The sequence below is a fragment of the Alkalihalobacillus sp. MEB130 genome, assembly GCF_032335535.1.
GTDB lineage: Bacteria > Bacillota > Bacilli > Bacillales > Bacillaceae_D > Halalkalibacter.
In genome coordinates this window covers 1-56,789 of the sequence record NZ_JAOANA010000022.1, presented here as the reverse complement: position 1 = coordinate 56,789, position 56,789 = coordinate 1, and the positions used below count along the sequence as shown (strand labels likewise).

The following is a 56,789-nucleotide window of genomic DNA, read 5'->3' as shown; positions in this document are numbered from 1 at the left end:
AGGATCATAGAATTGATGTGCTGTATACAAGGAAGAATGAAACGGCAGATGAACGAATTGAAAAGCTCGTTCATGAATTAAAGCGAATTGATACGACGATTCATGTGGCAACATCAGACATGGCCGAGCAATCGATGATCTTTGGTAGTGGAGCATTACGAAAATCGGCAAGGGAGTTATTGCTTGAAATGGAGACGACCGAAAAAGGAATCGACATAGAAGTTCAAAAAACGCAAAAGAAGAAGAATTCGACAAAAATCCCGCTTAGTGATGAAATTGCTGAAATTTTTGAAAAATGGCGTCGACAGCGTTGATACGTGGTTGACCCGCTGGAAATCTGTGCTATATAATGGGTCTATAATTTGGACAACAGCCAAGGTCGGAGGGATTGTCGTGAGCATGGACCTTCAAGAAACTAAACAACTTAAACCTATTTATGACACAGTGGCAGATGATGAGTTAGTCGTGTTTGTAAGGAATGGAGATAGTGGTGCGCTTGAATTTTTAATTAATAAATATAAGAATTTTGTTCGTGCGAAGGCAAGATCTTATTTTTTAATTGGGGCAGACCATGAAGATATTGTCCAAGAAGGAATGATTGGACTTTATAAAGCAGTCCGCGATTTTAATGGGGACAAGCTGTCTTCATTCAAGGCTTTTGCAGAACTGTGCATTACAAGGCAAATCATTACAGCGATTAAGACGGCAACAAGACAAAAGCATATTCCGTTAAATTCTTATGTATCTTTGGATAAGCCTCTATACGATGAAGAATCAGATCGTACATTGTTGGATGTTATTTGTGGTACGAAAGTGACGGACCCAGAAGAACTTCTTATCAACCAAGAGGAGTTTGAGGACATTGAGTTGAAGATGGGTGAACTTCTTAGTGATTTAGAGCGTCAAGTGCTAATGCTTTACCTAGACGGCAGATCGTATCAAGAAATATCTGAAGATCTAAACCGGCATGTTAAATCGATTGATAATGCCCTCCAGAGGGTCAAGCGAAAGTTGGAACGTTATGTGGAACTGAGGGGAGTTTCCATTTCATAGTGAGTGGGGGACGAAAGTAGCTAGTCTATCAATCGTCGCCCTCTTTCTATTGGACTAACTGCCAGATTGTTCGAATAATTGACACGAAAAGTCCAATATGATAGATTAAATTAGTATGTACTTTAAGCGTTGGAGGTGCGTGGTGCGAACAAAAGTTGTACTAGCATGTGAGGTTTGTCAATCGAGGAATTATGTGACTGAGAAGAACAAACAATCGCACAGTGGCCGCATTGAGATGAAAAAGTTTTGTAAAACTTGCCAAGAGCACACTCTTCATCGTGAGACGAAATAAGTAGACAGTTTTCACTGAACAAATAAACACATTGTAAATATTTCGAATAGATAAACGCATATTTGTCTATATTGATTGATGCTGGGGGTGTCTTTGGTGGCTGGTGGAGAAAGAAGTGTTGGGAAGTTTTTCCGAGATGTTGTCCAAGAAATGAAACGTGTCTCTTGGCCGACTCGTAAGGAATTAACACGTTATACATGGGTTGTTTTAGGAACGGTAGCTTTCATTTCTGTTTTCTTCTTTGTGGTTGATTATGGAATTTCAGAGCTTGTTCGTCTCCTACTCGGTTAATGTTTTTGTGTAATCGTTGGAATAGCTTCTAAAGGGTAGTCATTTGACAACCTCGCTAATGAAGAGGAGGGAAGGACAAAACCGTCCTATTTAACATGGAAAAAAATTGGTATGTGCTTCATACGTATTCAGGGTACGAAAACAAGGTAAAGACAAATCTGGAAATGCGCGTTGAATCAATGAACATGACAGATAAAATCTTCCGAGTGCTTGTGCCTGTTGAAGAAGAAACAGAAGTGAAGAATGGAAAAACTAAAACGGTAACAAAGAAAGTTTTTCCGGGTTATGTCATTGTTGAAATGATTATGACAGATGATTCTTGGTACGTTGTGAGAAATACTCCAGGCGTAACAGGATTTGTTGGTTCTGCTGGTGCAGGATCGAAACCGACGCCACTTTTACAAGAAGAAGTGGAGTCTCTATTGAAACAAGCGGGAGTAGAAGAGCCTAAAGCTGATATCGACTTTGAAATTAAAGAGTCTGTTAAAGTGAAGGAAGGTCCTTTTGCTAACTTTGTTGGATCTATTGAAGAGATTCAAGTAGATAAGCAAAAAGTGAAGGTTCATGTTAATATGTTCGGCCGTGAAACGCCGGTAGAACTGGATTTCAACCAAGTGGAAAAGATTTAATTCGAAAAAAACTTGCTATCTTTTCTTGGAAGTGATAGAATCTTCATGGTTGACAATGGTTTCAGTAAATGAGCCATCGGGTGCAGATGCATTGCATCCGTTTTTTGAGTGGGAGGGTGGAAATTCTTCACCCGGATAACCACATCACGGACTTTAAGGAGGTGTGTCACGTGGCTAAAAAGGTAATTAAAATGGTTAAGTTACAAATTCCTGCTGGGAAAGCTAATCCAGCGCCACCAGTTGGTCCTGCATTAGGTCAAGCAGGTGTAAATATCATGGGATTCTGTAAAGAATTCAACGCTCGTACTTCTGATCAAGCGGGTCTTATTATTCCGGTTGAGATTACAGTATTTGAAGATCGTTCGTTTACATTCATCACGAAAACTCCGCCTGCTGCTGTTCTTTTAAAGAAAGCTGCTGGGATTGAGTCAGGTTCTGGAGAGCCTCATATTAAGAAGGTTGCTACAGTAAAACGTGATAAAGTACGCGAGATTGCTGAGACGAAAATGCCAGATCTTAACGCAGCTGATGTTGAAGCGGCTATGCGTATGGTAGAAGGTACAGCTCGCAGCATGGGTATTACGATCGAAGATTAATTGTACGTTTTTTCGGAGGTTGCGATGAGGTATGACCCTCTTTGCCTAGTTACTAGGTTCGCAACCTTTAATAGTGGGAGGTATTACCGCTAAAACCACATTCGAGGAGGAAATATAGCATGGCTAAGAAAAGTAAAAAATATACAGATGCTCTTAAACTTGTTGATCGTGAAACGGCGTATCAAGTAGAAGAAGCAATTGAATTAGTAAAGAAAACTGCGACAGCTAAGTTCGATGAAACAGTTGAAGTAGCTGTACGTCTTGGTGTTGATCCTAAGAAAGCAGACCAACAAATCCGTGGTGCTGTTGTTCTTCCTAACGGAACAGGTAAAACACAACGCGTTCTAGTTTTCGCTAAAGGCGAAAAAGCAAAAGAAGCAGAAGCAGCTGGAGCAGACTTCGTAGGTGATGAAGATTTCATCAACAAGATCAACCAAGGTTGGTTTGAGTTTGATGTGATCGTTGCTACACCAGACATGATGGCTCAAGTTGGTAAATTAGGTCGTGTACTTGGACCGAAAGGCTTAATGCCGAACCCTAAGACTGGTACAGTTACATTTGATGTAACAAAAGCTGTAGCTGAAATCAAAGCTGGTAAAGTTGAATACCGCGTTGATAAAGCTGGTAACATCCATGTACCAATTGGAAAAGTTTCTTTTGAAACTGAAAAGCTTATTGAAAACTTCAAGACAATCATTGAAACTCTTGTAAAAGTAAAACCTGCAGCTGCAAAAGGTACGTACATGAAAAACGTAGCTATTGCATCTACAATGGGACCTGGCGTTCGTGTGAATGCATCTGTTTTTGCAAGATAATGATTGACTTATATGCTTTGTGTGTGTATACTCGTAAGAGTGTCTTACACAAGGCACATAAAATTGAATGTCATACCGTAGACCGTAGGAGTGCATAGCACTTAATTTCCTACCGAGGTAAGCAATAGATACAGGAACGATTACTGTGTTTGTATGCCCTCATGTCTACATGAGGGCTTTTTATATGCTTCTTAAACGGTATGGTGAAAAACCATAGGAGGTGTAAGGATGAGCGTATTAGAACAAAAAAAGCAAGTTGTTGCAGATATCGCAGCGAAACTACGTGAGAGTAAATCAACAGTAGTTGTTGACTACCGTGGATTGACTGTTGCTCAAGTAACAGAACTTCGTAAGCAACTTCGTGAAGCTGGTGTTGAGTTCAAGGTGTATAAAAACACTTTAGCTCGTCGTGCAACTGCTGAGGCTGAATTAACTGCTCTTGATGAGCAACTTGTTGGTCCTACAGCGATTGCATTTAGTACAGATGATGTTATTGCTCCTGCAAAGGTCATTAACGAATTTGCTAAAAAGAACGATGCTCTTGAAATCAAAGCTGGTGTCATTGAAGGACAAGTAGCTTCTGTGGCTGAAGTAAAAGCTCTTGCAGAACTTCCATCACGCGAAGGACTACTTTCTATGCTTGCAAATGTACTTCAAGCTCCAGTTCGTCAATTTGCTTTGGCTACAAAAGCTGTTGCAGAGCAAAAAGAAGAGCAAGGTGCTTAATAGTTCAATACCGAAAGTTGCCATTGTGTAGCTGACGGCCCCATACTTACTAATTTGTATGCAATTATACAAAGAGTATGTACGAAACAAAATGAGTTAACCAAATAAATTATCAAAACGATAACAGGGAGGATTTACAAAATGAGTAAAGATCAAATCATTGAAGCGATTAAAGAAATGACAGTTTTAGAACTTAACGACCTAGTTAAAGCAATTGAAGAAGAGTTTGGCGTAACTGCTGCTGCTCCTGTAGCTGTAGCTGCTGCTGGTGGAGATGCTGGTGCTGCTGAGCAAACTGAGTTTGATGTAGTTCTTGCATCTGCTGGTGGTTCTAAAATCAACGTTATCAAAGTTGTTCGTGAAATCACAGGTCTTGGTCTTAAAGAAGCAAAAGCTCTTGTTGATGGCGCTCCTGCTCCAATCAAAGAAGGCGTTTCTAAAGATGAAGCTGAAGAATTCAAAGCTAAGCTTGAAGAAGCTGGCGCATCTGTTGAAGTTAAGTAATTACCTTATAAAGGGGCTCGCTTTTAGCGGGTCCTTTTTGTTTAGAGTTTTATTTGGGTATACTGTTTTTGATGTTGAAAAAAAGGAGCGAGTGTATGTCTGACCATTATTATTCAGAAAAACCTACTGTAGATAGTGAAGAAAGGGACTTTGCATTTACTTTACGTGGTAAATCGTTTCGTTTTTTCTCGGATCGTGGGGTTTTCTCTAAAAGTGAAATTGATTATGGTAGCCAATTATTAATCGATTCTTTTGTTTTTCCTACTATAGAAGGAGACTTTCTCGATGTTGGATGTGGATATGGTCCGATCGGCTTGTCGCTAGCCTCGGTTGAGAAAGATAGAGTCGTGCATATGGTCGATATAAATGAAAGAGCATTAAATCTATCGAGTAAAAATGCAGATCGCAACTCTATTAACAATGTAAAGATCTATAAAAGTGATCGGTTAGTAAATGTAGAGAAGAACGACTTTGCAGCTATTATTACTAATCCGCCAATACGTGCGGGTAAACAAATTGTCCATTCGATCTTTGAGCAATCATTTGAACACTTAAAGGAACAGGGGGAGCTATGGATTGTTATTCAGAAAAAACAAGGTGCTCCATCTGCAATTGAGAAACTAGAGAGTTTATTTAATGAAGTGGATATCGTACTAAAGAAAAAAGGATATTACATTATCGTCGCAAAAAAAGTTTGACCCAACTTGTCTTTTGTGGTATTGTTATTTAATGCGTATAACTACCTATTTTTAGAACCTTATTTCGCAAGAAAGTCAAGTGGGAATATTTGAATAAGATTTTAAAATAGTGGGTATACTGGTATAATCATGGAATTTTGTGGAATGGATATATATCTATTTCCTGTTTATAAGAAAGAAATCGAACTTTCTTATAATGTCCGTACATAATTAGTGTGCGAGTTCTGCTTAATCTATAAAAATGTTTTCATCGACCTCTAGTTCAGTGTTTTTTACAGAAATAGAATAGGTGACATTTTTAGATACTATAACGCGAGATTTGAGGGGTGAATCAGTTGACAGGTCAACTAGTTCAGTATGGACGCCACCGCCAGCGAAGAAGCTATGCAAGGATTAACGAAGTATTGGAGCTGCCGAATTTAATTGAAATTCAAACAGCATCCTATCAGTGGTTTCTTGATGAGGGCCTAAGAGAAATGTTCCAAGATATTTCTCCTATTCAAGACTTCACAGGAAACTTGGTTCTAGAATTTATTGACTATAGTCTTGGAGAGCCGAAGTATCCAGTGGACGAATCAAAGGAACGTGATGTGACGTTTGCCGCACCTTTACGTGTGAAAGTTCGTCTTATTAATAAGGAAACTGGAGAAGTAAAAGAGCAAGAAGTATTTATGGGAGATTTCCCACTAATGACTGAGACTGGTACGTTTGTCATCAATGGGGCAGAGCGTGTTATTGTTTCTCAGCTTGTTCGTTCACCAAGTGTATACTACAGTCAGAAAACGGATAAAAACGGTAAAAAAGGTTTTACTGCAACAGTGATTCCAAACCGCGGTGCGTGGTTGGAGCTTGAAACAGATGCCAAAGATATCGTTTACGTTCGTATCGACCGCACAAGAAAAATACCAGTGACGGTTCTTTTGCGTGCTTTAGGTTTTGGATCTGATCAAGAGATCATTGATTTATTAGGTGAAGATGAATATCTTCGCAACTCGTTAGAAAAAGACAACACCGATGGAACGGATAAAGCGTTGCTAGAAATTTATGAACGCCTTCGTCCTGGTGAGCCTCCAACAGTTGAGAATGCAAAAAGTCTTCTAGATTCTCGTTTCTTTGATCCGAAACGTTATGACTTAGCAAATGTTGGTCGTTATAAGATTAATAAAAAGCTTCATATTAAAAACCGCCTTTTCAACCAACGTTTAGCAGAAACTTTGGTAGATCCTGAAACAGGTGAAGTCATCGCTGAAGAAGGAACATTACTTGATCGTCGTACGTTAGATCGTATTTTACCTTACCTTGAGAATAATGTAGGGTTCCGTCATGTAAGTGCTTCTGGTGGTGTTGTAGAGGATGAAGAAATAGCGCTACAATCGATCAAAATTTATGCTCCTGATGATCAAGATGGAGAAAAAACGATTCGCGTGATTGGAAATGCAATGGTAGAACGTGATGTAAAGCATATTACGCCTTCTGATATTATTGCATCCATTAACTATTTCTTTAATCTATTACACGGCGTTGGTGACACAGACGATATTGACCACTTAGGAAACCGTCGTCTTCGCTCTGTAGGTGAACTGTTACAGAATCAGTTCCGTATTGGTTTGTCTCGTATGGAACGTGTAGTGCGTGAGCGTATGTCTATCCAAGATCCGAATATGATTACACCTCAGGCGTTAATTAATATTCGTCCGGTAATTGCCTCTATTAAAGAGTTCTTTGGTAGCTCGCAGTTATCTCAGTTCATGGACCAAACAAACCCGTTAGCGGAACTTACACATAAGCGTCGTCTTTCAGCGTTAGGACCAGGTGGTTTAACACGTGAACGCGCAGGATTTGAAGTTCGTGACGTTCACTACTCTCACTATGGCCGTATGTGTCCGATTGAGACACCAGAGGGTCCAAACATTGGTTTAATTAACTCCCTTTCTTCTTTTGCGAAAGTAAATGAGTTTGGGTTTATGGAAACACCATACCGTAGAGTAGATCCGGAAACAGGAAAAGTAACAACGCAAATTGATTACTTAACTGCGGATGAAGAGGACAACTATGTTGTCGCACAGGCGAACGCTCGTCTTGCTGAAGATGGATCATTTATAGATGATAATATTATTGCTCGTTTCCGTGGAGAGAACACCGTTGTTCCACGTGAACGTTTAGATTATATGGATGTATCGCCGAAACAAGTTGTTTCTGCTGCGACATCTTGTATTCCATTCTTAGAGAACGATGACTCCAACCGTGCGTTAATGGGAGCGAACATGCAACGTCAAGCTGTTCCATTACTAGTTCCTGAGTCGCCTATCGTTGGTACAGGTATGGAACACGTTTCTGCAAGAGACTCTGGTGCAGCGATTGTTGCTAAAAGCAGAGGGGTTGTAGAACGTGTAACAGCAAAAGAGATCTGGGTTCGCCGACTTGAAGAAGTTGATGGTCAAGAAGTGAAAGGTGACTTAGATAAGTATAAACTTCAAAAGTTTATTCGCTCTAACCAAGGAACAAGTTATAACCAACGTCCAATTGTAGCAGAAGGAAATATTGTTGAGAAACGTGAAATCTTAGCAGATGGCCCTTCTATGGAGCTAGGAGAGATGGCTCTTGGACGTAACGTTATGGTTGGTTTCATGACTTGGGATGGATATAACTATGAGGATGCGATCATTTTAAGTGAGCGCCTCGTAAAAGATGACGTTTATACATCTGTTCATATTGAAGAATATGAATCAGAAGCTCGTGATACGAAGCTAGGACCAGAAGAAATTACACGTGATATCCCGAATGTTGGGGAAGACGCTCTTAAGAACTTGGATGAGCGCGGTATTATCCGTGTTGGTGCAGAAGTAAAAGATGGAGATATTTTAGTTGGAAAGGTTACACCAAAAGGAGTAACAGAATTAACAGCTGAAGAACGTCTATTACATGCTATTTTTGGGGAAAAGGCTCGTGAAGTTCGCGATACGTCTCTTCGTGCTCCGCATGGTGGAGATGGAATTGTTTTAGATGTAAAAATCTTTAACCGTGAAGATGGCGATGAATTGCCACCAGGTGTGAATCAGTTAGTTCGTGTTTATATCGTTCAAAAACGTAAAATTCACGAAGGTGATAAGATGGCCGGCCGTCACGGAAACAAAGGGGTAATTTCTCGTATTCTTCCGGAAGAGGATATGCCTTACTTACCAGACGGAACACCAATTGACATCATGTTAAACCCATTAGGGGTACCATCTCGTATGAATATCGGTCAGGTGCTTGAGCTTCACTTAGGTATGGCGGCACGTAAACTAGGTATCCATGTTGCATCTCCAGTATTTGATGGTGCAAACGAGGAAGATGTTTGGGGTACGATTGAAGAAGCAGGTATGGCTCGTGACGGGAAAACGATTTTATATGATGGTCGTACGGGTGAACCGTTTGACAACCGTGTATCAGTTGGAATCATGTATATGATTAAACTTGCTCACATGGTTGATGATAAGCTACATGCACGTTCAACTGGACCATACTCTCTAGTAACGCAGCAACCACTTGGTGGTAAGGCACAGTTTGGTGGACAGCGCTTTGGAGAGATGGAAGTATGGGCACTTGAAGCTTATGGAGCAGCTTATACATTACAAGAAATCTTAACCGTTAAGTCCGATGATGTTGTTGGTCGTGTTAAGACGTACGAAGCGATTGTAAAAGGTGAGAATGTTCCTGAACCAGGAGTTCCGGAATCATTCAAAGTTCTTATTAAAGAGCTTCAATCGTTAGGTATGGATGTTAAGATGCTTTCAAGCAATGAGGAAGAAATTGAAATGAGAGAGCTTGATGATGAGGATGATCAAACGAGCGAGAAGTTGAATCTGAATTTCGAATCAAGCGAATCAAATGTGTAATAGAAGCTCGGGAGCTAGTAGCAAGCTAGTTCCCTAAAGCTTTCTCTATAATGAGATTGTTGCGATTTTTTGTCAGGCAAAAGTAATGTGCTCGAATAGACATGGAAACGAAAAGGGAGGTTAGCCCCTTGATAGATGTAAACAACTTCGAATATATGAAAATTGGTCTTGCTTCACCAAATAAAGTCCGCTCTTGGTCAAGAGGGGAAGTTAAGAAGCCTGAGACAATTAACTACCGTACGTTAAAGCCAGAGAAGGATGGTCTTTTCTGTGAGCGTATTTTTGGACCAACAAAAGACTGGGAATGTCACTGTGGGAAATACAAGCGAGTTCGTTACAAAGGTGTTGTTTGTGACCGCTGTGGCGTTGAAGTAACACGTGCTAAAGTGCGTCGTGAGCGTATGGGACACATTGAACTTGCTGCTCCTGTATCTCATATTTGGTATTTCAAAGGAATCCCAAGTCGTATGGGTCTTGTTTTAGATATGTCACCTCGTTCACTTGAAGAAGTTATTTATTTTGCTTCTTATGTAGTGACAGATCCAGGTGATACACCTCTTGAGAAAAAGCAACTGCTTTCTGAAAAAGAATATCGTACATACCGTGACAAATACGGTCGTTCGTTTAATGCACAAATGGGAGCAGAAGCGATTCGTAAGTTACTTTCCGATATTGACTTAGAAAAAGAAGTTGGATTATTAAAAGAAGAGCTTGTTACAGCACAAGGTCAACGCCGTACTCGTGCGGTAAAACGCCTTGAAGTATTAGAAGCTTTCCGTCACTCTGGTAACGAACCATCTTGGATGATCCTTGATGTTCTTCCGGTTATTCCTCCTGAGTTACGTCCGATGGTTCAACTAGATGGTGGTCGTTTTGCGACTTCTGACTTGAATGATCTATATCGTCGAGTTATTAACCGTAACAACCGCTTAAAGCGTCTTCTAGATTTAGGAGCACCGAATATCATCGTTCAAAATGAGAAGCGTATGTTACAAGAAGCGGTTGATGCCCTAATTGATAATGGTCGTCGTGGACGTCCTGTTACAGGACCAGGTAATCGCCCGCTTAAATCTCTTTCTCATATGTTGAAAGGGAAACAAGGGCGTTTCCGTCAGAATCTACTTGGTAAACGTGTTGACTATTCTGGTCGTTCGGTTATCGTTGTAGGACCTAACTTGAAGATGTATCAATGTGGATTACCAAAAGAAATGGCGCTAGAGCTATTCAAGCCGTTTGTTATGAAGGAGCTAGTATCGAAAGGTCTTGCTCATAACATTAAGAGTGCAAAGCGTAAAGTAGAGAAAGTGCAACCTGAAGTATGGGATGTGCTTGAAGAAGTGATTCGTGAGCACCCTGTTCTTTTAAACCGTGCACCGACTCTTCACAGACTTGGTATTCAAGCATTTGAACCAACGTTAGTAGAAGGCCGTGCTATTAAGCTTCATCCGCTTGTATGTACAGCTTATAACGCTGACTTTGATGGTGACCAAATGGCGGTTCACGTACCGTTATCTGCTGAAGCACAAGCTGAAGCTCGTATTTTAATGTTAGCTGCTCAAAACATTTTGAATCCAAAAGACGGAAAACCAGTTGTTACTCCATCTCAAGATATGGTTCTTGGTAACTACTATTTAACGTTAGAGCGTGATAACGCCAAAGGCCAAGGGAATATTTTTAAGGATACGAACGAAGCGTTAATTGCCTACCAAAATGGATATGTGCATTTACACAGTCGTGTAGCTATCCCTGTATCTTCTCTTAATAAGCCAACGTTCCGTGAGGATCAACTAGATAAATTGTTACTAACGACTGTAGGAAAATTAGTCTTTAATGAGATTTTACCGGAGTCGTTCCCATATATTAATGAGCCGACAATGTATAACTTAGAGCAAGAAACGCCTGAGAAGTATATTGTTCCGAGCACGACAGATGTGAGGAAGCATTTTGAAGAAAGTGAACTTGTATTACCTTTCAAGAAAGGTTTCTTAGGAAACGTTATTGCAGAGGTATTTAAGAAGTTTGCTATTGCAGAGACATCAAAAATGTTAGATCGAATGAAAGAGTTAGGATTTAAATATTCTACGAGAGCAGGAATTACGGTTGGTGTTGCTGACATCGTCGTATTAGCTGAGAAGAAAGAAATCCTTGCTGAAGCTGAACAAAAAGTAGAGAAGATCTTAAAGCAGTTCCGTCGGGGTTTAATTACAGAGGAAGAGCGTTACGATCGTGTTATCTCTGTTTGGAGTGAAGCGAAAGATGTTATTCAAAATAAATTAATGGGTACACTTGATCGTTCTAACCCGATCTTCATGATGAGTGACTCTGGTGCCCGTGGTAACGCATCAAACTTTACGCAACTTGCTGGTATGCGTGGTCTAATGGCGAATCCATCTGGTCGTATTATTGAGTTACCGATCAAATCGAGTTTCCGTGAAGGTCTAACCGTTCTCGAGTATTTCATCTCGACTCACGGTGCGCGTAAAGGTCTTGCCGATACGGCTCTTAAGACAGCTGACTCAGGTTACCTAACTCGTCGACTGGTTGACGTTGCTCAAGACGTTATTGTTCGTTCAGATGATTGTGGAACCGATCGTGGTTTAGCTGTTAAAGCAATTAAAGAAGGCAATGAAGTGATTGAGAATCTATATGACCGTCTAGTAGGTCGTGTAGCGTTTAAAACACTGAAGCACCCAGAAACAGGTGAAGTGTTAATTAAAAAGAACGAACTAATCCATGAAGACATTGCAAAAACGATTGTTGATGCAGGTGTGGAAGAAGTAACGATTCGTTCTGTATTTACTTGTGATACAAGACACGGTGTGTGTAAGAAGTGTTACGGACGTAACTTGGCAACTGGTAGCGACGTAGAAGTTGGGGAAGCGGTTGGAATTATCGCTGCTCAATCAATCGGGGAGCCAGGAACTCAGCTTACGATGCGTACATTCCACACAGGTGGGGTAGCCGGTGATGATATCACACAAGGTTTACCGCGTATCCAAGAGTTATTTGAAGCACGTAATCCAAAGGGGCAAGCGGTTATCTCTGAAATTGACGGTGAGGTTGTCGATTTCAAAGAAGGAGATAAGCGTGAAGTTACAATTAAGAGTGAAATGGAAACAAAGAACTATGCAATTCCGTATGGTGCCCGTCTTAAAGTTTCTGTTGGGGACTTTATTAAATTCGGTGAACCAATTACAGAAGGTTCGATTGATCCAAAAGAGCTTTTAAAAGTAAAAGGTATGAGTGGTGTTCAAGAGTACTTGCTTCGTGAAGTACAAAAGGTTTACCGTATGCAAGGGGTTGAAATTGGAGATAAGCACGTTGAGGTTATGGTACGTCAAATGCTTCGCAAAGTACGTGTTGTCGATGCTGGTGAGACGAACGTATTACCAGGGGCTCTTATCGAGATTCAACAGTTCAACGACGAAAACAAGAAGGTTCTTCTTGAACAACAACGTCCTGCAACAGGAAAACCTGTATTGCTTGGTATTACAAAGGCATCTCTTGAAACAGATTCATTCTTATCAGCGGCTTCGTTCCAAGAAACAACTCGTGTCTTAACAGATGCGGCAATCAAAGGGAAGCGTGATGAGTTACTCGGCTTGAAGGAGAATGTTATCATTGGTAAGCTTGTGCCTGCAGGAACAGGTATGCCTAGATACCGCCATTTGAATATTACTTCTGAGTATGATCAAGCAGAAGTAGAAACTTCAGAAGAACCTATCGCAGAAGGTGCGTTAACTCACGAATAATTTTCGAAAAAAGTTGACAGTGGCATATGAGGATGGTAATATATCAAAGTGTGCCTGAGAGAAACCTGTTACTTTGGAGGATGAAAGATGTCTTATGATAAAGTTTTACAGGCAAAAGAACTGATTATAGGTACCAAACAAACGCTTAAGGCGCTTGATGATGGTATAGTTTCCGAGGTTTTAATTGCAAATGATGCGGAATACCGTGTGATATACAAAGTAGAAGCATTAGCTAAGACCAAAGAAATACCACTTTTATATGTCGACTCAATGAAGAAGCTTGGAAAAGCATGCGGAATTGATGTTGGCGCAGCCACTGTAGCTTTAAGGAAATAATATGTTTTTGCCATTCGGTGTCACCCGCGTGGCAAAAACTTTCCTTTTGCCTAAAGATGAACCACCAGGACCAGTGGTCTTAAATATTTTGAAGAGAGGAGGAAACAAAATGCCTACAATTAATCAATTAATTCGTAAAGGTCGTGTTGCGAAAGTTAAGAAGTCTGATTCACCAGCTCTTAACAAAGGGTTCAACAGTTTCAAAAAGTCACAAACTAACCTTTCATCTCCACAAAAGCGTGGTGTATGTACTCGTGTTGGTACAATGACTCCTAAGAAACCGAACTCGGCACTTCGTAAATATGCACGTGTACGTTTAACTAACCAAATCGAGGTAACAGCTTACATCCCAGGGATTGGTCACAACCTACAAGAGCACAGTGTTGTTCTTATCCGTGGTGGACGTGTAAAGGATTTACCAGGGGTTCGTTACCACATCGTACGTGGTGCGCTTGATACGGCTGGAGTTCAAAACCGTATGCAAGGTCGTTCTAAATATGGAACTAAGCGTCCAAAAGATAAAAAGTAATTAATATTTATATGAAGGGAGGGTAAATTATGCCTCGTAAAGGACCAGTCGCTCGTCGCGATGTATTACCAGATCCAATTTACAAGTCTAAGCTTGTTACACGTTTAATCAACCGTATTATGGAGGATGGAAAACGTGGGAAAGCACAAACAATTCTTTATAATGCATTTGAAATCGTTAAGGAACGTAGCGGAAATGACCCTATGGAAGTTTTCGATCAAGCATTAAAGAACATCATGCCTGTACTTGAGGTTAAAGCACGCCGTGTCGGTGGAGCTAACTATCAAGTACCAATCGAAGTTAAGCCTGAGCGTCGTACTACATTAGGTCTTCGTTGGTTAGTAAACTATTCACGTCTTCGTGGTGAGAAGACAATGGAAGAGCGTCTAGCTAATGAAATTCTTGATGCAGCTAACAATGCAGGTGCTTCAGTTAAAAAGCGTGAAGACACGCACAAGATGGCAGAAGCGAACAAAGCATTCGCTCACTATCGCTGGTAGGATTTATATCATACTAAATAAAATGTTTCTTATAGGAAGGAGAAATACCCTATGGCAAGAGAGTTCTCCTTAAAAGATACACGTAATATCGGCATCATGGCTCACATTGATGCCGGTAAAACAACTACAACTGAACGTGTTCTTTTCTACACAGGACGTATCCATAAAATTGGTGAAACTCATGAAGGTGCATCTCAAATGGACTGGATGGCACAGGAGCAAGAGCGTGGAATCACAATCACTTCTGCTGCAACAACAGCTGCATGGAAAGATCACCGCATTAACATCATCGATACACCTGGACACGTAGACTTCACAGTAGAAGTAGAACGTTCATTACGTGTATTGGACGGAGCTGTAGCAGTACTTGATGCTCAATCTGGTGTTGAGCCTCAAACAGAAACAGTTTGGCGCCAAGCTACTACTTATGGTGTACCGCGTGTCGTATTTGTTAACAAAATGGACAAAACAGGTGCAGATTTCCTTTACTCTTTAGGAACTCTTCGTGATCGTCTACAAGCGAATGCACATGCAATCCAATTACCAATTGGAGCTGAAGACGACTTCGAAGGAATCATTGACTTAATTGACATGGTTGCTTACTTCTACGAAGATGATCTTGGTACTCGTACGGAAGCGAAAGAAATTCCTGCTGAGTACAAAGACAAAGCTCAAGAACTACACGAACAATTAGTTGAAGCTGTAGCTGAGCTTGATGAAGAGTTAATGATGAAATATCTAGAAGGTGAAGAATTAACGAAGGAAGAGCTTAAAGCAGGAATCCGTAAAGGTACTTGTAACGTTGAGTTCTATCCAGTAATTTGTGGTTCTGCATTTAAGAACAAAGGTGTTCAGCTTATGCTTGATGCTGTTCTTGATTACTTACCATCACCTTTAGATGTACCAGCTATTAAAGGTATTGTTCCAGATTCTGAAGAAGAAGTAACTCGTGAATCAAGCGATGAAGGTCCTTTCTCTGCTTTAGCATTTAAAGTTATGACTGACCCTTACGTTGGTAAACTTACATTCTTCCGTGTGTATTCTGGTACATTAAATTCTGGTTCTTATGTTAAGAACTCTACAAAAGACAAGCGTGAGCGTGTTGGACGTATCCTACAAATGCATGCAAACTCTCGTGAAGAGATTTCTACAGTTTACGCTGGAGATATCGCTGCCGCTGTAGGTTTGAAAGATACGACAACTGGTGATACTCTATGTGATGAAAAGAATCTTGTAATTCTTGAGTCTATGGATTTCCCAGAGCCAGTAATCTCATTATCTGTTGAGCCTAAATCTAAGGCTGATCAAGATAAAATGGGTATGGCTTTAGCGAAGCTTGCAGAAGAGGATCCTACGTTCCGCACTGAGACAAACGAAGAAACTGGTCAAACAATCATTTCTGGTATGGGTGAGCTTCACCTTGATATCATTGTTGACCGTATGAAGCGTGAGTTTAAAGTAGAGGCTAACGTTGGTGCTCCTCAAGTATCATACCGTGAAACAATTCGTCAATCTGCACAGGTTGAAGGTAAATTCGTCCGTCAATCTGGTGGTCGTGGACAATTTGGACACGTATGGGTTGAGTTCTCTCCAAATGAAGAGGGAGCTGGATTTGAGTTTGAAAATGCTGTCGTTGGTGGATCTGTACCACGTGAATACATTGGTTCTGTAGAACAAGGTATTGAAGAAGCACTTGTTAATGGTATGATTGCTGGTTACCCAGTTATCGATATTAAAGCGAAGCTTTATGACGGTTCATACCATGACGTCGATTCAAGTGAAATGGCGTTTAAGATTGCTGCTTCAATGGCTCTTAAAAATGCAAAATCAAAATGTGCTCCAGTGTTACTTGAGCCGCTAATGAAAGTTGAAATTGTTGTACCTGAAGAGTACATGGGTGATGTAATGGGTGACGTTACAGCACGTCGTGGACGCGTTGAAGGTATGGAAGCTCGTGGTAACGCACAAATCGTTAAAGCGTTTGTTCCACTTGCTGAAATGTTTGGGTATGCAACTTCTCTACGTTCTCGTACACAAGGTCGCGGAACATACTCTATGTTCTTTGATCATTATGAAGAAGTACCTAAGAGCGTTGCGGAAGAAATCATTAAGAAACAAACTGGACAATAATATTTGTTTCTATTGATATTTTGTTGTAAGCTAGGAAAGGTGTGAAAATCGATTAGATCTTTCACCTTTCTTATCCATAAAAATTCTTACATTATACTTATGTTCAATTAAGGGAGGAAATGAATCATGGCTAAAGAAAAATTCGACCGTTCCAAGACACATGCCAACATTGGTACAATTGGACACGTTGACCACGGTAAAACAACTTTAACTGCTGCAATTACAACAGTATTAGCTAAGAAATCTGGTAAAGGTACTGCAATGGCGTATGACGCTATCGATGGTGCTCCAGAAGAGCGTGAGCGTGGAATCACAATCTCAACTGCACACGTTGAGTACGAAACTGACAACCGTCACTATGCACACGTTGACTGCCCAGGACACGCTGACTATGTTAAAAACATGATCACTGGTGCTGCACAAATGGATGGAGGAATCTTAGTAGTATCTGCTGCTGATGGTCCAATGCCACAAACTCGTGAGCACATCCTTTTATCTCGTCAAGTAGGTGTACCTTACCTTGTTGTATTCTTAAACAAGTGTGACATGGTAGACGACGAAGAGTTACTAGAATTAGTAGAAATGGAAGTTCGTGACCTTCTTTCTGAGTATGACTTCCCTGGTGATGACGTTCCTGTTATCCAAGGTTCTGCTCTTAAAGCTTTAGAAGGAGACGAAGCTTGGGAAGCTAAAATCATCGAGCTTATGGAAGCTGTTGATAGCTACATCCCAACTCCTGAGCGTGACAAAGAAAAGCCATTCATGATGCCAGTTGAGGATGTATTCTCAATCACTGGTCGTGGTACAGTAGCTACTGGTCGTGTTGAGCGTGGACAACTAAACGTTGGTGACACTATCGACATCATTGGTATCACTGAAGAGCCTAAATCAACTACTTGTACTGGAGTAGAAATGTTCCGTAAGCTTCTTGACTATGCTGAAGCTGGAGACAACATTGGTGCACTTCTTCGTGGGGTTGCTCGTGATGAAGTACAACGTGGTCAAGTACTTGCTAAGCCAGGTACAATCACTCCACACACAAACTTCAAAGCTGAAGTTTATGTTCTTTCTAAAGAAGAGGGTGGACGTCACACTCCATTCTTCACTAACTACCGTCCTCAGTTCTACTTCCGTACAACTGACGTAACTGGAATTTGTAACCTTCCAGAAGGCGTTGAGATGGTAATGCCTGGTGACAACATCGAGATGACTGTTGAGCTTATCGCTCCAATCGCTATCGAAGAAGGTACTAAGTTCTCTATCCGTGAGGGTGGACGTACTGTTGGTGCCGGCGTTGTTGCATCAATCCAAAAATAATTGTTTTATCAAACCCATCTTGGTTCGCCAAGGTGGGTTTTCTTTGTTTAATTGAAAAGCATCTAAACGAATTGGCCATAATAGTGTGTAACATAAGAGCACGATGATTTATTTAAATAACTATCGCTAAATCGGATTAAGAGAAACTATAGAGTCTGGATGATTCAAATAAAGAGCCTGAATAAATTAAAGAGAACTAGAGGACGAATAAATTCGCAAATAGAGAATAAAGAGAAACAAAGGAATTAAAGAGGTATATTTATAGCGATCATACTCTCCTATGATAAAAAGATTTTCGTATAAGTTATATATGATAGAATACGAAATGACTGATTCATCTTCCCTATTATAAACATCGTTGCTATAACCTAAATTACAGTTTACAACATTTACTATAGGAAACTTTGCGATTCATTGCATAAAGAAGTTGATTTTTATTGAAAAGGGCTATATAATAGTAAAAGTGTGATCAGCGTAGGTTTTCCACTTGCACTGGTTTTTATTTTTGTGTATAATGTGGAATGTTGGTCATTGGCAGCGATGATGTGGAAGGTTGCTGACACACCCGGCCCCATTGCCATGGCAGGGTGTAGGAAATTTCCACGGAGTATGTCTGTTTATAAAATGGACGAAAAAGGAGGGGCTATAATGGCAAAGCAAAAGATTCGCATTCGTTTGAAAGCATATGATCATAGAGTCCTTGATCAATCTGCAGAAAAGATTGTAGAAACAGCAAAACGTTCAGGTGCAAGTGTATCGGGTCCGATTCCACTTCCAACTGAGAAGTCTGTATACACAATTCTACGTGCGGTTCACAAGTACAAAGATTCTCGTGAACAGTTCGAAATGCGTACTCACAAGCGTCTTATTGACATTGTGAATCCAACACCACAAACTGTGGATGCTTTAATGCGTTTGGATTTACCATCTGGTGTCGATATCGAAATCAAGCTTTAGTACTTACATTTAATTTAACTAATAAGCTAAGAGCTTATTATTATGATATGAAAAATGGCATAAAAATATGATTTTTATTAGGAGGTGTAACGGATGACCAAAGGAATCTTAGGTAGAAAAATTGGCATGACTCAAATCTTTGCTGAAAATGGTGAAGTAATCCCAGTAACAGTAATCGAAGCTGAACCTAACGTGGTTCTTCAAAAGAAGACTGCCCAATCTGATGGTTACGAAGCAATCCAAGTAGGATTTGCTGACCAAAAGAAAGCAAACACAAACAAGCCAGCTGAAGGCCATGCTGCAAAAGCAAACACGGCTCCTAAGCGCTTCATCAAGGAAATCCGTAACGTAAATCTTGACGAGTATGAAGTAGGTCAAGAAGTTAAGGTAGATACATTTGCAGAAGGTGACGTTGTAGACGTTACAGGTACATCTAAAGGGAAAGGTTTCCAAGGTGCTATCAAGCGTCATAACCAATCTCGTGGACCAATGTCTCACGGTTCTCGTTACCACCGTCGCCCAGGTTCAATGGGACCAGTTGCTCCAAATCGTGTATTCAAAGGAAAATTACTTCCTGGACGTATGGGTGGAGAAACAATCACTGTTCAAAATCTTGAAATCGTAAAAGTAGATACAGAACGCAATCTTCTATTAGTAAAAGGTAATGTACCTGGAGCTAAAAAGAGTTATGTGTCTATCCAAAGTGCGGTTAAAGTAAAATAAAGATTGAAAGAAAGGAGGACACATCATGCCGAAAGTAGCATTATTTAACCAAACAGGTTCACAAGTTGGAGATATCGAACTAAATGATTCTGTGTTTGGAATTGAACCAAATAAAAGTGTGCTTCATGACGCTGTAGTTATGCAACAAGCATCTCTTCGTCAAGGAACACATAAAACAAAAGGACGTTCTGAAGTACGTGGTGGTGGTCGTAAGCCATGGCGTCAAAAGGGAACTGGTCGTGCACGTCAAGGGTCGATCCGTTCACCACAATGGGTAGGTGGTGGTGTAGTATTTGGTCCAACACCAAGAAGCTACAGCTACAAATTACCTAAAAAAGTTCGTCGTTTAGCTATCAAATCTGCTCTTTCTAGTAAAGTGCAAGCTGAGGAAATTGTAGTATTAGATAACTTAGCATTTGATGCACCGAAGACAAAAGAAATGGCTGCAGTACTTGCTAGCCTATCTGCTGACCGTAAAGCATTAGTGGTAACTGCTGATTACAATGAAGCTGTTGCTCTATCTGCACGTAACTTACCTGGTGTAACATTTGTTACAGCTGATGGCGTAAGCGTGCTTGATGTGCTTAAGCATGATAAGCTTGTTATTACGAAAGATGCCGTTGAAAAGGTAGAGGAGGTGCTTGCGTAATGTCAAACGCTCGTGATATCATTAAGCGCCCTGTGATTACTGAACGTTCAACAGATCTAATGAGTGAAAAAAGATATACATTCGAAGTTGATGTACGTGCTAATAAAACTCAAATCAAAGATGCAATTGAAGAAATCTTTGAAGTGAAAGTTGATAAAGTAAACACAATGAACTATAAAGGTAAATCAAAACGTTTTGGTCGTTACACGGGTTACACTGCTCGTCGTAAAAAAGCCATCGTCACTTTAACACCTGAGAGCAAAGAACTTGAGTTCTTTGAAGGTGTATAAATAACACTAGCGAAGGAGGGAACTGAAAATGGCGATTAAAAAGTATAAACCAACCAGTGCCGGTCGTCGTGGTATGTCTGTATTAGACTTTGCTGAAATCACAACGGATAAGCCGGAAAAATCGTTACTAGCACCTTTACACAAAAAAGGCGGACGTAACAACCAAGGTAAATTAACTGTTCGTCACCAAGGTGGCGGTCACAAACGTCAATATCGTGTTATTGATTTCAAACGTAACAAAGATGGTATTCCAGGCCGCGTTGCTACGATCGAATATGATCCAAACCGTTCTGCTAACATCGCACTAATCAACTATGTTGATGGTGAGAAACGTTACATCTTAGCACCAAAAGGTCTTAAAGTTGACATGATGATTGAATCAGGAGCTGAAGCGGATATCAAAGTAGGTAACGCGTTACCACTTAAAAACATCCCTGTCGGTACAGTGATTCACAACATCGAGCTTAAGCCAGGAAAAGGCGGACAATTAGTTCGTTCTGCTGGTACTGAAGCACAACTTTTAGGTAAAGAAGGCGATTACGTTCTTGTTCGTTTAAACTCTGGTGAGACTCGCTACATCTTAGCTACTTGCCGAGCTACAATCGGTCAAGTTGGTAACCTAGAGCATGAGCTTGTTAACATTGGTAAAGCAGGTCGTTCACGTTGGTTAGGAAAACGTCCAACTGTTCGTGGATCTGTTATGAACCCTAACGATCACCCACACGGTGGTGGTGAAGGACGTTCACCAATCGGACGTAAGTCTCCAATGTCTCCATGGGGTAAACCAACTCTTGGATACAAGACTCGTAAGAAGAATAAAGCATCTGATAAGTACATTGTACGTCGTCGTAAAAAATAACGGGGTTGCACTACGGTTCTAATTAGAACCGTGGGTAATCACGAAGGGAGGTTTTCTCATGGGTCGTAGTTTAAAAAAGGGACCTTTTGTCGATGATCATTTGATGAAAAAGGTTGAAGCAATGAACGAAGGGTCTGATAAGAGAGTTATCAAAACTTGGTCTCGCCGCTCAACAATTTTCCCTGAATTTATCGGTCACACGATCGCGGTTTATGATGGCCGTAAACACGTACCTGTATACGTTTCTGAGGACATGGTTGGTCACAAACTAGGTGAATTCGCACCTACTCGTACGTATAAAGGTCATGCAGCTGATGATAAGAAAACAAGACGTTAATAGGTAAGTAAGAGAGGAGGTCAATCCTATGCAAGCTAAAGCGGTAGCAAAACAAGTTCGTATTGCTCCTCGTAAAGTTCGTTTAGTTATAGACTTGATTCGTGGAAAGCAAGTTGGTGAAGCTGTGGCGATTCTACGTCATACACCTAAAGCTGCTTCTCCAGTTGTAGAAAAGCTTTTAAACTCTGCAATTGCGAATGCGGAACATAACTATGAAATGGAGCCAAACAACCTTGTAATTAGTGAAGCGTATGTTGATGAGGGTGTTACGTTGAAACGTTTCCGTCCACGTGCGATGGGTCGTGCGAGCCGAATTAACAAACGTACTAGTCATATTACATTAGTTGTAACTGAAAAGAAGGAGGGATAAGACGTGGGTCAAAAAGTTAATCCTACTGGACTTCGAGTTGGTATTATTAAAGACTGGGAGTCAAAATGGTACGCTGATAAAGATTACGCTGATTTATTACACGAAGATATTAAAATTCGTGAGTATGTAGAGAAACGTTTAAAAGATGCATCTGTGTCTAAAGTAGAAATCGAACGTGCTGCTAACCGTGTTAACATCACAATTTCTACTGCTAAGCCAGGTATGGTGATCGGAAAAGGCGGTTCAGAAGTTGAAGCGTTACGTAAGGCACTAAATACTTTAACTGGCAAAAGAGTTCACATCAACATCCTTGAAATCAAACAAGCTGATTTAGATGCGAAACTTGTTGCAGAAAATATTGCTCGTCAATTAGAAAATCGTATTTCGTTCCGTCGTGCGATGAAGCAAGCTATCCAACGTACAATGCGTTCTGGTGCTAAGGGTATTAAAACTCAAGTATCTGGTCGTCTTGGTGGTGCTGATATTGCTCGTGCAGAACATTACAGTGAGGGAACTGTTCCACTTCACACACTTCGTGCTGATATCGATTATGGTACAGCAGAAGCTGATACAACATACGGTAAGCTAGGTATTAAAATCTGGATTTATCGTGGTGAAGTCCTTCCAACGAAAGGAACGAAAAAAGAGGAAGGAGGCAACTAATTATGTTAATGCCTAAACGTGTTAAATATCGTCGCGAACACCGTGGTAATATGCGCGGTCGTGCGAAAGGCGGTACAGAAGTACATTTTGGTGAGTACGGTTTGCAAGCATTAGAAGCTTCTTGGATTACTAACCGTCAAATCGAATCTGCTCGTATTGCAATGACTCGTTACATGAAGCGTGGTGGTAAGGTTTGGATTAAAATTTTCCCTTCTAAGCCATACACAGCTAAACCGTTAGAAGTTCGAATGGGTTCTGGTAAAGGTGCTCCTGAAGGATGGGTAGCAGTTGTCAAGCCTGGAAAGATTATGTTTGAAATCTCTGGTGTTTCTGAAGAAGTTGCTCGTGAAGCTTTACGTCTTGCTTCTCATAAATTACCGGTTAAATGTAAGTTTGTAAAACGCGAAGAAGTGGGTGGTGACGCAAATGAAAGCTAATGATATTCGTAACTTAACCACTGCTGAAATTGAGCAAAAGACGAAATCACTTAAAGAAGAGTTGTTCAACCTTCGCTTTCAACTAGCGACTGGACAATTAGATAATCCAGCCCGTATTCGTGAAGTTCGTAAAGCAATCGCACGTGCAAAAACTGTTTTGCGTGAACGTGAGCTTGGAATTAACAACGGCTAAAAAGGAGGTTTGCTTACATGGAACGCAACCAACGTAAAGTTTACAGAGGACGTGTTGTTTCTGACAAAATGGATAAGACAATCAGTGTTCTTGTTGAAACTTACAAGAAGGATCGTCTTTACGGGAAACGCGTAAAGTACTCTAAAAAGTTTAAAGCACATGATGAAAACAATACCGCTAAAACTGGCGATATCGTTGAAATCATGGAAACTCGTCCGCTTTCTAAAGACAAACGTTTCCGCTTAGTAACAATTGTAGAAGAAGCGGTTATTATCTAATAGAATATTGGTTTCGAAGGGAGGTAAGTTTGTATGATTCAACAAGAATCCCGTTTAAAAGTTGCAGATAACTCTGGTGCACGTGAAGTACTTTGTATTAAAGTATTAGGTGGTTCTGGTCGTAAAACGGCTAACATTGGTGATGTTATTGTTTGTTCGGTAAAACAAGCAACACCAGGTGGCGTTGTCAAGAAAGGTGACGTTGTCCGTGCTGTAATCGTACGTACTAAGAGCGGTGCTCGTCGTAATGACGGTTCATACATCAAGTTTGATGAAAATGCTGCTGTAATTATCCGTGATGATAAGAGCCCACGTGGTACTCGTATTTTTGGACCAGTTGCACGTGAACTTCGTGAAAATCAATTCATGAAGATTGTGTCTCTAGCTCCGGAAGTTCTTTAATAGAAGATTATTGAAAGGCCCTGTCAAGGAGGTGCGAACATGGCAAATATGCATGTCAAAAAAGGTGATACTGTTAAGGTCATCTCTGGAAAAGACAAAGGGAAACAAGGTGTAATCCTTGAGGCGTTCCCAAAGAAGAACCGTGTACTTGTTGAAGGTGTAAACATTGTTAAAAAACATGCTAAACCTTCTCAAGATAACCCACAAGGTGGAATCTTGAATCAAGAAGCACCAATTCATTCTTCTAACGTTATGCCTATCGACCCTAAGTCTGGTGAACCTACTCGTGTAGGTCATAAGGTAGAGAACGGTAAAAAGGTACGTATTGCTAAGAAGTCTGGCGAATCTTTAGATAAGTAAGTCAGAGTGTGAAAGGAGGTCAATCGTATGAGTCGATTAAAAGAAAAGTATACAAGTGAAATTGTTCCTTCTCTAGTAGAGAAGTTCAACTATTCTTCTGTTATGGGAGTACCAAAGCTTGAGAAAATCGTTGTTAACATGGGTGTTGGTGACGCAGTATCAAACGCTAAGGCTCTTGATAAAGCAGTTGAAGAATTACAAGAAATCACAGGTCAAAAGCCATTAGTGACTAAGGCTAAAAAATCAATTGCTGGATTCAAACTACGTGAAGGTATGCCAATTGGTGCGAAGGTAACACTTCGTGGTGAGCGTATGTATGATTTCCTTGATAAGTTAATCTCTGTATCACTACCACGTGTACGTGACTTCCGCGGTGTTTCTAAGAAAGCATTTGACGGTCGTGGAAACTACACTTTAGGTGTGAAAGAGCAATTGATTTTCCCTGAAATTGATTACGATAAAGTGGATAAAGTTCGTGGAATGGATGTTGTTATCGTAACAACAGCTAACACGGATGAAGAAGCTCGTGAACTTTTAACACAAATGGGAATGCCATTTCAAAAATAATCGAAGTCGTTTCGAAGAGGAGGGAAAACGTTGGCGAAGAAATCAATGATTGCAAAGCAAAAACGCACACAGAAGTATAAAGTTCAAGAATATACTCGCTGTGAACGTTGCGGTCGTCCTCATTCAGTATTACGCAAGTTTAAACTTTGCAGAATTTGCTTCAGAGAACTTGCTCACAAAGGGCAAATTCCTGGTGTGAAAAAAGCTAGTTGGTAATCCCAAGAACGGGAAGGAGGTAAATATTATGGTCATGACAGATCCAATTGCAGATATGCTTACTCGCATTCGTAATGCTAACACGGTTCACCACGAGAAGCTTGAATTACCTGCTTCTAAGGTGAAAAAAGAAATCGCTGAAATCCTTAAACGTGAAGGTTTCATCCGTGATTTTGAATATATCGAAGATAACAAGCAAGGTGTAATCCGCATCTTCTTAAAATATGGTGCTACAAATGAGCGTGTAATTACTGGACTTAAGCGTATTAGTAAACCAGGTCTTCGCGTTTACGCGAAAGCTGGAGAACTTCCACGTGTATTAGGTGGTCTTGGTATCGCATTAGTTTCAACATCAAAAGGCGTAATGACAGACAAGGATGCACGTCAACAACAAATTGGTGGCGAAGTACTAGCTTACGTTTGGTAAGATAAATCCTTGAATTGAACGGAGGTGCAAAAGAATGTCTCGTATTGGTAAAAAACCAGTAGAAGTCCCTAGTGGAGTTACTATTACACTTGATGGTACGTTATTGACTGTTAAAGGTCCAAAAGGCGAACTTCAGCGTAATCTTCACGAAGATATGAAAATCAATATTGAAGAAAACCAAGTAACAGTTGAGCGTCCTTCTGATAATAAGGAACACCGTGCACTTCACGGTACAACTCGTAGCTTAATTAACAACATGGTTGAAGGTGTAACAAAAGGTTTCGAACGTTCACTTGAACTTGTCGGTGTCGGTTACCGTGCTACTAAGTCAGGTCAGAAACTTGTTCTTAACGTTGGTTACTCTCATCCGGTTGAAATCGTTCCTGAGCAAGGAATCGAGATCGAAGTTCCTGCTAACACGAAAGTTATTGTTAAAGGAATTGATAAAGAGCGTGTAGGTGCACTAGCATCTAACATCCGTTCTGTACGTTTACCTGAGCCTTACAAAGGAAAAGGTATCCGTTATGAAGGCGAATATATTCGTCGTAAAGAAGGTAAAACTGGTAAATAATCACTAACTCACGGAAAGGAATGACGTTCAATGATTACGAAGCGTAATAAAAACGTAGCTCGTAAGAAGCGACATGCACATGTTCGTCGTGCGATTACAGGAACACCTGAACGTCCTCGTCTAAATGTTTTCCGTTCATCTAAACACATTTACGCTCAACTGATTGATGATGTAAATGGTGTTACACTTGCTTCTGCATCTACTCTTGATTCAGAGGTAGCTGCAGATGCGACGAAAACAGATGCGGCAAAATTAGTAGGTGAACTCGTTGCGAAACGCGCGATTGAAAATGGACATAAAGTAGTTGTATTTGACCGTGGTGGTTATTTATATCACGGACGTGTTGCAACACTAGCAGATGCAGCTCGCGAAGCTGGCTTGCAATTCTAAGAAAAAAAGGAGGGAAAACGAATGCGTCGTATTGACCCTAATACGTTGGAACTTGAAGAAAAAGTAGTAGCTGTCAATCGTGTTGCTAAAGTAGTTAAAGGTGGACGTCGTTTCCGCTTTGCTGCATTAGTTGTAGTTGGCGATAAAAATGGCCACGTTGGATTCGGTATGGGTAAAGCTCAAGAAGTACCAGAAGCGATCCGCAAGGCTGTAGAAGATGCAAAGAAAAATCTAATTGAAGTACCTGTTGTTGGCACGACAATCCCTCATGAGATTGTTGGACATTTTGGTGCAGGACGTGTCCTACTTAAAAATGCTTCAGAAGGTACAGGAATTATTGCTGGTGGACCAGTACGTGCGGTACTAGAGTTAGCTGGTGTCGGTGATATTCTTTCAAAATCTCTTGGTTCAAATAACCCGATCAACATGGTTCGTGCAACTATGGAAGGTCTTAAAGGTTTAAAACGTGCTGAAGAGGTTGCTAAACTTCGCGGCAAATCCGTGGAAGAACTGTTAGGTTAAGGAGGGAAAGTAAATGGCTAAGCAATTAGAAATTACCCTCACTCGTAGTCTTATCGGACGTCCGGAAGACCAACGCGTTACTGTGAATACACTTGGTTTACGCAAGATGCACCAAACGGTTGTTCAACAAGATAACGCTGCGATTCGCGGTATGGTAAACAAGGTGTCTCACCTTGTAACTGTGAAAGAAATCGAAGCTTAATTGATTATTTATAGATACGAGGAGGTGTCGACATGAAACTTCATGAGTTGAAGCCTGCAGAAGGATCACGTAAAGTTCGTAACCGTGTAGGTCGCGGTATCGGTTCTGGAAATGGTAAGACAGCAGGAAAAGGACATAAAGGACAAAATGCTCGTTCTGGTGGTGGAGTACGTCCTGGTTTTGAGGGTGGTCAAAACCCTTTATACCGTCGTCTACCGAAACGCGGATTCACAAATCCAACTCGTAAGGAGTACACAGTAGTGAACCTTGAAACTCTTAATCGTTTTGATGCGGGTACAGAGGTAACACCTGAACTACTTATTGAATCTGGAACAGTGAAGAACGTAAAGGTTGGTATTAAGATTTTAGGTAATGGTAAACTTGAGAAAAACTTAACTGTTAAAGCACATAAGTTCTCAGCGTCTGCAGTAGAAGCTATCGAAGCTGCTGGCGGTAAAACTGAGGTGATTTAATGTTCCGGACTATCTCCAACATTATGCGCGTGGGTGATTTACGCCAAAAGGTTGTATTCACCCTGCTTATGCTCATTGTCTTTCGTATCGGAAGTTTCATTCCTGTTCCTGGAGCGAACAGAGACGTACTGAATTTCCAAGATCAAGCGAATGCATTTGGGTTTTTGAATACGTTTGGTGGAGGAGCTTTAGGGAACTTTTCGATATTCGCAATGGGTATTATGCCATACATCACTGCTTCGATTGTGGTGCAGTTGTTGCAAATGGATGTCGTACCTAAATTTGCTGAATGGGCTAAAGAAGGGGAAGCTGGTCGACGTAAATTAGCTCAGTTTACCCGTTATGGAACAATCGTGTTAGGTTTTATTCAAGCATTAGGAATGTCAATTGGTTTTAACTCCTTATTTCCAGGATTAATTCCAAACCCTAGTGTTCCAACTTATTTATTTATCGCTTTAGTGTTAACGGCTGGTACAGCTTTCCTAATGTGGTTAGGTGAGCAAATTACAGCGAAAGGTGTAGGAAATGGTATTTCTATTATTATCTTCGCGGGTATTGCTGCTGGGATACCTAATGGAATCAACCAAATCTACGCTACGCAAATTGAAGGTGCTGGAGAACAACTTTTCCTAAGTATTGTGACGGTCCTTCTTATTGCTCTTGCTGTTTTAGCAATTATCGTCGTTGTTATTTTTGTTCAACAAGCATTAAGAAAAGTTCCTGTTCAATACGCTAAGCGTTTAGTGGGTCGCAGTCCTGTAGGTGGCCAATCGACGCATTTACCTTTAAAAGTTAATGCGGCAGGTGTTATCCCGGTTATCTTTGCACTTTCATTATTCATCTTCCCGCCAACTGTGGCTGGGTTCTTCGGAACAGATAATCAAATTGCTGCCTGGATAACAAGAGTGTTTGATTACACTCAACCGATCGGTATGGTTGTTTACGCACTTCTGATTATTGGGTTTACGTATTTCTATACATTTATCCAAGTTAATCCGGAAAAAATGGCTGAGAACCTCAAAAAGCAAGGTGGGTACATTCCAGGCATTCGTCCCGGTAAAACAACACAGACTTACTTAACACGTATTTTATATCGATTAACGTTTGTTGGTGCACTCTTTCTTGCTATTGTTTCCATTATTCCTGTATTCTTCACTCGATTGATGGATTTACCACCAGCTGTTCAGGTTGGTGGGACTGGATTATTAATCGTGGTTGGTGTAGCATTAGACACGATGAAACAAATTGAAAGTCAGCTAATTAAACGTTCTTATAAAGGGTTTATTAAGTAATAAGGGGATCTGGGAAGGGTTAATGTCTTCCCGTTCGCCTTCTGTTGTTAAAATCGGAGCGATGGAGGGAATTGGGATGAATCTAATTTTAATGGGGTTACCAGGCGCAGGTAAAGGTACTCAAGCAGAGAGAATTGTTGAGGAGTATGGTATTCCGCATATCTCAACCGGTGACATGTTTCGTGCTGCTATTAAAGGTGAAACGGAACTTGGATTAAAAGCGAAATCTTTTATGGATGCTGGTGAGCTTGTACCTGATGAAGTAACAATTGGCATTGTAAGAGAAAGACTAGCAAAAGACGATTGTAAAAAGGGCTTTTTGTTAGATGGCTTTCCTCGTACAGTTGCTCAAGCTGAAGCTTTGGATCAATTACTTGAGTCGATGGGACGTAAAATTGATTATGTTCTAAATGTTGGTGTTCCTGAAAAGCTTTTAATGGATCGTTTAACTGGTCGTCGCGTTTCACCTACTTCTGGCAAAACGTATCACGTTATTTTCAACCCACCAAAGGTTGAAGGTGTGTGTGACGTTGATGGGAAAGAGTTGATTCAACGTGATGATGATAAACCGGAAACGGTGAAAAAGCGTCTTGAAGTCAACCAAGCTCAAGCAAAACCTCTTGTTGATTTCTATACGGCAAAAGGCACGTTGAGAGATATTAATGGAGATCAAGATATAGATAAAGTGTTTGAAGATATTAGCCAACTGTTGAAAGGACTTCATGCATGATCATTTGTAAGACAGAACGAGAAATAGAAATCATGCGCGAAGCTGGAAAGATTGTTGCGTTAACGCATCAAGCGTTAAAGGAGCATATTCAACCTGGCATATCAACATTAGAATTGGATGAGATTGCAGAAAAGGTGATTCGCTCACATGGTGCAACTCCTTCATTCAAAGGCTATAATGGGTTTACAGGTAGTATCTGTGCTTCGGTAAATGAAGAATTGGTACACGGCATTCCTGGGAAACGAGTGCTTAAAGATGGAGATGTCATTAGTATTGACATCGGAGCTTATTTTAATGGGTATCACGGAGATTCAGCGTGGACGTATGCAGTTGGAGAGATTTCTGAAAAGGATCAAGAGTTACTTGATGTAACTGAAACATCTCTTTTTAAAGGGTTAGAATTCGCTAAGCCTGGAAATCGTCTATCAGATATTTCACATGCTATTCAATCATATGTTGAACCATTAGGATATTCGGTTGTCCGTGAGTATGTTGGGCACGGTGTTGGGCAAGACTTGCATGAGGACCCTCAAATTCCTCATTACGGTCCACCTGGTAAAGGTCCAAGACTCAAGCCTGGAATGGTGTTGGCGATCGAACCGATGATTAATGCTGGTACACGCTATGTACGGACACTATCAGATAACTGGACAGTTGTTACAGTCGATAGAAAAAATTGTGCACACTTTGAGCATACAATTGCGATTACAGATTCAGGTTTTGAAATCTTAACGAAAGCTTAAATGTAGGTGATGTTGTTTATGCAAGACTCTGGCACTTCTCCGGAGATCGGTCAAATCGTTGTAATTACGAAAGGCCGTGATCAAGGTCAGTTAGGAATTGTTGTTCAAATCATTGATGATCGATTTGTCAAAATTGCCGATGGCGATAAGCGGAAAGTTGACAGAATGAAAAAGAAGAACATCAATCACCTTGAAGTTATAGATTACATTGCTGAGGAAGTAAAGAGCAGCTTTATTGAAACAGGACGTGTAACGAACGGAAAGTTACGTTATGCTATAACGAATTTCTTAGAAAAACATTCTGATTTACTGAAGGAAGGAGAGTGAGCCCATGGCTAAAGAAGATGTTATTGAAGTAGAGGGTACAGTTATTGAGCCTCTTCCAAATGCAATGTTTCGCGTTGAATTAGAAAACGGTCATAAGATTCTTGCCCACGTTTCTGGAAAGATTCGTATGCACTTCATTCGAATTCTACCTGGTGATAAGGTAACGGTTGAATTATCTCCTTATGACTTAACTCGTGGACGAATCACATATCGATACAAATAATACGTTGCGAGAGCGACTAGCATGATAATTCTCGAATTGTCTTGCTTTAATCTGATTAGATTTTAATCAGTGCACTCCGTACCATATAGGAGGTAAATAAAATGAAGGTAAGACCATCAGTCAAGCCTATTTGTGAAAAGTGTAAAGTTATCCGTCGTAAAGGGACGGTTATGGTTATTTGTGAAAACCCAAAACATAAGCAAAAACAAGGCTAATTAATAAGGAGGTGCTGCACATGGCACGTGTTGCAGGCGTCGATATTCCTCGTGACAAACGCGTAGTAATTTCACTAACGTATGTTTTTGGAATCGGCAAAGCTAAGTCGTCTGAAATTCTTGCGAAAGCTGGTGTATCTGAAGATACTCGCGTTCGTGACTTAACGGAAGAAGAATTAGGACGCATTCGTGAAGCAGTTGAAGGCTACAGAGTTGAAGGTGACCTTCGTCGTGAAGTTTCACTTAACATTAAACGTTTAATCGAAATTGGTTCATATCGTGGTATTCGCCACCGTCGTGGTCTACCTGTTCGTGGACAAAATTCTAAAAACAATGCACGTACGCGTAAAGGTCCTCGTCGTACAGTAGCAAATAAGAAAAAGTAGTAAAGGAGGTCGCATAAAAAATGGCTAAGAAAACGAATACTCGTCCAAAGCGTCGTCAACGTAAAAATGTTGAAGCTGGAGTTGCTCACATTCGTTCAACTTTCAACAACACGATCGTGACAATTACAGATACGCATGGTAACACAATTTCTTGGGCTAGTGCTGGTGGATTAGGATTCAAAGGTTCTCGTAAGTCAACTCCATTCGCTGCTCAAATGGCTGCTGAAACAGCTGGTAAGACAGCTATGGAGCATGGCATGAAGACTATCGAGGTTTCTGTTAAGGGACCTGGTGCTGGTCGTGAAGCGGCAATCCGTTCTTTACAAGCTGTTGGTCTTGAAGTAAACATGATTAAAGATGTTACTCCAGTTCCTCACAATGGTTGTCGCCCGCCAAAACGTCGTAGAGTATAACGGAAAAAATCTTTGTATAGATTTTCCTACCTTTGTCAATAATGGATAGAGCGATAACAGTCCTGTTGGCAAAATTGGTGTAAAGCTTAGGAATTGCCTGCTGGTTATCCGGTTAGGCAATCCTTGCAGTCTACCGGAGTTCGACGTTTTGAAGGAGGGTTTGTTTAATGATAGAAATTGAGAAGCCAAATATTGAAGCGGTTGAAGTAAGTGAAGACGCAAAGTATGGAAAGTTTGTAATTGAACCATTAGAACGTGGGTATGGTACCACGCTAGGTAACTCCTTACGTCGTATTCTTCTCTCCTCTTTACCAGGCGCTGCAGTAACATCCGTTCAAATTGACTCTGTGTTACATGAGTTTTCTACAATCGAAGGGGTTGTCGAAGACGTAACAACGATCATTTTGAACCTTAAGAAGCTTGCTCTTAAGATCTACTCTGATGAAGAGAAGACCCTTGAAATCGACATCCAAGGTGAAGGTGTCGTAACAGCAAATGATTTAACACATGACAGTGATGTAGAAGTTCTAAATCCAGATCTTCACATTGCAACACTAGCAAAAGGTGCTCACCTTCGTATGCGTCTTGTTGCAAAACGTGGTCGTGGGTATGTTCTTGCAGAGGGAAACAAGAATGACGATCAACCAATTGGAGTTCTTCCTATTGATTCAATTTACACTCCAGTTTCTCGTGTGAATTATCAAGTTGAGAATACACGCGTCGGTCAAGTAACCAACTATGACAAACTAACTCTTGATGTCTGGACTGACGGAAGCATTCGTCCTGAAGAAGCTGTTTCTTTAGGTGCTAAAATCTTAACTGAGCATTTAAACATTTTTGTTGGAATGACGGATCAAGCGCAAAATGCTGAAATTATGGTTGAAAAAGAAGAGGATCAGAAAGAGAAAGTTCTAGAAATGACAATTGAAGAACTTGATCTATCAGTTCGTTCTTACAACTGCTTGAAGCGTGCGGGTATTAATACGGTTCAAGAACTAACTCATAAGTCTGAAGAGGACATGATGAAAGTTCGTAACCTTGGTCGTAAGTCATTAGAAGAAGTTCAAGAGAAGCTTGGAGAGTTAGGACTTGGTCTTCGTAAAGAAGAATAGTCTTAGCCCTCAACTTTTCTATTAGGTTATATATAGTTTTGCTCGTTTTATCGAGCAGGTAACAAAGGAGGGAAACGAAACATGGCATACGCAAAATTAGGTCGTGATAGCGCTGGTCGTAAGGCTCTATTCCGTGATTTAGCAACTGATCTTATCATTAACGAGCGTATCGAAACAACTGAAGCGAAAGCGAAGGAGCTTCGTTCAATCGTTGAGAAAATGATTACTCTTGGTAAGCGTGGAGATTTACATGCTCGTCGTCAAGCTGCATCTTTCATTCGTAGAGAAGTAGCAAACGAAGAGACTGGCGAAGACGCTATCCAAAAACTTTTCTCTGATATTGCAACTCGTTATGAAGAGCGTCAAGGTGGTTATACACGTATCCTTAAAATGGGTCCTCGTCGTGGTGACGGTGCACCTATGGTTATTATCGAACTTGTATAATTCAAGATGATACATGAGTGAATAGATGAGGCGACAAAGGGCAAATCAGATCTGAGCACGTATGCTCTGACTCTGGGCCCTTTTTTGTTTGCCCATTTTTCTCAAAGAGGGTGAAGACGTGTCAGCACTAATCTCTTTAAACGGAGTCTCTTATCAGTATGAACAGGCAAAGGAATATGCGTTAAAAGAATTGACCGTTAAGATTGAGGCAAATGAATGGATTGCTGTACTAGGTCGTAATGGGTCAGGAAAGTCGACTTTTGGCCGTCTATTAAATGGTTTACTGCTACCTATTGAAGGATCTGTTCTAGTTTCGGATTTATCTACAAAAGACGAACAAGACGTATGGTCTATTCGCAAAAAGGTAGGGATGGTCTTTCAAAATCCTGATCATCAATTTGTTGCGACAACAGTAAGAGATGACTTAGCTTTTGGATTAGAAAACCTTGGCCTTGATCGATCCACTATGGAGGAGAGAATTACCGAATATGCTTCGCTAATTGGTATTACGCATCTTCTTGAAGCAGAACCACATCGTTTATCTGGAGGTCAGAAGCAACGTGTTGCTATTGCTGGGATTATGGCAATGGAGCCAGACGTGATTGTATTTGATGAGGCTACCTCTATGCTTGATCCTATTGGACGAAAAGAAGTGATGGATACGATTGCTATGCTCCACCAAAGAGGGGTTACCATTATTTCGATTACGCATGATATGGAAGAAGCTGTACGTGCGAGTCGTTTATTGCTCTTTCATGATGGGGAGCTTGCGATACAAGGAAGACCCCAAGAAGTATTTTCTCAAAAAGAGAGACTAGCAGAGTTCGGATTGTCTCTTCCTTTTTCTATAGAATTACAACATGAGCTAGAGAAATCTGGTATTACGTTGCCTAAGACATGTCTGACGGAAGAGGAGTTGGTTGCTGAGCTATGGACATTATATTCAATGAAGTAGAGTATCGCTATATGGAAGGTACTCCTTTTGAGAAGGTAGCGCTTCGTAATGTGTCACTCACGATTCCATCTGGTTCTTTTACGGCAGTAATAGGTCATACAGGCTCTGGTAAGTCAACCTTCATTCAACATATAAACGGGCTTCTACGTCCATCCAAGGGGTCCGTTAAAGTGGGACCATTTGAGATAAATGCTGTTGGAAAAAAGACTGATTTAAAGGGGTTACGAAAAAAGGTCGGTTTAGTGTTCCAGTATCCCGAGCATCAACTTTTTGAAGAAACGGTTGAAAAAGATATATGTTTTGGTCCAATTAATTTTGGATTACCTAGAGAGAAGGCGATCAAGCGTGCGAAAGAACTTCTCCCCCTTGTCGGGTTAAAAGAAGGGATCTTAGCATCTTCTCCGTTTCAATTAAGTGGTGGACAAATGCGAAGAGTAGCGATTGCAGGCGTCTTAGCGGTTCAACCTTCTGTTCTTGTATTGGATGAGCCAGCAGCAAGTCTCGACCCAGAAGGGCGCGAGCAAATGATGAAGTTGTTCTATGATTATCATAAATCAAATGAGACGACGACCGTGCTCGTCACTCACCATATGGAGGATGCGGCAAAGTATGCGGATCAAATTATTGTGCTTCATAACGGTGCAGTTGAAATGATGGGTGGGCGTGAACTAATTTTTGAACATGCATCTAGATTGCATGATATTGGGTTAGATTTACCAAGGTCTGTTCGTTTGCTGCAGAGTGTGAAAGATAAGTTTGGGTTAGATGAGGTTCCTATGCATTTTGATTCAAAAAGTACGGCTCATTTCTTAGGAAATGTAATAAAGGGGGAGTAGATTCTTGCTACAAAATGTCATCATTGGACAATATGTTTCTACTTCTTCGTTCTTACATCGTCTAGACCCGCGTTCAAAGTTACTTAGTGTCTTTATCCTTGTTCTTATTATCTTTCTAGCAAATAACTGGTTGGCAAATGCCTTCATTGTGATTTTTACGGTTGCTATGGTCGTTTTATCTCGTGTCCCCTTGTCTTTTATTTATAAAGGGATTCGACCCATTTTATGGCTCGTATTGTTTACCTTTATTCTTCATCTTTTTTTGACGAGACAAGGAGACGTTCTTTTTCGACTTGGCTTTTTCGTCCTTTATGAAGAAGCTCTAAGACAAGGAATTACGATAGCGATTCGGTTACTTACGATTATTTTGTTAACGTCACTCGTTACATTGACGACAAGGCCAATTGATTTAACCGACGGACTAGAATCTTTGTTTAGTCCTTTAAAGAAAATAGGTGTGCCTGCTCATGAGCTTGCGTTAATGATGTCTATATCACTCCGTTTTATCCCAACCTTCATGCAAGAAACAGAAAAAATTATGAAGGCACAAATGGCTAGAGGTGTTGATTTTACATCAGGTCCCATAGGACAGCGTATTAAAGCGTTACTCCCTTTATTAGTTCCCTTGTTTATTAGTGCTTTTAATCGTGCAGAAGACTTGGCATTAGCGATGGAGTCACGGGGATATAGGGGCGGGGAGGGACGAACCAAATACCGTGTCTTGCAATGGACTATGAAAGATACACTGGCCGTTGTAGGGTGTATTGGGTTTGGACTTACTATTGTTTGGTTACGATTGATATGAAAGGGTTGATAATGGTGCAACGAGTTGCTTTATGGGTTACTTACGAGGGAACCAACTTTTCAGGTTATCAAGTACAGCCCAATAGTCGAACGGTTCAGGAAGAAATTGAGCGTGCCCTCTCTCGCATTCATAAAGGAGAACAGATCCGTATTCACTCCTCTGGAAGAACGGATACCGGTGTTCATGCTAGAGGACAAGTTGTTCACTTTGACTCGCCTTTAGCGATCCCTGCTGATCGTTGGCCTAAGGCACTCAATGCCTGTCTCCCTGACGATATTCATATTTTAGAAGCAACGTATGTCGCCTTAGACTTTCATTCACGATATCATGCTGTAAAGAAAGAGTATCACTATCGCGTACTTTTGAGGAAAGAAGGAGATGTCTTTAGAAGAAATGTGACTCATCACGTTTCTTATCCGGTCTCTGTTAAGAAAATGCAAGAAGCTGCTCAAGCTCTTATCGGTACGTTTGACTTTTCTTCCTTCTGTGCAGCCAACACGAGTGTAGTTGATAAAGTACGCACGTTATTTGCTCTAACAATTGAACAAGATCGTGATGAGCTTGTATTCAAATTAGTAGGCAATGGCTTTTTGTATAATATGGTTCGAATTATTGTAGGTACGTTGCTCGAGATTGGTGCTGGCAAGCGTGCTTCAGAAGAACTAGCTGCGATTCTCCTAGCGAAGGATCGTACGAAAGCAGGAAAAACTGCGCCAGGGAATGGATTATTTCTCTGGAAAGTATCATACGAAACACCCATTTTCAGTGAAAATTATTAAGTTTAGAAAAAAGTAGTATAACAACGAGGCCTAGTGTAACATTTTGTTGACATTGGCTTTTGAATATTATATGATGTTAGATGGTAATTCCAAAACCCACTAGCCCCGGGTTCGGAATGTTACATTAGACACTGGTTTTAACATTTTAGATTTTATTTTAAAAATACGAAAGTTCGTTTCTTTAGGAGGGAAATTCATGCGTACAACATATATGGCAAAGCCAAACGAAGTTGAGCGTAAGTGGTATGTAGTAGACGCTGAAGGTCAAACGCTTGGTCGTTTAGCTTCAGAAGTTGCTTCTATCCTACGTGGTAAAACTAAACCAACTTTTACTCCTCACGTTGATACTGGTGATCATGTAATCATCATCAATGCTGAGAAAATTGAATTAACTGGTAACAAATTAAATGATAAGATTTATTACCGTCACACAAATCACCCAGGTGGTTTGAAAGCAACGAGAGCAGCTGACATGCGTGCTAACAAGCCTGAGCGTATGCTTGAGCTTGCAATCAAAGGAATGCTTCCAAAGAACACTCTTGGACGCGCACAAGGCATGAAGCTTCACGTATATGCAGGTCCTGAACACAAACATCAAGCTCAAAAACCAGAAGCTTACACGCTTCGCGGTTAATCGATAGGAGGGTATTATTTTGGCACAAGTACAATATTATGGCACAGGTCGCCGTAAGCACTCTGTTGCTCGCGTACGCCTATTACCAGGTGATGGCCGTATTGTTATTAACGGTCGCGAATTAGACGAATATTTCAACCTTGAAACATTAAAGCTTATCGTTAAGCAACCACTTGTTGAAGTTGGCGTTGAAGGTCAATATGACGTTAACGTAAACGTTGATGGTGGAGGTTACACAGGACAAGCGGGTGCTATCCGTCATGGTGTAGCTCGTGCTCTACTTCAAGTAGATCCTGACAACCGTCCTGCTCTTAAAACTGCAGGTTTCTTAACTCGTGATGCTCGTGCGAAAGAGCGTAAGAAATACGGTCTTAAAGCAGCACGTCGTGCACCTCAGTTCTCAAAACGTTAATTTCTGGCGTTTCGAAGGCTCTCATCCATTTTGGATGGGGGTCTTTTTTAGTGGATAAGTATGAAACAATTGTGTAGATGAACAATAATCATTATGTGTTGTGATAAAATAACTATATTCTTGTTGTTAAAGTGAAGTGTTATGAAAGCGCCGTCTTAAAAGATTAGGTAAGTAAGAGGAGGAGAAAGCCATGACAGTTGGGGAGCCTTGTAGAGTGATGATTGTGGATGATGAAACGTTAATTAGACAAGGAATTAAGCATTACTTTAACTGGGAAGAGGAAGGCTTTCAAATTGTAGGTGAAGCAGCAAATGGACAAGAGGCATTAGAGTTAATCAGCGAAGTGAAACCACATATTCTCATCACCGATATAGTCATGCCCATTATGGACGGAGAAGAGTTAACCAAAATAGTAAAAGAGAAATATCCTCATATTGAAGTAATTGTTCTTAGTAGCTTTGGGGAGTTTGATTATGTACGTTCGAGTTTTCAACATGGTGTTGTAGATTATATTTTAAAACCGAAGTTAGATGCACAAATTTTATTGGAAGTATTGCGAACGGCAGTTAAACGAATACCAGATTTTCAAGTTTTGAAACAAAATGGAACGACACCTGCTTCATTGGAGCAACTTGTCGACAAACTTATATCTGGTTTTGAGATTACTGAGAATATTGAGGAAATAAGAACGTTGTTTCCTTATGACTCGTTCATATTACTAGCTGCAGATATTGCCAATGTTCCTACTGTGCAAGAGGAAGTAAAAGAGTTAATTCAATGGGCATTTCAAGATCAGATGGACGATACGATTTGTTCTTTTTTAAAAGTAGAAAAAGAGAGACTTCTATTTTTATTAAATGTCGAAGCGAATATATATTCCCATGTAGTAGAAACATTAAAGGATTGTAGTAAACGTCAAGCGAAAGTAGGATTCTTGTTGACTGATCCTTTCTCACACTTTCATGAAGTGGGTGATGTGTATCGAGAGTCGCTTTCAAAACTTAATCAATATCGTTTTTATTATCCAGATACCCCTGTTACGTTACAAAGTGATCTTGAGATGGAGCAGGATTCCCCCCCACATTTTAACTTAGAGTGGGTAACAGAAGAGCTAAAAAGAGAACGGTTCGATTCTGCTTTTCATTATCTGTATGAACACGGTCAAACGTTAACGACCTATTTTACAATTGATGTTCAAGAGTTTAAATCGCTTTTTAACAATATGATTTTTACTCTTACGATATTAGTTAGAAATATCGGATATGATGTTAAAGAATTAGAAAAACAAAAGTATAAATCTATGCGGTTGATAGATGAAGCGCAGACTGCCAAAAAAGTGTTGAGTGATTTAGAAGGATTTATAGAAGAAGCTAAGAGATGTATAGTTGAACAACAGCCGTCGATAGAAAATCAAAATATGAAAAAGTTACTCTCCTATATTGCAGAAAATTATATGAAGCCTCTTACGTTAACGGAAGTCGCAAAGTATTTTCATTTTAACCCGTCTTATTTATCTAGTTACTTTACGAATCATAATAAAGAAGGCTTTAGCGAATATGTTAATAAAATTAGAATTGATGCAGCCATTAAGCTATTGCGAACAAGTTCGGTACCGATTTCAGATATAAGTGCGCAAGTTGGCTATTCCGATCATAGTTACTTTTGTAAAGTGTTTAAAAAGGCAACGGGGTATTCCCCAAGTCAATATCGAAGAAAATTATTAAAGTAGGACTATCTAATGAAAACATTTATTGAACAATTAAAATATAACAGTTTATTTCTTAAACTTTTTTTATTAACTTTTATTATTATCATATCTGTTTCTGTTGCCATAACAATGACAACGTTACGACAGTCAGAGCGATTGTTTATTGATACATTTAGCATTACAAATGCCAAAGTATTAAGTCAGATAAAAGGGAATTTTGAAGGGTATAATTACGCCATTATTGATTCGGCGAACCATTTACAGCAAAATGGAACGATTAGATCGCTGTTATCAGAAGAGCAAACGAACCGTGATTTAATGAGTGCATATTACCATCTGAATACGCAGATGAATTTAGTGAAGTCTAACTTTGAGCGATATGAGACAGGAATTTTAATAACTGGAATCAATGGGCTCACATTTTCTTCTGACCGATCTTATTGGCCTTTTCCTGATGAAGTCTGGTTAGAGCATGATGTGATGAAACATACATGGGATGAGCCACGTTGGCTTCAGTATCAAACATATGAAGCACCGAATCAAGGACAGGTGATTGTGGCTTCGAAAGCACTTATGGAGAGAATATCTAGAAACATTTATGGGACTGTTCATTTTGCCATGAGTGAATTAGACTTTCGCCAGTTTTATCAAACGTTTACGAGTACAGGGAATGATGTGTATATTGTAGATCTTAACGGTCAGATTGTATCTAGTAATGTAGAAGAAATGATTGGTCAGAAGGATGATCTGTTATTAGAAGCGGTGATAGATGTTGCCACATCGACGTTAGACTATACAAATGTAGAATTAATGGGGAAGGAGCACATGGTGTTAGCTGAGTACCTTCCCTTTTTTGATATGTATCTCGTTAATGCAATCAATCGTGACGTTGTTAGTGCAGCTGTTATTGATAAGAAAAGCATTGCTTTATTTAGTATTGGAACGGTGTTGCTTGCATTAATTCTTGTCTTTTTTATTTCAAGGAAATTGACGAATTCATTATCTTCCCTTGTAAAACAAATTGGGAATGCGTCCAAGCATGATTTTCATCAATATGTCACGGTAAGTGGAGCTTATGAAACAAGGCAAATTGGTATTGCATTTAATGCGATGTTAGACGAGATCCATGAGTACGTCGAACAGGTGATGTTATCTCAGAAAAAACAACGTAACGCAGAGCTTGCAGCATTACAACAACAAATCAATCCACATTTTCTTTATAACACGTTAACTTCGATTAAGTTTTTGGTACAACAGGGCAGTAAAGAAGAGGCAGTTGAAACGATTCATTCTCTTATTTCACTTTTACAAAATACGATAGGAAATGTAGATGAAATTGTTACGGTAGATCAAGAAATCACTAATTTAAAAAACTATGTTTTTATTAATCAAAAACGGTATGGCAATCGAATTAAAGTAAATTATTTTGTGGGACCTGATTGTAAAAACGATTATGTACCGAAGTTGATTTTACAGCCTTTTGTAGAAAATGCATTTTTCCATGGCTTTAATAAGAAAGCGGCTGGTTCGATTCACATTATGGTCTGGCAAGAAGAGGACAAGCTTATTTGTGAAGTAATAGATAACGGGGATGGGATGTCTAATTCAAATCATAACAAGCTCCCAAAAACGAAAAGAAAATCACAACATTTTTCTGGTATTGGTATTCGAAATGTTCATGAACGTATTCAGTTGCTTTATGGTGACATGTATGGCGTCGAAATTTCAAGTGAGATAGGGAATGGAACAAAGGTAAGAATTACACTTCCGATAACAAAAGAATAAAAAATACAAAAATCTAAAGATATTCCTAATTTGTTTAAAGTGTAAATCTGAACATGTGAAAATAAAACAAAAGGATAAAAAGATAGTCCTAACTCTAAAAAGCATGCAGGTGATAATATGAAATTGTAAGTTAGAAAACGCTTTCAAAGAGCGAAGGGGGACTAGAAAGATGAAAAAAATGATTGGTGTTTTATTTTTACTCATTACGATGCTACTAGCAGCTTGTTCAGGAGGAAACTCAACAACGACAAATGATACAAATGATGATAGTAGCGAAAATGGTTCAGGAACTAGTAGCGAGGCGATTACAATTTGGGCTTGGGACCCGAATTTTAACATTAAAGCAATGGATTTAGCAAAAGAAGTGTACGCTGCTGAAAATCCAGATCTTGAAATTAACATTAACGAATTTGCACAAGATGATATTATTCAAAAGTTGAATACGAGTTTAAGTTCTGGTTCAACAAGTGGATTACCGAACATTGTTCTAATAGAAGATTATCGTGCGCAAAGCTTTTTGCAAGCGTATCCAGACTCATTCCATCCTTTAACAGGTGCTTATAATACGGATGATTTTGCACCATATAAAATTGCACCAACAAGTCTTGACGGGGAAAATTTTGGACTACCATTTGATACAGGGGTAGTGGGGTTATATGTGAGAGCTGATTATTTAGAAGAAGCAGGTCATTCTGTAGAGGATATGCAAGATATTGATTGGAACCAATTTATTGAGATTGCGAAAGATGTAAAAGAAGCAACAGGAAAACATATGTTAACACTTGATCCGAACGATCTTGGTCTTGTAAGAATGATGATCCAAACAGCAGGTGCTTGGTATGTAGAGGAAGATGGATCAACACCAAATATCGCTGATAATGAAGCAATCAAAGCAGGATTTGAAGTATTTAAGACACTTATTACGGAAGATTTAGCAAAACCAATTTCAGACTGGAGTCAATTCTTAGCAGGTTTCAACAATGGAGAGGTAGCATCTGTTCCTACTGGTAACTGGATTACACCATCTATTAAAGCAGAAGAGTCTCAATCAGGTGACTGGGCTGTTGTACCATTTCCAAGTCTACCAGGATTCCCGGATTCTGTGAATGCTACGAACCTAGGTGGAAGCTCTTGGTATGTTCTTGATATCGACGGCAAAGAAGAAGCAACGGATTTCTTAGTGAATACATTTGGTTCAAGCACTGAGTTATATCAGCAGTTTATTACTGAGATTGGTGCAATGGGAACGTATTTACCAGCTTCTGAAGGTGATGCTTATCAAGTAGAAGATGAGTTCTTTGGCGGACAAACAATTTATGCTGATTTTTCTCAATGGTCAGAAGAAATTCCACAAGTGAACTTTGGTCTTCACACTTATGCGATAGAGGATATTCTTGTTGTTGAAATGCAAAATTACCTTAATGGCAAAGATGTTGATCAAGCGTTAGTTGATGCTCAGACTCAAGCAGAAAACCAAATTAGATAATGACAAGTAAATAGGAATAGTTTGAGTGAGGAGCTTGGAAACTCGCCGGCTTCGCCAAAAATCCTTTTGAAGGACCGGCTGCAGGCGAGATTTCTAAGCTTTTTTCAATCAATTCGAACAAGCAACTCACTTGAAAGAAAAAGCTAGTCCAACCAAGCTACTTATAAAAAACAAGACTTAGGGCTTCAATAAAGGAGTGACTTCAGGTGGAAACAGCAAAATCAATCCCGCAAGAATCTCCCCCTCAGAAAAAGAGACCAAAGAATTTGGGGAGAAATTTACGTTTTAAAAATGGATTAATCGGTTGGTCTTTTGTTCTACTTTCTGTTGTATTAATATCTGTATTTTATTTCTATCCAATGGCATCTGCCTTACTTTTATCGTTCCAGTCAGGAACCGGACGAAACCTTGAATATGTAGGGTTTGATAATTATCTTCGTTTGTTTAATGATCCTACTTTCATTACGGCTGTAAAAAATACGGTTATTTATTTAATCATTCAAGTACCAGTCATGATTTTTCTAGCATTATTAATATCTGTTTTATTAAACGATAAGAAGCTCATGGGAAAAGGTTGGTTTCGTACAGCGATCTTTTTACCTTGTGTAACGTCTCTTGTAGCGTATTCTGTTATTTTTAAATACTTGTTTGGCACAGATGGATTAATTAATGTGATGTTGATGAACATGGCCATTGTGTCACAACCTGTCCAGTGGTTGACTGACCCTTTCTGGGCTAAGGTTACGATTATTATTGCTATTACATGGAGATGGACTGGATATAACATGATTTTCTATCTATCTGCTCTTCAAAATATAGATAACTCAATTTATGAAGCGGCCAAAATTGATGGTGCTAATGCCATTCAACGATTCTTTATCATTACGATTCCGATGTTAAAGCCAATTATCTTGTTTACGTCAATCACATCAACAATCGGGACATTGCAATTATTTGATGAAGTTATGAATATAACCGGTGGAGGCCCAGGAAACTCGACATTAACGATATCGCAATACATCTATAATTTATCGTTTAAATATACGCCTGATTTCGGTTATGCCGCGACAGTCTCTTATGCAATCGTGGTATTGATCGTATTCTTCTCAATCTTACAGTTTAAAGCGGCAGGTGATAAAAATGCATAGGCTAAAACGATCTCTCATTTATCTTATATTATCAATTATTTCTATCGTTTCTATTTTTCCATTCTTTTGGATGATTGTTAGTGCCACGAATAAATCAGTAGATGTGACGCGAGGACGTTTACTTCCAGGAACTCATTTATGGGAGAACTTTCAAAATCTTATTGAGACGGTGAATCTTGTTCCCGCTCTAATGAATTCAGCTAAAATATCTATCATTACAACCGTATTGTCGTTGCTTATTGCATCTCTTGCTGGATATGGTTTTGAAATTTTCCGTAGTAAAGCGAAGGATGTCGTGTTTAACATCTTACTATTATCGATGATGATTCCATTTGCGGCATTGATGGTTCCGTTATTCCGTATGTTTGGTTCTTTTTCACAATATGTTCCATTTGTCGGAGTGGATACGATCCCAGCTGTTATTTTACCAACAATGACGACCGCATTTCTCATCTTTTTCTTTAGGCAATCGACGAAGATGTTTCCTAAGGAAATGCTAGAAGCGGGTAGAATTGATGGGTTAACGGAACTTGGTGTGTTCTTTAGAATTTATATTCCTACGATGAAAACAACCTACTCTGCAGCTGCCATTATTACGTTTATGGCAAGTTGGAACAATTACTTATGGCCACTCGTAATCTTACAGTCGCCTGAAAATCAAACGATTCCATTATTAATTTCGAATCTAGGATCAAGTTATACTCCAGATTACGGCATGATTATGCTAGCAATCGTGATTGCAACGCTACCAACAGCGCTCGTATTCTTCTTAATGCAAAGACACTTTGTTGCAGGAATGATGGGGTCTGTAAAAGGATAAATAACGCAATACATTGAGAGAGGAAGAGGATTATGACTGTTACACCCAAATTAGCTTGGCTTTCTGATACGAGTGTGTTTGCTGTCAATCGTTTGCCGGCACATTCAGATCACACATACTATGAAACGGTGAAAGAAGCACAAAAAAGAAAAACAATGGCATTACGCCATGATTTAAATGGGAATTGGAAGTTTCACTATGCGATTAATCCGGCTACACGTCCGCAAGACTTTTACAAACTAGAATATGAATGTGGAAGTTGGGACGATATTACGGTACCGGGACATATTCAATTACAAGGGTATGGGAAGCCTCAATATGCAAATACCATGTACCCTTGGGATGGGCATCATCATCTTCGTCCGCCAGAGGTACCTGCTGATGACAATCCAGTCGGAAGTTACGTGAAGTATTTTCAAGCTCCAGAAAACTTTAAAGATAAGCCAGTGTATATTTCATTTCAAGGAGTCGAATCAGCGTTTTATCTCTGGCTAAATGGTGAGTTTGTTGGTTATAGCGAAGATAGCTTTACACCTGCAGAATTTGACCTAACTCCTTATTTACAAGAGGGGGAAAACAAGCTATCTGTAGAGGTGTACCAAAGAAGTACGGGTAGCTGGTTAGAAGATCAAGATTTCTGGCGTTTTTCAGGAATTTTTAGAGACGTGTATTTGTATACGGTTCCAGACATTCATTTGTATGATGTCGACATTCGAACAGAGTTAGATGATCGCTATGAACATGCCGTATTGCAAGGAGAGTTTACAAGCGTATCTGACATTCCTACGGGTACCTCGATTGTTGGTGAACTTTATGATAACAAAGGTGAATTGCTCCTTGAAGGAACAGCTGTGCAAACGGGAGATAAGAAATGGACTCTTTCTGAAAAAGTAGAGAAACCAAACCTTTGGAGTGCAGAAGACCCGTATCTCTATGAATTGTATATTCATGTCTACAAAGAGGATGGTACTTTAGTAGAATGTATTCCACAGTCTATAGGCTTTCGTAAGTTTGAGATGATTGATAAGGTGATGTGCTTAAACGGCAAACGAATTGTGTTTAAAGGGGTCAACCGCCACGAATTTAATTGTCGTAACGGACGAGTCGTAACGAAAGAAGATATGCTATGGGATATTAAAACCCTTAAGCAAAATAACATGAACGCTGTTCGTACCTCACATTATCCAAACCAAAGCTATTGGTATGAGTTATGCGATCGTTACGGAGTGTATGTGATTGATGAGATGAATCTTGAAACTCACGGTTCATGGCAGAAGATGGGGGCTGTTGAGCCGTCATGGAATATTCCAGGTAACCTTCCAGAATGGCAAGATATTGTCATGGACCGAGCTATTTCTATGTATGAACGTGATAAAAATCATCCTTCCATTTTAATTTGGTCATGTGGAAATGAATCGTATGCTGGGGAAGTTATTTTGAAATGTAGTCAATATTTTAAGGAAAAAGACCCAGGGCGTCTTGTTCATTATGAAGGTGTGTTCTATGACCGCACCTATGAAGCGACAAGTGATATGGAAAGTCGCATGTATGCAAAACCGCAAGATATTATTGAGTATCTTGAAGGAAATCCACAAAAGCCCTACATTAGCTGCGAGTATATGCATGCGATGGGGAACTCTGTTGGCGGGATGTACAAATATACGGATTTAGAACAAGCGTATCCGTTGTATCAAGGTGGCTTCATTTGGGATTATATTGACCAATCGTTAGTAAAAAAAGATCGTTATGGGGTAACGCATTTAGCCTATGGTGGAGATTTTGAAGATCGTCCAACGGATTATTTCTTCTGTACGAACGGAATTGTGACGGCCGATCGACAAATCTCTCCAAAAATGCAGGAAGTCAAATACCTTTATCAAAATGTAAAGTTGCAAGTAGATAAGTCAGGGGTTACCGTTTTAAATCAAAATTTATTTGTTGATACGAGTCGATATGCCCTTGAGTATGATGTGCTTTATCAGGGCACTATTGTTTATCAAAGTGAGCAACATGTAGTTGCAGTTGCTCCTGGTGAAGAAGGAAGATTTGAGTTTTCATTACCTGAAGATTTGTTTGCAGAACATGGTGCGGGTGAATATGCGATTCACGCTCGACTCGTGTTAGTGGAAGACGAACGATGGGCGAAAGTTGGTCATGAGATTGCATTTGGTCAGTATATTTTTAAAGAAGAAATCGAGACAAGCAAGATTCAACTAAATTCACGTACTAAAAAGCTGAAACTGGTTGAAGGTGATGTGAATATTGGCGTTCATGGTCAAGACTTTAGCATCTTATTTTCAAAACAAGCTGGAACACTTGTCTCGATAAATTATGAAGGTCGGGAAATGATTTCTGTTCCTCCTATGCCATTATTCTGGAGGGCGACAACCGATAACGATAAAGGATTTGGTCAAGCATTTCATTCGGGTATGTGGTATGCAGCAAGTCTTGCTCGTCAATGTACAGCTGTTGAGTTAGAAGAGAAAGAGCATAGTGTGACCGTTACGTTTACTTATAAATTCTCTATCTCGGAAGAGGTTTCAGTTACGACATCATATGAGGTGTTGTTAGGTGGGCAAATCCGTGTTACATCAACGTATCATGGAGCAGCAAACCTCCCGCAACTGCCAATCTTTGCGTTATCGATGAAAGTTCCAGCTGATTACGAAAACCTAAAGTGGTATGCAATGGGGCCTGATGAGAACTACTCAGATCGTGCAAAAGGGGCGCGTCTTGGTATCTTTGAAAATACGGTTTTAGATAACGTGTCTCCGTATGTGATGCCTCAAGAGTCAGGGAATCGAACGGGGGTAAGAAGCTTAGAAGTAACGAATTCACTTGGCCGCGGGTTGAAAATTAAAGCTGAAGGTAAGCCACTAGAATGTAATGCTTCTCCTTACACTGCTTTTGAATTAGAACATGCAAATCATCATTATGAATTACCAAATATTCATTATACGGTACTGACTATTTCTGGGAAACAGATGGGTGTCGGTGGAGATGATAGTTGGGGTGCGCCTGTTCATAACGAGCATCTCATAAAAGCAAATGGCGCGTTAACATTTGAATTTACTATTGACCGTATGTAAGGAGTGTGTCAAAAGGTCTCTAGGTCCTTTTGACACACGAACTGTTTTTATAATCGTAGGAGGATCGCTATGTCTATTCAATTTGATCAAACGACTCAAACCTTTCATTTAACTGCAAAAAATACAAGCTATATTTTCCAGATAGTACGAGATGGCTATTTAGCGCATTTATATTGGGGTAAAAAGGTAAATGCGTATCATCATTCAAATGAACTACGGTTTACGGATCGTTCATTTTCTGCCAATCCAGAAGCGGAAGATCGTACGTTTTCACTAGATACATTACCTCAAGAATATCCTTCTTTTGGTCATTCTGATTACCGCAATCCAGCGTTTCAAGTTCAATTAGAAAACGGTTCGACTGTAACGGATTTACGCTACGTATCTCATACAATCTTTAAGGGGAAACAAGGGTTAGAAGGGTTGCCTGCAACTTATGTAGAGCATGAGAATGAGGCAGAAACAATTGAAATAACCTTAAAGGATGACCTGATCAACTTAATCGTTATTTTAAGTTACACCGTATTTGAAAACTTCGATGCAATTACGAGATCGGTTCGGTTTGTCAATGAAGGCGAATCGAACTTGAAACTTTTAAAGGTTTCAAGCGCAAATGTTGATTTTCGCCAGTCTGATTTTGATTTAATTAGTTTGCCGGGCGCATGGGGAAGAGAGCGTTATGTAGCAAGAACGGAGTTGCGTCCTGGTATGCAATCAGTGGAAAGTCGCCGCGGGGCAAGTAGTCATCAGCAAAATCCATTTATGGCCCTTGTTTCAAAAAATACAAATGAAGAATATGGCGAAGTTTTTGCGTTTAGTTTTGTCTACAGTGGAAACTTCTTGAGCTCAGTTGAGGTCGATCAGTTTGGCTATTCTCGGGCAACGATGGGAATTAATCCATTCGACTTTTCGTGGTTGTTAGAACCTGGATCCGAGTTTCAAGCACCTGAGGTTGTAATGGTCTATTCAGCAAATGGATTAGGTGCGATGTCTCATACGTACCACCGCTTGTATCGTACGCGTTTATGCCGCGGGGAGTTCCGTGATAAACTACGTCCGATTCTTATTAACAATTGGGAAGCGACGTATTTTAATTTTAATGAGGAAAAGATCCGCGAGATTGCGCTTTTGGGGAAAAACCTTGGTATGGAATTGTTTGTATTAGATGACGGTTGGTTTGGAAAACGAGACAACGACACAACGTCACTAGGAGATTGGTTTATTGATAAAAAGAAACTTCCTAACGGGTTAGAGCCATTAGCTAACGAAATTCGAGATACAGGAATGGAGTTTGGGTTATGGTTTGAGCCAGAAATGATTTCCGTTGACAGTGAATTGTATCGCGAGCATCCGGACTGGTGCATCCATGTTCCAAATAGAAGGCGCTCAGAAAGCAGACAGCAGCTTATTTTAGACTTTTCGCGTAAAGACGTGTGTGATGAAATGATCTCTCGGGTGTCAGCCATTCTTGAAAGTGCCCCTATTACGTATGTGAAATGGGATATGAACCGTCATATGTCGGAGGTTGGATCAGCTGCACTGCCACCTGAACGCCAAAGAGAGACAGCGCATCGTTATATGTTAGGTTTGTATCGAGTAATGGATGAAATTACGTCTAGGTTTCCACATATTTTGTTTGAGAGTTGTTCTGGTGGTGGTGGACGATTTGATCCAGGTATCCTTTATTACATGCCACAAACGTGGACGAGTGATAATACTGATGCGATTTCCAGGCTGAAAATTCAGTATGGTACAAGCTTAGTGTATCCAACAAGTTCAATGGGGGCACACGTGTCTGCAGTGCCAAACCATCAAGTCGATCGTATCACTTCACTTGATGTCCGAGGACATGTTGCCATGTCTGGAAACTTTGGTTATGAGTTAGATGTGACGGAAATGTCTGCAGAAGAAAAAAACATTGTCTCTGAACAAGTCGAGTTTTATAAACAAATCAGACCAATCGTTCAATTTGGTGAATTTTATCGTTTGTTTAATCCTTTTGAATCGAATCATGCGGCTTGGATGTTTGTTAGTGATGATCAATTAGACGCTGTCTTAACGTATGTAAAAGTTTTAGCAGAACCAAGTGATGCGTTTATCAAGGTCTGTTTAAAAGGGTTGAATCCTGATGTGAAATATCATATTGAAGCAATCGGAAAAAGCTTTTATGGTGATGAATTAATGAATGTTGGCTTGAATATCCCGTTAATGAATGGTGACTTTAAAAGTATTATGTGGCATTTAAAGGCAGAATAGTGATCTGGATAAGAAAAAGATCTGAAATGATTTTTCCAGTTCCTTCATATTTAATATGAAATTCAAAAGACAAATAATTACGACCTTAAAGCAGATTCTGTTTCAACAACGCTAATACGATGTTTGGAAGGCTCTCATCCTTTGATGGGGGTCCTTTTTGTTGAAGGGATCATGTTGCGATGTTGGTTGCTCTTGCTGGTAAAAGGACATTCTATAACAGACCATTTTTTTTGGAGGTTGTGTATGAAAGTCTTATCAATGATTCAACCTTGGGCAAGCCTTTTTGTACTTCGAGAAGCGCAATATGAAACAAGGTCATGGAAAACGAACTATCGTGGACCATTAGCCATTCATACGAGCAAAAAGATAGATAAAGCCGTTTGCCGTCATCATGCCGTTCAAGCTTTGCTAAAAAAACACGGATACGTAACAGATAGCTTACCTACAGGAAAGATTATTGCAACATGCTATCTGGAACATTGCTTACAAGTTACAGAAAGTAATGAAACCTCTGCCCTTTTAGAAGATGGCCGACGTGTTTCTGGAAATGACTTTTTCTTAGGAGACTATAAGATAGGTGGTTATGTCTGGGTTGTACGAAATATGCAATCACTCAATTCGTTTATTCCAGCTAAGGGACAACTCGGGTTATGGGAGTATGATGTGTAGGAAGTTGGATCGGAATTTTGATTTGTGAATCAGTTGGACAAAATCAACAATATTTCCACTGCATGCACGATGTTTCCACTCCTCATACTAAAAAAAAGAAATGAAAGGAAAGGAGTGGAGTAGCATGACAGTAACGTTGCTATCTGAAAAGCGTAGGGAAAAACAATGGAAATTTGAACGAAGCGTCCTTAGAAGCCTTTCGTTGAAGAAACTCAAAGCAAACGTGCAAGAACATTTCAAACCTGTTGTTCCTTTTCATTTTCTTTCCCACCCTTTTTTATTAGACCCATGTATGGATATGGCAATTGATGCGTACTTATTAGGAGCAGAGTATGGAAAGTTCGGGTATTTAGGAGAATCGATTTCAGAAGTAAAGCGAAGATGTGATGATGAGCTAACAGAGATTACCCATTGTATTTTTAACTTAGTACAAGGGTGGTTGCTGGATTCAGACTATGTACTTGATTCATTACAGATTGCAACCGAAGCATTTGTTGATCAATGGTGGACGAAAGGATTCACTGAAGGTGAAAAAAGATATCGATTACGATTGCATTAATTTATATAGGTAGAGGAATACAAAATAGGAGAAATCACTCCTTTTTTGTATTCCTTTTTCATATTATCCACCTTGTCCCAATATATATAAATGGACGAGGAGGGATGGTAGTGAATTTGATAAAGTGGGTAAAAGGTTGTGCCTTTGCATTAGGGGTTGTATGTTTGCTATTTATTATTCAATATCAATTTGTAAGCAATAGTTCTTGGTCAACATGGAATTTGCCGTTATCAGGTAAAATTATTGTAGTGGATCCAGGACATGGGGGAATTGACGGTGGTGCCGTCTCCAAAAGTGGAATTCTTGAAAAAGATGTAACCTTATTAATCAGTGAGCAGCTTAGAGATTATTTACAAGAAGCAGGAGCGCTCGTTCTCATGACAAGAGAGGATGACCATGATTTAGCCAATGCAGATACAAAAAAAGTGAGACAACGTAAAAATGAAGATTTACGACGTCGGGCTGAAATTGTGAACGGTTCGGATGCGGATATGTTTGTTAGCTTACATCTAAACGCGATTCCTTCTCCGAGGTGGAGTGGGGCCCAAACGTTTTACAATCGAACCCTTCCTGAGAATGAACGTCTAGCCAAACTCGTTCAAGCTGAAGTCACAAGAAACTTAGAAAATACAACGAGACAAGCAAAGCCTATTAATAATGTCTATTTGATTAAACAAGCATCAATTCCTGGAGTACTAATAGAGGCTGGCTTTTTATCAAATCCTACTGAAGCAGAATTGCTAAACACAGAAGAATATCAACAGAAAGTAGCCGCATCCATTTATCAAGGCATTTTGCGTTATTATACGGATGAAGAAGTTCAGGTTCAGGACTAGGGCGAATGTAACTGGATTCACGTTCCGTATTCTTCCTATGTTATACTAATGGTATAAATGGAAAAAGGAAGGTGTCCGTATTGGTAACAGAAGCTGTAGTCATCGAAGCATTAAAACGAGTAAAAGATCGAGACCTGAATCAAAATCTTGTTGAAACGGGTGGCGTCCGTGAAATAAAAGTGAAAGATGGCAATGTTAGTTTAAAAATTGCGTTAGCAAAAACGGGAACAGCCGAACAATTAGAAGTGCAGCAAGAGATCGTCAATGTTGTCAAAGGTGAGGGAGCGACTTCAGTAGGTCTTAGATTTGAAGAACTATCAGAAGAGGAGCTTCAAAAGTTAGGCGGTGTAAGTGAGCCTGCTTTTTTAGGTCCTCAAATTTTAGCACCAAATAGCAAAACGACATTTGTAGCAGTTACGAGTGGAAAAGGTGGGGTAGGAAAGTCCACGGTATCCGTTAACTTAGCGACCACTCTTGCTAGGTTAGGGAAAAAAGTAGGGATCATAGATGCGGACATTTACGGTTTTAGTGTCCCGGACATGATGGGGATTGAAGAGCGTCCAAAGGTAATTGCTGATCGAATTTATCCTGTTGAGCGCTTTGGAGTGAAAGTCATTTCTATGGGTTTCTTTGTTGAAGATAATGCTCCTGTCATTTGGAGAGGACCGATGCTTGGCAAAATGCTGAACCAGTTTTTCACCGAAGTAGAATGGGGAGACTTAGATTACTTAGTACTTGATTTGCCACCAGGAACAGGCGATGTTGCGTTAGACTTACATACGATGTTACCTCACTCGAAAGAAATCCTTGTAACGACACCACATGCTACGGCAGCGTTTGTTGCTGCAAGGGCGGGAACGATGGCAATCAAAACTCACCATGAAATTCTTGGTGTCGTAGAAAACATGGCTTATTTTGAGAGCCGTGTAACAGGAGAAAAAGAATATGTGTTTGGAACGGGTGGGGGAGAGCGTTTAACAGAAGAATTAAAAACAGATCTACTAGGACAAATACCACTAGGACAACCCGAGGTTAACAAAGATGATTTTGCCCCTTCTGTCTATGCTGCTGATCATCCAATCGGACAAATATACGAACAAATTTCTAAAAAAATTATCGACAAAACAAGCAAATAAAAAAGCCCATTGGGCTTTTTTTGTTGATTTTTAGTAGCAAAGATAAGTCAGGATTTGACGAAGGAGAGGTTAACTCCCGCCTCCGCCACCACCGCCTTCTTGGCCACCTTGTCCACTTTCGCCACCGCCGCCGCCTTGCTGTTGGTCTTGCTTTTCCATTTGTTGCTCAGCCACTCTTGTAAGAATCTCGTTTATTTTTGCTACAAAGTAAGGACTTTCAAAAGACTCTGACATAATGGCCATTACTTGTGTGCGATATTCTTTTGACTTCATCGTTTCTAAAAAGGCATCTTCCATTTCAGGATCTTGTAAAACGGTAATCATCATGGCCTGGTATTCAGGATCCTTCATTAAACTCTTTAAAAGTTTTTCATTTTCTGCTTGCATGCTTTCGGCGAATGTTTGGGCAAATTCAGGGTCTTGCATAACATCTTGCCAAAATTGTCTTCCTGCTTCTGATGTCAAAGTTTGTTGGATTGTCTCGCGGACAAAAGCATTGTCCATCACGATTTCTCCCTTTAACTCCTCATCACTCATGACTTCTTGGATGGCTTGTTTTCCTTCATCTGTCTGAAGCATATCCACCATCATTTTTTTTGTGCTTTCGTAGTCAGGACTGCTGTTTCCTCCGCCATTTTCAGCCGCGGCACAACTAGCAAGAATGATGCTGATGAAACTAACAATCAATACATAAGTGATTTTCTTCATGCTGTGCGGCTCCTTTCGGTCATTTTGTCATTAATTTGAGATATTTGTCGTTGATTTATTCATAACAATGTGAGAAGTTCTAGCAATTTTTTAAGGAGATTGTTACAATCATGGAAGCATAATTGAATATTGGAGGATTTGTCTGTGAACAGTCGAAAAGTTGTTTACTTATTTTTATCCACTCTTGTTATTGGTAGTATTAGTGGTGCGATTGTTGGATTAATATTGGAATTTGATGTATATACAGCTGGATCGTTTCTGAATTTTCTTTTTGGGTTGATTTGGTTGCTCGGTATTTGTGCAGCATTTAGTTTAATTAGTCAAATGGGTTTCTTTGCTTATCTAACTCTCCATAGATTTGGACTTGCTTTATTTAAATCACAAAAACTTTGGAATTATGTACAAATTATATTAATTGCCTTTGTCGTTTTTGATTTAATCTACTTCAGGTATATTGCATTTGCTGAACCTGGTGAAACAATTTTCCACTATAGCATTATGCCGATTTTGTTATTGGTCTATGGTTTGCTTATTGCGTATTTAAAAGCGAAAGATACTAATCCAGGTGCATTCATACCAGCTCTTTTCTTTATAGTTGTGGTGACAACAATTGAGTGGGTTCCTGCATTGACAGTTAATGAACCTAAATGGTTATGGCTTTACTTTACGCCTTTAATTGTAGCTAATACATGGCAATTGTTAATTCTACATCGTTTGACACGGACAGAAAGTAAGTAGAATGAGGGTCAAAGAAAGAGGGAGCTCTATGTAATCATAGAGCTCCCTCTTTTTTGTTACTTGATTTCTTGATTATCTGACTTAGTGCTTGCCATTAAATCTTCAACGGATGTGAAGGTAAAACCTTTTCCTCGTAATTGATCTATGATGATAGGTAGAGCTTTATGTGTCTGTTTCACTGAATCAGACGCGTGAAACAAAATAACATCACCTGAAGTAGTTTCAGGAACAACCGCATTTACAATCGCGTCGACCCCAGGATTTTGATAATCTTTAGAATTTATGCTCCAGTGTATAACGCTATATCCTTGCTTGTCTGCTAGTTCAAGAATGCGCTTGTCAAATGAACCGTTTGGTGGACGCAAAAGTGTTGGTTTGTCCCCAGTAAGCTCAGACAAAATTTGACTGCTTTGATTTAAATCTTTTCTTATTTTCTCATCTTCCCAGTCTGTGTAGTCTTTGTATTGATAGCCATGACTTCCAATCGAATGACCACGTTCTTTAATCTCAGCTACAACATCAGGGTATCGTTCAGCCCAAGAAGCCGAAACAAAAAAGTTTGCATGATCTACTTCTTTTTGGTCTAGAATGTCTAAAATCGGACCTATGCGATTTTCTCCCCAACTAAGATTAAACGTTAATGCAATTTGCTTATCGTCTGTTTCAGCTTTATAAAAAGCTTGTGGTCCATCTGGGGTAGAGAAGACCGCTATTTGGGAGCGTTCTACATAAAGCAAACCAGCGGTGAAAAAAGCCGCGATGATAATGAGTGATAATTGCTTAATTCGTTTGGCATGAAAAATCCAAAAGAAATTCATTGCTTACCCTCCTTGTCCATTGTTATGACCAATCTATGGTGGAAAGTTAGAAGTTATGAATAAAATTGGAACAAATTGAAAACAATTTAAAGGAGTTTTAAGAGGAGAACGAGATTTGAATCTTAGTAAGTTTTTTATAGTTGTTAGTCACAATAGTCGAGGTGGTTTGTGTGTTAGGGGTTATCTTAAATGAAAAAGAGGTACAAGAAGTCGAGTACATGTTAAAGAGAGAAATGGAAGAACTATTATTAGATTTGTCTGATCCGAGAATTGATGACGTAGTGAAACATGCTATGGAAGAAAAATATCAAATTGTATTTAAAATCTATAAAAGATTTGTACCTCCTAAGGAAACAATGAAATATGTATTGAACAAGCGCAACACACAATAATTTGTGTGTTGCTTTGCATGAAGGGTAGAAACAATAGGAATAAAAAAAGAATCGTAAAAAAATCATTTTCAAGTTGACTTTCGCCTAAGAAAGGTGATATATTATTCCTTGCCGCAAAGATAGTTGTTAATTGAGGGCTTGACCCCGATTGCAACATGTGGTAAAGTAAAACAAGTCGCAAATGCGATTAATGAGTTCTTTGAAAACTGAACAAAAGCCAAGCGAAAAGAGATACATGATATCTCGTCAATTTTTTCTCATCATTTTATTAAAAATGATGAAGTATCGTTAGCGATACATTTTGAGCTAATCAGCTTACCATTTTTATGGAGAGTTTGATCCTGGCTCAGGACGAACGCTGGCGGCGTGCCTAATACATGCAAGTCGAGCGGACTGATTAAGA

69 protein-coding genes, 1 rRNA gene and 1 other annotated feature (1 of these 71 running past the window's edge) are annotated in these 56,789 nt (G+C 39.8%); of the genes, 68 read left to right on the top strand and 2 right to left on the bottom strand.

The annotated features are described in order from the left end of the window. The 65 genes from N0O92_RS19025 to N0O92_RS18705 all read left to right on the top strand — a co-directional run. Positions 1–314, top strand: the 3' portion of a protein-coding gene (locus N0O92_RS19025; RefSeq protein WP_315616224.1) for an NYN domain-containing protein. The gene continues 196 nt to the left of window position 1, outside the view; only the last 314 of its 510 coding nucleotides appear in the window; the start codon falls outside the window, past its left edge; it ends in the stop codon at positions 312–314. 85 nt (positions 315–399) lie between these two features. Continuing rightward, positions 400–1,053: an RNA polymerase sporulation sigma factor SigH gene (gene sigH / locus N0O92_RS19020; RefSeq protein ID WP_396334554.1), complete on the top strand. Its 654-nt coding sequence runs from the start codon at positions 400–402 to the stop codon at positions 1,051–1,053. Between the two features lie 142 nt (positions 1,054–1,195). Beyond that, positions 1,196–1,345: a 50S ribosomal protein L33 gene (rpmG, locus tag N0O92_RS19015; RefSeq protein ID WP_034745183.1), complete on the top strand. Its 150-nt coding sequence runs from the start codon at positions 1,196–1,198 to the stop codon at positions 1,343–1,345. A gap of 96 nt (positions 1,346–1,441) precedes the next feature. Further along, positions 1,442–1,636 (top strand): preprotein translocase subunit SecE, encoded by a 195-nt coding sequence (gene secE, locus N0O92_RS19010; RefSeq protein ID WP_315616222.1) that lies wholly within the window; start codon positions 1,442–1,444, stop codon positions 1,634–1,636. A gap of 95 nt (positions 1,637–1,731) precedes the next feature. Further along, on the top strand, positions 1,732–2,265 hold the full coding sequence (gene nusG / locus N0O92_RS19005) for a transcription termination/antitermination protein NusG (RefSeq protein WP_315616221.1): 534 nt from the start codon (positions 1,732–1,734) through the stop codon (positions 2,263–2,265). A gap of 170 nt (positions 2,266–2,435) precedes the next feature. After that, positions 2,436–2,861 carry a 50S ribosomal protein L11 gene (rplK, locus tag N0O92_RS19000; RefSeq protein WP_034631517.1) on the top strand — a complete coding sequence of 142 codons (426 nt, stop codon included), beginning with the start codon at positions 2,436–2,438 and terminating at the stop codon, positions 2,859–2,861. A gap of 119 nt (positions 2,862–2,980) precedes the next feature. After that, positions 2,981–3,676 carry a 50S ribosomal protein L1 gene (gene rplA, locus N0O92_RS18995; protein ID WP_315616220.1) on the top strand — a complete coding sequence of 232 codons (696 nt, stop codon included), beginning with the start codon at positions 2,981–2,983 and terminating at the stop codon, positions 3,674–3,676. A 57-nt stretch (positions 3,677–3,733) separates the two neighbouring features. Next, positions 3,734–3,868: a sequence feature (ribosomal protein L10 leader region), on the top strand. A 36-nt stretch (positions 3,869–3,904) separates the two neighbouring features. Beyond that, complete coding sequence (rplJ, locus tag N0O92_RS18990; RefSeq protein ID WP_315616219.1) at positions 3,905–4,402, top strand: 50S ribosomal protein L10; 498 nt, start codon at positions 3,905–3,907, stop codon at positions 4,400–4,402. A gap of 141 nt (positions 4,403–4,543) precedes the next feature. Continuing rightward, complete coding sequence (gene rplL, locus N0O92_RS18985) at positions 4,544–4,906, top strand: 50S ribosomal protein L7/L12 (protein WP_034631512.1); 363 nt, start codon at positions 4,544–4,546, stop codon at positions 4,904–4,906. Positions 4,907–5,001: 95 nt separating this feature from the next. After that, a complete protein-coding gene (locus tag N0O92_RS18980; RefSeq protein ID WP_315616218.1) occupies positions 5,002–5,604 on the top strand; it encodes a class I SAM-dependent methyltransferase in 603 nt (200 codons plus the stop codon). 335 nt (positions 5,605–5,939) lie between these two features. Further along, on the top strand, positions 5,940–9,482 hold the full coding sequence (gene rpoB / locus N0O92_RS18975; RefSeq protein ID WP_315616217.1) for a DNA-directed RNA polymerase subunit beta: 3,543 nt from the start codon (positions 5,940–5,942) through the stop codon (positions 9,480–9,482). Positions 9,483–9,610: 128 nt separating this feature from the next. Continuing rightward, positions 9,611–13,234 carry a DNA-directed RNA polymerase subunit beta' gene (gene rpoC / locus N0O92_RS18970; RefSeq protein ID WP_315616216.1) on the top strand — a complete coding sequence of 1,208 codons (3,624 nt, stop codon included), beginning with the start codon at positions 9,611–9,613 and terminating at the stop codon, positions 13,232–13,234. An 87-nt stretch (positions 13,235–13,321) separates the two neighbouring features. Next, on the top strand, positions 13,322–13,570 hold the full coding sequence (locus N0O92_RS18965; RefSeq protein ID WP_315616215.1) for a 50S ribosomal protein L7ae-like protein: 249 nt from the start codon (positions 13,322–13,324) through the stop codon (positions 13,568–13,570). Positions 13,571–13,679: 109 nt separating this feature from the next. After that, positions 13,680–14,099, top strand: coding sequence for a 30S ribosomal protein S12 (rpsL, locus tag N0O92_RS18960; protein WP_034631505.1), 420 nt, complete (start codon positions 13,680–13,682; stop codon positions 14,097–14,099). Between the two features lie 29 nt (positions 14,100–14,128). Then, a complete protein-coding gene (gene rpsG / locus N0O92_RS18955) occupies positions 14,129–14,599 on the top strand; it encodes a 30S ribosomal protein S7 (RefSeq protein WP_034631504.1) in 471 nt (156 codons plus the stop codon). Between the two features lie 51 nt (positions 14,600–14,650). Continuing rightward, complete coding sequence (fusA, locus tag N0O92_RS18950; protein ID WP_315616214.1) at positions 14,651–16,729, top strand: elongation factor G; 2,079 nt, start codon at positions 14,651–14,653, stop codon at positions 16,727–16,729. A gap of 126 nt (positions 16,730–16,855) precedes the next feature. Beyond that, positions 16,856–18,046: an elongation factor Tu gene (gene tuf / locus N0O92_RS18945; protein ID WP_315616213.1), complete on the top strand. Its 1,191-nt coding sequence runs from the start codon at positions 16,856–16,858 to the stop codon at positions 18,044–18,046. A 648-nt stretch (positions 18,047–18,694) separates the two neighbouring features. After that, on the top strand, positions 18,695–19,003 hold the full coding sequence (gene rpsJ / locus N0O92_RS18940; protein ID WP_017729599.1) for a 30S ribosomal protein S10: 309 nt from the start codon (positions 18,695–18,697) through the stop codon (positions 19,001–19,003). A gap of 93 nt (positions 19,004–19,096) precedes the next feature. Further along, a complete protein-coding gene (gene rplC / locus N0O92_RS18935; RefSeq protein ID WP_315616212.1) occupies positions 19,097–19,726 on the top strand; it encodes a 50S ribosomal protein L3 in 630 nt (209 codons plus the stop codon). 25 nt (positions 19,727–19,751) lie between these two features. Beyond that, the gene (rplD, locus tag N0O92_RS18930; RefSeq protein ID WP_315616211.1) at positions 19,752–20,375 is read left to right on the top strand and encodes a 50S ribosomal protein L4; all 624 of its coding nucleotides are present in this window, start codon (positions 19,752–19,754) and stop codon (positions 20,373–20,375) included. Further along, positions 20,375–20,665, top strand: a complete 291-nt coding sequence (rplW, locus tag N0O92_RS18925) for a 50S ribosomal protein L23 (protein WP_034631495.1) — start codon at positions 20,375–20,377, stop codon at positions 20,663–20,665. The genes rplD and rplW overlap by 1 nt, the downstream gene beginning before the upstream one ends. A 28-nt stretch (positions 20,666–20,693) precedes the next feature. Next, entirely contained in the window at positions 20,694–21,524 is an 831-nt protein-coding gene (rplB, locus tag N0O92_RS18920; RefSeq protein WP_035664738.1) for a 50S ribosomal protein L2, read from the top strand. Positions 21,525–21,582: 58 nt separating this feature from the next. Further along, positions 21,583–21,861, top strand: coding sequence for a 30S ribosomal protein S19 (gene rpsS, locus N0O92_RS18915; RefSeq protein WP_315616210.1), 279 nt, complete (start codon positions 21,583–21,585; stop codon positions 21,859–21,861). 28 nt (positions 21,862–21,889) lie between these two features. Then, positions 21,890–22,231: a 50S ribosomal protein L22 gene (rplV, locus tag N0O92_RS18910; protein WP_250097955.1), complete on the top strand. Its 342-nt coding sequence runs from the start codon at positions 21,890–21,892 to the stop codon at positions 22,229–22,231. 3 nt (positions 22,232–22,234) lie between these two features. Continuing rightward, positions 22,235–22,894, top strand: a complete 660-nt coding sequence (rpsC, locus tag N0O92_RS18905) for a 30S ribosomal protein S3 (RefSeq protein ID WP_315616209.1) — start codon at positions 22,235–22,237, stop codon at positions 22,892–22,894. Positions 22,895–22,896: 2 nt separating this feature from the next. After that, on the top strand, positions 22,897–23,331 hold the full coding sequence (gene rplP / locus N0O92_RS18900; RefSeq protein ID WP_034745225.1) for a 50S ribosomal protein L16: 435 nt from the start codon (positions 22,897–22,899) through the stop codon (positions 23,329–23,331). Next, complete coding sequence (gene rpmC / locus N0O92_RS18895) at positions 23,321–23,524, top strand: 50S ribosomal protein L29 (protein ID WP_003322618.1); 204 nt, start codon at positions 23,321–23,323, stop codon at positions 23,522–23,524. The genes rplP and rpmC overlap by 11 nt, the downstream gene beginning before the upstream one ends. 17 nt (positions 23,525–23,541) lie before the next feature. Continuing rightward, positions 23,542–23,802 (top strand): 30S ribosomal protein S17, encoded by a 261-nt coding sequence (gene rpsQ / locus N0O92_RS18890; protein ID WP_315616208.1) that lies wholly within the window; start codon positions 23,542–23,544, stop codon positions 23,800–23,802. Positions 23,803–23,835: 33 nt separating this feature from the next. Beyond that, positions 23,836–24,204: a 50S ribosomal protein L14 gene (gene rplN, locus N0O92_RS18885; RefSeq protein WP_034631482.1), complete on the top strand. Its 369-nt coding sequence runs from the start codon at positions 23,836–23,838 to the stop codon at positions 24,202–24,204. A gap of 48 nt (positions 24,205–24,252) precedes the next feature. After that, the gene (rplX, locus tag N0O92_RS18880; RefSeq protein WP_250097988.1) at positions 24,253–24,564 is read left to right on the top strand and encodes a 50S ribosomal protein L24; all 312 of its coding nucleotides are present in this window, start codon (positions 24,253–24,255) and stop codon (positions 24,562–24,564) included. A gap of 27 nt (positions 24,565–24,591) precedes the next feature. After that, complete coding sequence (gene rplE, locus N0O92_RS18875; RefSeq protein ID WP_315616207.1) at positions 24,592–25,131, top strand: 50S ribosomal protein L5; 540 nt, start codon at positions 24,592–24,594, stop codon at positions 25,129–25,131. Positions 25,132–25,161: 30 nt separating this feature from the next. Beyond that, the gene (locus N0O92_RS18870; RefSeq protein WP_012957149.1) at positions 25,162–25,347 is read left to right on the top strand and encodes a type Z 30S ribosomal protein S14; all 186 of its coding nucleotides are present in this window, start codon (positions 25,162–25,164) and stop codon (positions 25,345–25,347) included. A gap of 28 nt (positions 25,348–25,375) precedes the next feature. Beyond that, positions 25,376–25,774 carry a 30S ribosomal protein S8 gene (rpsH, locus tag N0O92_RS18865; RefSeq protein WP_250097951.1) on the top strand — a complete coding sequence of 133 codons (399 nt, stop codon included), beginning with the start codon at positions 25,376–25,378 and terminating at the stop codon, positions 25,772–25,774. A 34-nt stretch (positions 25,775–25,808) separates the two neighbouring features. After that, positions 25,809–26,345, top strand: a complete 537-nt coding sequence (gene rplF, locus N0O92_RS18860; RefSeq protein ID WP_315616206.1) for a 50S ribosomal protein L6 — start codon at positions 25,809–25,811, stop codon at positions 26,343–26,345. Between the two features lie 30 nt (positions 26,346–26,375). Continuing rightward, positions 26,376–26,735, top strand: a complete 360-nt coding sequence (gene rplR, locus N0O92_RS18855; RefSeq protein WP_315616205.1) for a 50S ribosomal protein L18 — start codon at positions 26,376–26,378, stop codon at positions 26,733–26,735. Between the two features lie 21 nt (positions 26,736–26,756). Beyond that, positions 26,757–27,257, top strand: coding sequence for a 30S ribosomal protein S5 (gene rpsE, locus N0O92_RS18850; protein ID WP_315616204.1), 501 nt, complete (start codon positions 26,757–26,759; stop codon positions 27,255–27,257). Positions 27,258–27,270: 13 nt separating this feature from the next. Next, positions 27,271–27,459 carry a 50S ribosomal protein L30 gene (gene rpmD, locus N0O92_RS18845; RefSeq protein WP_034745240.1) on the top strand — a complete coding sequence of 63 codons (189 nt, stop codon included), beginning with the start codon at positions 27,271–27,273 and terminating at the stop codon, positions 27,457–27,459. Between the two features lie 32 nt (positions 27,460–27,491). Further along, entirely contained in the window at positions 27,492–27,932 is a 441-nt protein-coding gene (gene rplO, locus N0O92_RS18840) for a 50S ribosomal protein L15 (protein WP_034631469.1), read from the top strand. Beyond that, positions 27,932–29,224: a preprotein translocase subunit SecY gene (gene secY, locus N0O92_RS18835; protein WP_315616203.1), complete on the top strand. Its 1,293-nt coding sequence runs from the start codon at positions 27,932–27,934 to the stop codon at positions 29,222–29,224. The genes rplO and secY overlap by 1 nt, the downstream gene beginning before the upstream one ends. A gap of 76 nt (positions 29,225–29,300) precedes the next feature. Further along, positions 29,301–29,954 (top strand): adenylate kinase, encoded by a 654-nt coding sequence (locus N0O92_RS18830; protein WP_315616202.1) that lies wholly within the window; start codon positions 29,301–29,303, stop codon positions 29,952–29,954. After that, positions 29,951–30,697: a type I methionyl aminopeptidase gene (gene map / locus N0O92_RS18825; RefSeq protein WP_315616201.1), complete on the top strand. Its 747-nt coding sequence runs from the start codon at positions 29,951–29,953 to the stop codon at positions 30,695–30,697. The genes N0O92_RS18830 and map overlap by 4 nt, the downstream gene beginning before the upstream one ends. 18 nt (positions 30,698–30,715) lie before the next feature. Continuing rightward, positions 30,716–31,024, top strand: a complete 309-nt coding sequence (locus tag N0O92_RS18820; protein WP_315616200.1) for a KOW domain-containing RNA-binding protein — start codon at positions 30,716–30,718, stop codon at positions 31,022–31,024. A gap of 4 nt (positions 31,025–31,028) precedes the next feature. Next, entirely contained in the window at positions 31,029–31,247 is a 219-nt protein-coding gene (infA, locus tag N0O92_RS18815; RefSeq protein ID WP_010896341.1) for a translation initiation factor IF-1, read from the top strand. Between the two features lie 101 nt (positions 31,248–31,348). Then, entirely contained in the window at positions 31,349–31,462 is a 114-nt protein-coding gene (gene rpmJ, locus N0O92_RS18810; RefSeq protein ID WP_003322638.1) for a 50S ribosomal protein L36, read from the top strand. A gap of 20 nt (positions 31,463–31,482) precedes the next feature. After that, the gene (rpsM, locus tag N0O92_RS18805) at positions 31,483–31,848 is read left to right on the top strand and encodes a 30S ribosomal protein S13 (protein WP_315616199.1); all 366 of its coding nucleotides are present in this window, start codon (positions 31,483–31,485) and stop codon (positions 31,846–31,848) included. A gap of 20 nt (positions 31,849–31,868) precedes the next feature. Then, entirely contained in the window at positions 31,869–32,261 is a 393-nt protein-coding gene (rpsK, locus tag N0O92_RS18800) for a 30S ribosomal protein S11 (protein ID WP_034631459.1), read from the top strand. A gap of 167 nt (positions 32,262–32,428) precedes the next feature. Further along, complete coding sequence (locus N0O92_RS18795; protein ID WP_315616198.1) at positions 32,429–33,373, top strand: DNA-directed RNA polymerase subunit alpha; 945 nt, start codon at positions 32,429–32,431, stop codon at positions 33,371–33,373. Between the two features lie 81 nt (positions 33,374–33,454). Further along, on the top strand, positions 33,455–33,817 hold the full coding sequence (gene rplQ / locus N0O92_RS18790; protein ID WP_315616197.1) for a 50S ribosomal protein L17: 363 nt from the start codon (positions 33,455–33,457) through the stop codon (positions 33,815–33,817). Positions 33,818–33,935: 118 nt separating this feature from the next. Beyond that, positions 33,936–34,772 (top strand): energy-coupling factor transporter ATPase, encoded by an 837-nt coding sequence (locus N0O92_RS18785; RefSeq protein ID WP_315616196.1) that lies wholly within the window; start codon positions 33,936–33,938, stop codon positions 34,770–34,772. After that, positions 34,748–35,608 (top strand): energy-coupling factor transporter ATPase, encoded by an 861-nt coding sequence (locus N0O92_RS18780; RefSeq protein WP_315616195.1) that lies wholly within the window; start codon positions 34,748–34,750, stop codon positions 35,606–35,608. The genes N0O92_RS18785 and N0O92_RS18780 overlap by 25 nt, the downstream gene beginning before the upstream one ends. A gap of 4 nt (positions 35,609–35,612) precedes the next feature. Beyond that, entirely contained in the window at positions 35,613–36,413 is an 801-nt protein-coding gene (locus N0O92_RS18775) for an energy-coupling factor transporter transmembrane component T family protein (RefSeq protein WP_315616194.1), read from the top strand. A 14-nt stretch (positions 36,414–36,427) separates the two neighbouring features. Next, positions 36,428–37,192, top strand: coding sequence for a tRNA pseudouridine(38-40) synthase TruA (gene truA / locus N0O92_RS18770; protein WP_315616242.1), 765 nt, complete (start codon positions 36,428–36,430; stop codon positions 37,190–37,192). A gap of 196 nt (positions 37,193–37,388) precedes the next feature. After that, positions 37,389–37,826 (top strand): 50S ribosomal protein L13, encoded by a 438-nt coding sequence (gene rplM / locus N0O92_RS18765; RefSeq protein WP_315616193.1) that lies wholly within the window; start codon positions 37,389–37,391, stop codon positions 37,824–37,826. A 19-nt stretch (positions 37,827–37,845) separates the two neighbouring features. Further along, positions 37,846–38,238, top strand: coding sequence for a 30S ribosomal protein S9 (rpsI, locus tag N0O92_RS18760; RefSeq protein ID WP_034745272.1), 393 nt, complete (start codon positions 37,846–37,848; stop codon positions 38,236–38,238). Between the two features lie 190 nt (positions 38,239–38,428). After that, complete coding sequence (locus tag N0O92_RS18755; RefSeq protein WP_315616192.1) at positions 38,429–39,967, top strand: response regulator transcription factor; 1,539 nt, start codon at positions 38,429–38,431, stop codon at positions 39,965–39,967. 9 nt (positions 39,968–39,976) lie between these two features. Continuing rightward, positions 39,977–41,731: a sensor histidine kinase gene (locus tag N0O92_RS18750; protein WP_315616191.1), complete on the top strand. Its 1,755-nt coding sequence runs from the start codon at positions 39,977–39,979 to the stop codon at positions 41,729–41,731. A 169-nt stretch (positions 41,732–41,900) separates the two neighbouring features. Then, positions 41,901–43,217, top strand: coding sequence for an ABC transporter substrate-binding protein (locus N0O92_RS18745; protein WP_315616190.1), 1,317 nt, complete (start codon positions 41,901–41,903; stop codon positions 43,215–43,217). Between the two features lie 266 nt (positions 43,218–43,483). After that, positions 43,484–44,365 carry a carbohydrate ABC transporter permease gene (locus tag N0O92_RS18740; protein WP_315616241.1) on the top strand — a complete coding sequence of 294 codons (882 nt, stop codon included), beginning with the start codon at positions 43,484–43,486 and terminating at the stop codon, positions 44,363–44,365. Next, positions 44,358–45,185 (top strand): carbohydrate ABC transporter permease, encoded by an 828-nt coding sequence (locus N0O92_RS18735; RefSeq protein ID WP_315616189.1) that lies wholly within the window; start codon positions 44,358–44,360, stop codon positions 45,183–45,185. The genes N0O92_RS18740 and N0O92_RS18735 overlap by 8 nt, the downstream gene beginning before the upstream one ends. 32 nt (positions 45,186–45,217) lie before the next feature. Further along, the gene (lacZ, locus tag N0O92_RS18730; protein ID WP_315616188.1) at positions 45,218–48,274 is read left to right on the top strand and encodes a beta-galactosidase, LacZ type; all 3,057 of its coding nucleotides are present in this window, start codon (positions 45,218–45,220) and stop codon (positions 48,272–48,274) included. Positions 48,275–48,343: 69 nt separating this feature from the next. After that, positions 48,344–50,530 (top strand): alpha-galactosidase, encoded by a 2,187-nt coding sequence (locus N0O92_RS18725; protein WP_315616187.1) that lies wholly within the window; start codon positions 48,344–48,346, stop codon positions 50,528–50,530. Positions 50,531–50,773: 243 nt separating this feature from the next. Then, a complete protein-coding gene (locus N0O92_RS18720; protein WP_315616186.1) occupies positions 50,774–51,199 on the top strand; it encodes an ASCH domain-containing protein in 426 nt (141 codons plus the stop codon). Between the two features lie 124 nt (positions 51,200–51,323). After that, positions 51,324–51,758, top strand: a complete 435-nt coding sequence (locus N0O92_RS18715) for a YbaK family protein (RefSeq protein ID WP_315616185.1) — start codon at positions 51,324–51,326, stop codon at positions 51,756–51,758. A 116-nt stretch (positions 51,759–51,874) separates the two neighbouring features. Beyond that, positions 51,875–52,594, top strand: a complete 720-nt coding sequence (cwlD, locus tag N0O92_RS18710; RefSeq protein ID WP_315616240.1) for an N-acetylmuramoyl-L-alanine amidase CwlD — start codon at positions 51,875–51,877, stop codon at positions 52,592–52,594. Between the two features lie 80 nt (positions 52,595–52,674). Then, positions 52,675–53,730 carry an Mrp/NBP35 family ATP-binding protein gene (locus tag N0O92_RS18705; RefSeq protein WP_315616184.1) on the top strand — a complete coding sequence of 352 codons (1,056 nt, stop codon included), beginning with the start codon at positions 52,675–52,677 and terminating at the stop codon, positions 53,728–53,730. A gap of 69 nt (positions 53,731–53,799) precedes the next feature. Here the strand turns inward: N0O92_RS18705 and gerD are convergent, their stop codons facing one another. Beyond that, the gene (gene gerD, locus N0O92_RS18700) at positions 53,800–54,438 is read right to left on the bottom strand and encodes a spore germination lipoprotein GerD (RefSeq protein ID WP_315616183.1); all 639 of its coding nucleotides are present in this window, start codon (positions 54,436–54,438) and stop codon (positions 53,800–53,802) included. 144 nt (positions 54,439–54,582) lie between these two features. Between gerD and N0O92_RS18695 the strand changes: the two genes are divergently transcribed. Further along, positions 54,583–55,176, top strand: coding sequence for a KinB-signaling pathway activation protein (locus N0O92_RS18695; RefSeq protein ID WP_315616182.1), 594 nt, complete (start codon positions 54,583–54,585; stop codon positions 55,174–55,176). 56 nt (positions 55,177–55,232) lie between these two features. Here the strand turns inward: N0O92_RS18695 and pdaB are convergent, their stop codons facing one another. Then, the gene (gene pdaB, locus N0O92_RS18690) at positions 55,233–55,994 is read right to left on the bottom strand and encodes a polysaccharide deacetylase family sporulation protein PdaB (RefSeq protein ID WP_315616181.1); all 762 of its coding nucleotides are present in this window, start codon (positions 55,992–55,994) and stop codon (positions 55,233–55,235) included. Positions 55,995–56,164: 170 nt separating this feature from the next. Here pdaB and N0O92_RS18685 point away from each other — a divergent pair, with 170 nt between their 5' ends. Both N0O92_RS18685 and N0O92_RS18680 read left to right on the top strand, forming a co-directional pair. After that, the gene (locus tag N0O92_RS18685; protein ID WP_315616180.1) at positions 56,165–56,386 is read left to right on the top strand and encodes a hypothetical protein; all 222 of its coding nucleotides are present in this window, start codon (positions 56,165–56,167) and stop codon (positions 56,384–56,386) included. 323 nt (positions 56,387–56,709) lie between these two features. After that, positions 56,710–56,789: ribosomal RNA gene (locus tag N0O92_RS18680) — 16S ribosomal RNA — on the top strand; the annotation flags it as partial.

What these genes read in the sequence shown, in the direction of transcription:
- sigH (WP_396334554.1), top strand. Translation starts at nt 400, where the DNA reads ATGGACCTTCAAGAAACTAAACAACTTAAACCTATTTATGACACAGTG.
- nusG (WP_315616221.1), top strand. Translation starts at nt 1,732, where the DNA reads ATGGAAAAAAATTGGTATGTGCTTCATACGTATTCAGGGTACGAAAAC.
- rplA (WP_315616220.1), top strand. Translation starts at nt 2,981, where the DNA reads ATGGCTAAGAAAAGTAAAAAATATACAGATGCTCTTAAACTTGTTGAT.
- rplJ (WP_315616219.1), top strand. Translation starts at nt 3,905, where the DNA reads ATGAGCGTATTAGAACAAAAAAAGCAAGTTGTTGCAGATATCGCAGCG.
- rplL (WP_034631512.1), top strand. Translation starts at nt 4,544, where the DNA reads ATGAGTAAAGATCAAATCATTGAAGCGATTAAAGAAATGACAGTTTTA.
- N0O92_RS18980 (WP_315616218.1), top strand. Translation starts at nt 5,002, where the DNA reads ATGTCTGACCATTATTATTCAGAAAAACCTACTGTAGATAGTGAAGAA.
- N0O92_RS18965 (WP_315616215.1), top strand. Translation starts at nt 13,322, where the DNA reads ATGTCTTATGATAAAGTTTTACAGGCAAAAGAACTGATTATAGGTACC.
- rpsL (WP_034631505.1), top strand. Translation starts at nt 13,680, where the DNA reads ATGCCTACAATTAATCAATTAATTCGTAAAGGTCGTGTTGCGAAAGTT.
- rpsG (WP_034631504.1), top strand. Translation starts at nt 14,129, where the DNA reads ATGCCTCGTAAAGGACCAGTCGCTCGTCGCGATGTATTACCAGATCCA.
- fusA (WP_315616214.1), top strand. Translation starts at nt 14,651, where the DNA reads ATGGCAAGAGAGTTCTCCTTAAAAGATACACGTAATATCGGCATCATG.
- tuf (WP_315616213.1), top strand. Translation starts at nt 16,856, where the DNA reads ATGGCTAAAGAAAAATTCGACCGTTCCAAGACACATGCCAACATTGGT.
- rpsJ (WP_017729599.1), top strand. Translation starts at nt 18,695, where the DNA reads ATGGCAAAGCAAAAGATTCGCATTCGTTTGAAAGCATATGATCATAGA.
- rplC (WP_315616212.1), top strand. Translation starts at nt 19,097, where the DNA reads ATGACCAAAGGAATCTTAGGTAGAAAAATTGGCATGACTCAAATCTTT.
- rplD (WP_315616211.1), top strand. Translation starts at nt 19,752, where the DNA reads ATGCCGAAAGTAGCATTATTTAACCAAACAGGTTCACAAGTTGGAGAT.
- rplW (WP_034631495.1), top strand. Translation starts at nt 20,375, where the DNA reads ATGTCAAACGCTCGTGATATCATTAAGCGCCCTGTGATTACTGAACGT.
- rplB (WP_035664738.1), top strand. Translation starts at nt 20,694, where the DNA reads ATGGCGATTAAAAAGTATAAACCAACCAGTGCCGGTCGTCGTGGTATG.
- rpsS (WP_315616210.1), top strand. Translation starts at nt 21,583, where the DNA reads ATGGGTCGTAGTTTAAAAAAGGGACCTTTTGTCGATGATCATTTGATG.
- rplV (WP_250097955.1), top strand. Translation starts at nt 21,890, where the DNA reads ATGCAAGCTAAAGCGGTAGCAAAACAAGTTCGTATTGCTCCTCGTAAA.
- rplP (WP_034745225.1), top strand. Translation starts at nt 22,897, where the DNA reads ATGTTAATGCCTAAACGTGTTAAATATCGTCGCGAACACCGTGGTAAT.
- rpmC (WP_003322618.1), top strand. Translation starts at nt 23,321, where the DNA reads ATGAAAGCTAATGATATTCGTAACTTAACCACTGCTGAAATTGAGCAA.
- rpsQ (WP_315616208.1), top strand. Translation starts at nt 23,542, where the DNA reads ATGGAACGCAACCAACGTAAAGTTTACAGAGGACGTGTTGTTTCTGAC.
- rplN (WP_034631482.1), top strand. Translation starts at nt 23,836, where the DNA reads ATGATTCAACAAGAATCCCGTTTAAAAGTTGCAGATAACTCTGGTGCA.
- rplX (WP_250097988.1), top strand. Translation starts at nt 24,253, where the DNA reads ATGCATGTCAAAAAAGGTGATACTGTTAAGGTCATCTCTGGAAAAGAC.
- rplE (WP_315616207.1), top strand. Translation starts at nt 24,592, where the DNA reads ATGAGTCGATTAAAAGAAAAGTATACAAGTGAAATTGTTCCTTCTCTA.
- rpsH (WP_250097951.1), top strand. Translation starts at nt 25,376, where the DNA reads ATGGTCATGACAGATCCAATTGCAGATATGCTTACTCGCATTCGTAAT.
- rplF (WP_315616206.1), top strand. Translation starts at nt 25,809, where the DNA reads ATGTCTCGTATTGGTAAAAAACCAGTAGAAGTCCCTAGTGGAGTTACT.
- rplR (WP_315616205.1), top strand. Translation starts at nt 26,376, where the DNA reads ATGATTACGAAGCGTAATAAAAACGTAGCTCGTAAGAAGCGACATGCA.
- rpsE (WP_315616204.1), top strand. Translation starts at nt 26,757, where the DNA reads ATGCGTCGTATTGACCCTAATACGTTGGAACTTGAAGAAAAAGTAGTA.
- rpmD (WP_034745240.1), top strand. Translation starts at nt 27,271, where the DNA reads ATGGCTAAGCAATTAGAAATTACCCTCACTCGTAGTCTTATCGGACGT.
- rplO (WP_034631469.1), top strand. Translation starts at nt 27,492, where the DNA reads ATGAAACTTCATGAGTTGAAGCCTGCAGAAGGATCACGTAAAGTTCGT.
- secY (WP_315616203.1), top strand. Translation starts at nt 27,932, where the DNA reads ATGTTCCGGACTATCTCCAACATTATGCGCGTGGGTGATTTACGCCAA.
- N0O92_RS18830 (WP_315616202.1), top strand. Translation starts at nt 29,301, where the DNA reads ATGAATCTAATTTTAATGGGGTTACCAGGCGCAGGTAAAGGTACTCAA.
- map (WP_315616201.1), top strand. Translation starts at nt 29,951, where the DNA reads ATGATCATTTGTAAGACAGAACGAGAAATAGAAATCATGCGCGAAGCT.
- N0O92_RS18820 (WP_315616200.1), top strand. Translation starts at nt 30,716, where the DNA reads ATGCAAGACTCTGGCACTTCTCCGGAGATCGGTCAAATCGTTGTAATT.
- infA (WP_010896341.1), top strand. Translation starts at nt 31,029, where the DNA reads ATGGCTAAAGAAGATGTTATTGAAGTAGAGGGTACAGTTATTGAGCCT.
- rpmJ (WP_003322638.1), top strand. Translation starts at nt 31,349, where the DNA reads ATGAAGGTAAGACCATCAGTCAAGCCTATTTGTGAAAAGTGTAAAGTT.
- rpsM (WP_315616199.1), top strand. Translation starts at nt 31,483, where the DNA reads ATGGCACGTGTTGCAGGCGTCGATATTCCTCGTGACAAACGCGTAGTA.
- rpsK (WP_034631459.1), top strand. Translation starts at nt 31,869, where the DNA reads ATGGCTAAGAAAACGAATACTCGTCCAAAGCGTCGTCAACGTAAAAAT.
- N0O92_RS18795 (WP_315616198.1), top strand. Translation starts at nt 32,429, where the DNA reads ATGATAGAAATTGAGAAGCCAAATATTGAAGCGGTTGAAGTAAGTGAA.
- rplQ (WP_315616197.1), top strand. Translation starts at nt 33,455, where the DNA reads ATGGCATACGCAAAATTAGGTCGTGATAGCGCTGGTCGTAAGGCTCTA.
- N0O92_RS18780 (WP_315616195.1), top strand. Translation starts at nt 34,748, where the DNA reads ATGGACATTATATTCAATGAAGTAGAGTATCGCTATATGGAAGGTACT.
- rplM (WP_315616193.1), top strand. Translation starts at nt 37,389, where the DNA reads ATGCGTACAACATATATGGCAAAGCCAAACGAAGTTGAGCGTAAGTGG.
- N0O92_RS18755 (WP_315616192.1), top strand. Translation starts at nt 38,429, where the DNA reads ATGACAGTTGGGGAGCCTTGTAGAGTGATGATTGTGGATGATGAAACG.
- N0O92_RS18750 (WP_315616191.1), top strand. Translation starts at nt 39,977, where the DNA reads ATGAAAACATTTATTGAACAATTAAAATATAACAGTTTATTTCTTAAA.
- N0O92_RS18745 (WP_315616190.1), top strand. Translation starts at nt 41,901, where the DNA reads ATGAAAAAAATGATTGGTGTTTTATTTTTACTCATTACGATGCTACTA.
- N0O92_RS18735 (WP_315616189.1), top strand. Translation starts at nt 44,358, where the DNA reads ATGCATAGGCTAAAACGATCTCTCATTTATCTTATATTATCAATTATT.
- lacZ (WP_315616188.1), top strand. Translation starts at nt 45,218, where the DNA reads ATGACTGTTACACCCAAATTAGCTTGGCTTTCTGATACGAGTGTGTTT.
- N0O92_RS18725 (WP_315616187.1), top strand. Translation starts at nt 48,344, where the DNA reads ATGTCTATTCAATTTGATCAAACGACTCAAACCTTTCATTTAACTGCA.
- N0O92_RS18720 (WP_315616186.1), top strand. Translation starts at nt 50,774, where the DNA reads ATGAAAGTCTTATCAATGATTCAACCTTGGGCAAGCCTTTTTGTACTT.
- N0O92_RS18715 (WP_315616185.1), top strand. Translation starts at nt 51,324, where the DNA reads ATGACAGTAACGTTGCTATCTGAAAAGCGTAGGGAAAAACAATGGAAA.
- gerD (WP_315616183.1), bottom strand. Translation starts at nt 54,438, where the DNA reads ATGAAGAAAATCACTTATGTATTGATTGTTAGTTTCATCAGCATCATT.
- pdaB (WP_315616181.1), bottom strand. Translation starts at nt 55,994, where the DNA reads ATGAATTTCTTTTGGATTTTTCATGCCAAACGAATTAAGCAATTATCA.